Source organism: Agrococcus sediminis (assembly GCF_007923295.1).
Lineage (GTDB): Bacteria > Actinomycetota > Actinomycetes > Actinomycetales > Microbacteriaceae > Agrococcus > Agrococcus sediminis.
In genome coordinates, this window is record NZ_VOIR01000016.1 from 167931 (window position 1) to 218163 (window position 50233).

Genomic DNA, 50233 nt, shown 5'->3' on the forward strand with positions numbered 1-50233 from the left:
AACAGGACTACGACCGCCAACAGGCCGAGCATGCCCGGTTGCAGGACAGTCTCAGCGCTGCGCAGAACCGGCTCGTCTCGGGGTGGAGACCAGAGAAGGGCACCAACAAGCATGGGCGAGCCACCCGAGCCGGTGGGCTTGTGCAGAACGTGCACCGACGCCAGGAAGCACTCGAAGCCCACGCCGTCACCGTGCCGGAACCGCCTCAGCTCTTCCGGTTCCCCGACCTCCCCACACGAACTGGCGCGGTTCTCCTCAGCGTCGATCACATCAGCGTCGCCGGGCGGTTGAGCCGGCCAGTGTCGTTCTCACTCTCCCACCGCGGCCGTCTCGTAGTGACCGGCCCGAACGGTGCCGGTAAGTCAACACTGCTGAGCGTGGTCGGCGGTGAGCTGGCTCCGGACACGGGAGCGGTTCGAACGCCTCGGAGCACGCGACTGGGCTTTCTCCATCAGGAGACGACCCTGCCGCCTGATCGGAGAGCGAGCGAGGTGTACGCCACACACGTCGGCGCGCTCGTGTCCGAAGGCACTTTGCGGGAATCAGATGCGATCGGCCTCTCTCAGCTTGGTCTCCTGCGCCCGCGCGAGGCGGGCAAACGAGTGGGCGAGCTCTCGATGGGGCAGCAGCGCCGGCTCGATCTGGCGCTCGTACTCGCGATGCGCCCGCATGTGCTGCTCCTGGACGAACCCACCAACCATCTTTCAATCGCGCTCGTTGACGAACTCACCGACGCGCTCGGAGCGACCGCAGCGGCGGTCGTCCTGTCAACGCACGACCGGCAACTGCTCCGTGACGTTGACGGCTGGCCGAGCCTCGGACTGACGTCGATGGTCGAAGGCGAGGCGCTGGTATGAGCGAAAAGAACCTCAACCGGATACGTGCCCTGCGGCCACTGGCTTCGCGGGACTATCGGCTCCTGTTCGCCGCGGTCGGCATCGAGGTCTTCGGCACCGGGATGTGGACCATCGTGATGGTCTTCCAAGTGCTCGCGCTCGATGACAGCCCGCTCGCGCTCTCAGCGGTCGCAACAGGTATGAGCTTGGGCCTGTTCGCCTTCTCGATCCTGGGTGGCGTTGTCGCCGATCGGTTCTCCAAACGCCGCATCATCATCACCGTGCAGGGATGCACCGCGGCTGTGATGACCGTGGTGGCAGTCCTGTCCCTCACCGAGACGGTCGAACTGTGGCACGTCGGCGTTGCCTCATTCGCGATGGGCGCAGGAAGCGCATTCTTCTACCCCGCCTACAGCGCGTATCTGCCCCAGGTGCTTCCGCCTGAGCAGCTCCTCGCCGCGAACGGGCTCGAAGGCGCTCTCCGACCCTCAATGGGGCAGGGGCTCGGTCCCGCCCTCGGCGGAATCGTCGTCGGCATGTTCTTCCCCGCCATCGGGGCCGTCATCGTCGCAGCCTCGTATGCGATCGCGTTCATCCTCACTCTGTTCCTCAGCCGACGCGACGAGCTGACCACGGTCGCTTCTCCGGAGCAGCACACGAGCGTGTGGGGTGACCTTCGAGCAGGCGTGAACTATGTGGTTCACACACGCTGGTTGCTCTGGACTCTGGTCTTCGGCTCCTCGCTCGCCCTCATCATCCAGGGACCGATCGAAGTGCTGCTGCCCTTCATTACCCGAGACAGATTCGAGGACGCCGAATCCACGTTCGGCTTCCTCCTCGCCGCATTCGGCATGGGCGGGGCGATCGGCTCACTCGTTGTGTCATCGCTGAAACTCCCGCGCCGCTACCTCACATTCATGATCGCCTGCTGGGGCGGCGGAACCCTCCCACTCGCGGTCATCGGCGTCGCCGACAACCTGATTCTCATGCTCGCAGCGCTGTTCATCGTCGGCGCAGCGACCGGAGCCGGTGTCGTCATCTGGGGAACCCTGCTGCAACGTCTGGTGCCGCTCGACATGATCGGCCGAGTCGCGAGCCTCGACTTCTTCGTCTCGATCACCTTCATGCCTGTCTCGATCGCGATCGCAGGACCGCTCTCGCTGCTCGTACCCATCCCCGTGATCTTCATCATCGCCGGTGTCGCTCCACCCGTACTTGCGCTGATCGCGATGCTGATGGGACGCATGCGCGAAAGCGAGATGGAACGCCCAATGGACGAACGCTGAGATGCGGCTGTCCGGGTCAAGAGCATGTTGGGATTCGAGGCACACGAGCAAGGCGTGCGCTCACCCATCACGGCCTTGACCCGGACCGAGCACCATCCGATCGCTCCGGTGGCGTACGACTGCATCAAGGTTGTCATCGTTCGCTCTGGGTCCGTGGTGCTGTTCAGTGAGTTCGGGCAGAGACCCGTTTGTATTGGCGATGTTGTCGTGCTCGGCGCGAATGTCCTGTGCGGGAGTGAGCCAGAAGGCCACGTCACGACGACCACCGTCTTCGCGGACACCGATTACCTGGTCGACCAGGTGTTCTGGCAGCACGTCGGGTTGTTGCAAGATCGACTTGAAGCACAGGACTTCTTTGCGACGACTTATGCCGAGCCAGCCCAGGTTCTCCGACTTGGCGAGGATCGGGCGGGGATGTTGATGCCGTGGCTGGACGAGTTGGTCGCGCTGAGCGTTGAGGATCGACCGGTGGCGAACTTCCATCGGATACAAGCGTTGTGGTTCTCGGTCGCTCACGTCCTGACCCCTTTCGTGAAGGTGACACCGGTGCGGGAGTCCTCCACTCAGCGCGTGAGAACCTGGCCTACTCAGCCGCGGCAACGGGGATTCTTGCCGCTACGGACTGAGGCACGGAGGGTCGCTGATCTACTTCGGGCGGACCCGGTGCGTCGGTGGTCGGTGACTGACCTTGCCCGCGAGGTGCATCTGTCGAAGTCGCAGCTTGGGCGGGTGTTCGTGGAGGCGTATGGGAAGTCGCCGATCGCGTATCTGACGATGCTGCGAGCGGAGCGGATGGCGGGTCTTCTGCGCACCACGGACACTCCGATCGCGGTGATCGCCCGTGAGGTGGGATGGAGCGATCCTGATTTCGCGGCCCGTCAGTTCCGTCGTAGCATCGGCGTGACGCCGAGCCACTACCGAGCGATCGCCCGCGCGCGTGCCGCTACCGGGGCCGGGTGAAACGCGCATCGAGCCGGGTCATATCCGCAGGATCGGCCGTCTCCACCCCACTGCTTCCGAGCGCCCCGGTAGTCCAGTAGAGATTCGTCGGGTTCGTCGCGGAGCCTGACGGTCGCCAGTCTCGTTTCCGTCGTCCGTCTCGTCTTCCTGATCCGCCCGGCGTACCTCGTGGTCGCACGGCTGCTCCCTCTGGGCGTGGCCCAGGCGGAGGGAGGTCAGGCGATGGCTATGAGGAACGAGACGAGGGAAGCGAAGCTCGAAGCTCTCGAAGAACGCATCGTGCGCTCGGTCGAGGAGCTGGTGTCGGGTGAGGACTGGCGGCGGGCGATGGAGTTCGCGGCGCGGTTCCGGTCGCGGTCGTTCAACAACACGCTGCTGATCTGGGCGCAGCACGTGGACGCCTACGAGCAGGGCCGGGTGCCGACGCCGACGCCGACGTGGGTGGCTGGCTTCCAGGACTGGAAGAAGATGGGCCGCTGGGCCGAGGCCGGCGGCGGGTATGAGATTCGTGCGCCGGTCAGGGTGAGGTTCGCGACGGCGACGCCGAAAGACCCGGCCTCGTGGCGGCGCCTGTCAAAGGGTGAGAAGCCGCGCCCGGGCGAAGTCGTGCAGCGTCGGATCGTCAGCGTCGTCCCGGCCCATGTCTGGGATGTGTCCCGGACTCACGGTGCGGAGCTGCCGGAACTGCCGACCCCGAAGCTGCTGGAAGGCAAAGCACCCGTCGGCCTGTGGGAGGGGCTGGCTGCGCAGGTCGAGTCGCTGGGGTACGAGGTGCTGCGGATGCCGGACGCCGACGCGATCCGCGGCGCGAACGGCATGACCGACTACGAGACCCGTCAGGTGCTCGTGCGCACGGACATGGACCCGGCCGCGCAGGTGAAGACCCTCGCGCACGAGCTGGGCCATGTCCGTCTGCACGGGCCGAACCAGCAGGAAGCGCGCCAGCATCGCGGGATCGGTGAGGTCGAGGCCGAGTCCGTCGCGCTGATGATCGCCGCTGCACATGGCATGGACACCAGCGACTACGCGATCCCCTACGTCGCCGGATGGGCGGCCAACGTGGACGGCAAGGACCCGGCGCAGGTCATCCGGGACACCGGCGAGAAGGTCCGGCGCACCGCGACCGAGGTCCTGGGCCAGCTCGACACGATCCAGCTCGGCAACGGCAACCCGACCTCGCTGCGACTCGACCAATCCGACGTCGAACAGTCTGGACCTGCGCGAGCGCCGGAACCGGGACCGCGGGTCGAGCCGCTGCCGGTGCGTGAGCCGCGGACGGTGCAGGCGGTGCCGGAGCAGGGGCTGTGATGGTCGCCCCCTCGGCGTTCGCTGCCCTGTTCGACCGGCTGGACGGTCTGCCGTTGCCGGTCGCGGCGCGCGAGCTGGCGAGGGCCGGAGTGCCGGTGTTCCCGTGCGTGCCGGGCGAGAAGACGCCCCTCGTCCCATCCGGTTTCCGCCGTGCGACGACCGATCCGCGACGGGTGGCGGGGTGGTGGCGGTGGCAGCCGGGCGCGAACATCGGCATCCCGACCGGCGCCGCGTCAGGTCTGGTCGTGATCGACGTGGATGTGCACGGCGTCGACGGATACGCGGCGTACGCGCGGGCGGCCCGCGCGGGTCTGATCCCGGCGCCGCTGGCGACGGTGACCACACCCACAGGCGGGCGGCACGCCTACTTCCCGGCCATCCCAGCCAAGGTGCAGCGGTCATGGGCGGTCGGCAAGGCCGGCGTGGATTGCCGCGGGGACGGCGGCTATGTCATCGCCCCGCCCTCGCTGCTGCGGCTGGACGGCGCCTCGGTCTCGTACCGGGTCGAGCAGGTCGCTTCCGGTGCGGTGGAGCCGGTGGATGCGGGGCGGCTGCGCGACTTCCTCGATCCGCCACCGCCGCGTCGCCCGGCGCGGGAGGGCCAGCCGGTAGCCGGGCGGGAGGACGCGGACCGGCTGGCGGCGTGGCTGTCCCGGCAGGTCAAGGGCGACCGGAACTACAAGCTGTTCTGGGCCGCGTGCCGTCTGGCCGAGGGCAACGTGCCCGTCGCCGATGCCCTGGATGCGCTGGTGCGCGCCGAGCAGCCCGACTTCGGGGAGCGGGAGATCACCCGCACCGTCTACAGCGCCTATCGCAGCGTCGGCGTCGGAGCCGCCCGCCGGGAACGCACCGCGGCACCGGCGAGCCCGCCTGCGGGCGGGCTCGCTCGACGTGACCCAGGGCTCCGAGTGGACGCGGCAAGGGGTCTGGGATGAACAGGGTACGGGGGCGGCGCTGGGCGGTGGTCACATCGGTTGCCGGGACGGTGTTCATCGCGGCCGGCGCGTTCTGGCTGTCGTTCACCGCGTTGGCGGACCTCGCCCGCCGCTCCGGGATCGGGGCCGGGCAGGCGTGGGCGTGGCCGCTGATCGTCGATGGCGTGATCGTGGTGTCCACGGTCGCGGTAGTCGCGCTCGCCGGCGAGAAAGCGGCCTGGTACCCGTGGACGTTGCTGATCGGCGGCGCGGCGGTGTCGGTGACGGCGAACTCTCTGCACGCGGTCGTCGCCGCAGACGCCGACGTTTCCGGCCCGCTCGCGGCCGCGGTCGCTGCGGTGCCGCCGGTGGTGCTGCTGGCGATCACCCATCTGACCGTCGTCCTGACCCGATCCGCAGCGCGTCCTGCCGATGCACCAGCGATCACAGACGCGGTTGAGCGTGTCCCGGTTGTGGCGGCACAGATCGAGACCGAACCCGCCGTGCCCTCGCCTGCCGGGTCCGGCGCCGTCGAGGCCGATGAGGACGGTGGGCTGGATCGTCGGGCGCGGGCGGCGGAGCTGCGCGAGCGGGAGTGGTCGAACAAGGCCATCGCCCGGCACCTGGGGGTGCATCCCTCGACGGTCGGCCGGTGGCTTCCCCGTCCCGAGCATGCCGACGCGCACCACAGCGATGAGGCCGACCCGTCCGGGTCCGAGCCCGTGAGGCAAGGAGCCACGCCATGAGCGACCAGGACCAGACGAACCCGGCGGAGCAGCACCACCGCCATCGCGAACCCGAACAGGCTCCGCAGGCGCGGACGACGCCGACCCCTGCCGAGGATGCGGAGGCGCCGGGAACGCCGGACGCGATCAAGGAGGCCGCGTCCCGCAGAGCCGCGAAGGAGAAGCTGGCGCAGGTGCGGGGCCGGGGCGTGGACTGGGTGCGTCCGAGTGACCTGTTCGCCCACGGCGGCGGGGCTCTGTCCCGACGCGGCATCGACGTCACCGCCGCGGGGAACCGCAGGCTGCGCGCCCCGATCGACAAGGGCGCCCGATGGGTCGCAGAGCGGGCGCGCCGCCTGCCGCCATTGAGCGCGTTCGGGCGTCGTGGCGGCACCGATCGGGGCCAGGCCCGGTCCGGGGTCGGGATGCGGTAGCAGGTGGGGTGAGTCGTGGACGCCGGGCTGGCAGAGGTGAGACCCGCAGGAGCCTGCGGGCGCACCTGCCCGCCAGGAGGTGCCTCGACCATGACCGACAACACCAGCACACCCGGCACGACGAACACCAGCGAGTCCGGTGAGGACTATCGCAGCAGCGAAGGATTGCGCGCCCTGCTGCACCGGCTCCACTCCGCGGGGCGTGGCGCGTGGGAGCAGGACCCGGTGGCGGGCGAGCTGATGGCGTTCGCGGCCGAGAAGTACGCGGCCCTGGCGCACAAGCATCGGCTCGACCCGTGGGAGGCCGCGTCAGCGGCGTTCGACGTGATGCGCACGAAGGCCGCCCGCACCGCGGAGGACCCGTGGGCGGTCGTCACGCACGCGGTGCGGATCACCTGCATCGCCGAGGAACGCGGCCAAGGGCTGCTGTGCTCGACCCATCAGGCGCGCCGGCCCCGCTACTCGGTGTTCCACGACCCCGAACGGCTCTCCGACCGGGAGAACCCGTTGGACGACTACCACCCGGCCTTCCAGGTCACCGATCCGCACGACGGCGACGGGCACGATAGCGAGGTTGAGCGGGATGGGGCAGAGCCGACGTCCGCCACGGCGGCGGTGGAGGATGCGATCACGCTGCTGGTGCTGCTGGGCTGGCCGGCCGAGACCGCGCGGACGGCGGTGGAGCATGTCTGTGGGGCGCTGACCCGGGTCGGGAACCGGCACACCGCCTACGAGACGTTGCGGCGCGACAAGCATGCCCGCGCCTTGCTCGACCTGTCGGGCCGGACCTGGGCGGTGCTGCTGCGTGCGCTGCTGGGCAGTCCGCTGCCGGAGCTCGCGGCGACCGGCGCGGGACGCGGCATGCTTTTGCGGCTGCTGATCGGCGAGACGCTCCCGGTGCTGTTGCGCGACGACGACCTCGTGCTCACCTTGTCGCTGGCCGCGCCCGGCACGAACACGCGCGGCACCGACACGTCGCGGGGTGCGCGATGAGCGCACCGGCGGGGCGCATCGAGCTGGAGCGGACGGTGGACTCCATCACCATCGGGCGCCGGCACCGCACCGACCTGGGCGACCTCGACGCCCTGGCGGCGTCGATCGAGCGGGACGGCCTGTTGCAGCCGCCGACGATCACCCCGGACGGGACGCTGGTGTGCGGGGCGCGGCGGCTCGCGGCGATCAAGCAGCTCGGGCACCGGCGGGTCAGCGTGTGGGTGCGCTCGGGCATCTCAGACCGGCTCGGGCATCTGCTGGCCGAACAAGACGACAACCAGCTCCACAAGGCCCTCAGCCCGATCGAGGCCGCCGGGCTGTATCGGGAGATCAAGGAACTCATGGCCGAGGACGCCGCCCGGAGGAAGGCGGCCACCCAGTTCCAGGACGGGCACGAGCCCGGAAAGCATGGTCCCGCCGATTCGGCGGGACCACCAGCACCCGGCCAGCTCGGGGATGCACGCGCGCAGGCGGCGCGCATGGTGACCGGCTCGTCCTCCTACACGCGGCTGGAGCAGATCGGTTTCCTGCAACACCTGGCCGACGACCCCGCCGTCCCGGAGGTGCTGCGCGCTCAGGCCCGCGACGGGCTGGCGCAGATCGAGGCCGGCGCGCCGGTCAACCCGATCTTCCAGCGTCTCCAGGATGCGCACGCCGACGCCGGCGCCGACCGGGATCGGCGGCTGCATGAGTTGGCCGACGAAGCACTGGCCCGCGTCCATGCCGCCAAGCGCGGCAAGGCCACGAAGCCGGCCGCACCGTCTCGTCGCCCGGTCGACGCGGACGAGGAGCCGGCGCGGTTCTCGGTGCGTGCGTTCGTGCTGACCTGGGGCGAGCTGGAAGCGTGGTGGACGCACTACGACGTGGACGAGCTGGCGGCCGAACTCACCGATGAGCAGATCGAAGTGTTCTTCGCCGCCGTCGAGGGCACGGTCGCGTTTGCCGACCGGCTCCGCACCGCCCGCGCCGGCGCACAGCCGGACCGGCCGCTGCTGCGCGCCCTCTGAACCCCCGCCCGACGCCGCGAGTCGCGGGCGGGCTCACCTCGCGGGTATGAAGACGAATCTCGCCTCCTGGTCCCGTGGCCGGCTGATCGCCGTGATCGCCGCCGGGCTCGTGCTGCTGCTCCTGGTCGGCGTCGGCGTCTACGGGCTCATCACCGGCCCGCGGCCACCCGAGGACCGCGCACCCGACCCTGCGCCCACGGTCACCGCACCGGGCGAGACCGAGCCGGCGGCGCCGGGTCCGCCGCGGGTCGTTCCCTCGCACGACCCGGACGAGTTCGCCCGCAACGTCGCGGAGGCGCTGTTCGGCTGGGACACCGGTTCCGGGCTGATGCCGCTGGACTACACCGCCGGACTCTTGGAGGTCGGCGACCCCTCCGGCAGCGAGCAGGCGGGCCTCGCGTCGGACATCGCCGGCTATCTGCCCTCCCGCGAGGCGTGGATCGAGCTGCGCCAGTACGCCACCGCCCAGCACCTCACGATCGAGCGGTCGTTCGTGCCCGAGGCGTGGGATCAGGCGGTCGAGCAGGCCCAGCCTGGGCAGCTCCCTCCCGGTGCCACCGCGGTCACGATCGAGGGCACCCGCCACCGCGCGGGCGTCTGGAACGGCGAACCCGTCACCGCGGAGCAGTCGGTGTCGTTCACCGTGTTCCTGGCCTGCCCGCCGCCGGCGCCGCAGTTCCGCAGCGGCCTATGTCATGTGCTGCGCCTGTCCCAGCTCGACAACCCGCTCCGATAGCCGGAGGTCCGTGCCGTGTTGAAGAAGGTCGCCGCCGTCGTTCTCGCGCTGGTCCTGCTGGGTCCCATGCTGGGGCTGGTCGGAGTCGGCGTGCTGATGAATCCCGCCGCCGCGAACTGCGTCGTGCCCGGCGGCTCCGTCACCATAGGAGACGTCCCGGAGTCGCTGACGGTCACCACCGCCGAGGGCACCACGCTCACGCTGAACACGACCCAGCTCACGCACGCGGCCACGATCATCACGATCGGCGGCAGCATCGAGGGCGTCGGCCGTCACGGCATCACGATCGCGCTGATGGCCGCGCTGACCGAGAGCACGCTGCGGCAGTTGGCGAACACCGGCGCCTACCCCGAGAGCGGGAACTACCCCAACGACGGCAACGGCAGCGATCACGACAGCTTGGGGCTATTTCAGATGCGGCCGCAGTCGGGCTGGGGCACCGTCGCGGAGCTGATGGACCCGACCTACCAGGCGCGGGCGTTCTTCGGCGGGCCGACCGGCCCGAACTACCCGAGCCCGCGGGGTCTGCTGGACATTCCGGGCTGGCAGCAGATGGACCCCGGCGAAGCAGCCCAAGCGGTCGAAGTCAGCGCCTACCCGGACCGCTACCGCAACTATGAGCCGGTCGCCGAAGCTATCCTCGATGCCCTGACCGGCGCATCCGGCGACGGAACCGGCTCGGCCGGCGCCGCTGTGACGGTCGTGGCGGCGGGTCCGGTGGCGCAGTCCGCGCGCGTGGTGTTCCCGCTCCCGGAGGGGACGTGGGTGCTCACCAGCGAGTTCGGGCCGCGCATCCATCCGATCACCGGAGCGCCGTCGTTCCACACCGGCACGGACTTCGCTGCCCCGGACGGCACCCCTATCCTCGCCGTCGCGGACGGCACCGTGACCGTCGCGGAGTTCTCCGACGGCTACGGCGGACTGATCGTCATCGAGCACCAGATCGGCGGGCAGACGGTCGCGACCGCCTACGCCCACATGTGGCAGTCCGGCATCCACGCCTCAGCCGGTGACCGGGTGGTCGCCGGGCAGCACATCGGCGACGTCGGCAGCTCCGGCAACTCCACAGGACCGCATCTCCATTTCGAGGTCCGGCCCGGCGGCACCAGCGGCGAGGCCGTCGATGCCGCGGCGTGGCTCAACGCCCACAACGCCGCCGACCTGCCCGAAGCCGCGGTCGGCGCCGCCGCCGGATGCGACACCGCCGGCGGCACGGCGGGTGAGCCCGCCCCGGTCGACGGCGACCCTGACCGGCTCGTGGACGATCCCACCAGCGACGGGCAGATCACCGCCCGGATGGTGCACCTCATGGCCCAGGCCCGCGCCGGGTTCCCCGACACCGGCTGGGCCTGCTACTCGCCCCGGCCCGGCACCACCTCGGAGCACCCGCTGGGCCGCGCGTGCGACATCACCTTCGGTAACCCGATCGGGACACCTCCGACGCCCGCGCAACTCGAGGACGGGTGGCGGGTGACGAACTGGATGAAGGACCACGCCGAACCCTTGGGCGTGGAGTACCTGATCTGGCAAGGCAAGATATGGTCCCTCGCCCGCGACGGTGAAGGCTGGCGCGACTACGACGGCGGCGGGATGCACGACCCCGGCGACGTGACCGGCGGACACTTCGACCACCTGCACGTCACCGTCAAGGCCGGTGCGTGATGGACGTGTTCCCCGACTTCGATGGCCTGGCAGGGATCGGTGACCTGGAACAGGTGATCGGCGCGCTGCTCACGATCGTGCTCATCGTCGCGGTGCTGATGGTGGTGGTCTCGGCGATCTGCTGGGCGCTGGGCGCCTCGCACGGCAACCACTCCCTGGCCTTCAAGGGCCGGGTCGGGGTACTCGTCGGCGTCGGCGCGGCCGTCCTCGCCGGTGCCGGGGTGGCGTGGGTGAACTGGCTCATCGTCCTCGGCCGCCAGCTCTGACCGGCACGCCCGGAGCGGCCCGCCCCGTTCGCAGGGCGCGGGCCATTGTCGTGTCGGTGCGCGCTCAGGGTGTGGCTGGCTCACCTCGCCGCTGAACCAGCCATCTGCTCAGCGAGGGAGTAACCGCCGTGATCGACATCGACCCCAACAGCTCCGGCCTGCCCGGCATCGAACAGCTCCGCACCATCGTCGGCGCCGTGATGACGATCGGCCTCATCCTCAGTGTCCTGGCGCTGATCGTGTCCGCGATCGTCTGGGCATACGGCGCCAACAGCTCTAACCCGCATCTGTCCGGGCGAGGCAAGCTCGGCGTGCTGATCTCCTGCGGCGCGGCGGTGATCTGCGGCGCAGCGGTGACGCTCGTGAACTTCTTCTGGGACGTCGGCCAGGCCGTCTGAGGCCCGCACAGCAGGAGATTCGTGATGGGTGTCTGCGATGTGCCGATCATCTCGTCCGTCTGCGATGTGGCCGGCGAGGCGGCCGCGACGGTCGTGGCGGCCCCGTTCGACTGGCTCGCCCAGGCGATGGGCGGCGCGGCCGGCTGGCTGATCGAGGCGATGTGGACGGTGTTCGACACGACCACCCTGGTCGATGTCACCTCGCCCGGGTTCACCAGCGTCTACAACCTGATCTTCGGCATCGGCGTGTTTCTGGTGCTGATCTTCTTCTGCCTGCAACTGATCACGGGGCTGGTCCGCCGCGACCCGACCGCCCTGTCCCGGGCGGCGCGCGGCGCGGCGAAATCGGTGCTCGGTGCGTTCGTCGTGGTCACGCTGACCGCGCTCGCGCTGGAAATCGTGGACCAGCTCTGCATCGGCATCATCCAGGCGTCCGGGGAGACCACCGGGACGATGGGCGACAAGATCATCCTGCTCGCCGCCGGCCTGACCGGCATCAACATCGCCGCTCCCGGTGTCGGGGCGATCGTCACGATCTTCCTGGCTGGGCTGATGATCGCCGCGGTCTTCATCGTCTGGTTCTCGTTGTTGATCCGTAAGGCGTTGCTGCTGGTGGCCGTGGTGCTGGCGCCGATCGCGTTCGCCGGTGCGTCCTGGGATGCCACCAAAGGATGGATCGGCAAGTGGGCGGCGTTCGTGATCGCGCTCATCATCAGCAAGCTGGTGCTCGTCGTGATCTTCCTGCTGGCGATCACCCAGATCGCCACCCCGATCGAGGCGGACATCGCCGCGGTCACCGAGCCGATCACCGGCATCGTCCTCATGGGGATCGCGGCCTTCGCCCCGTACATGGTGTACCGGTTCGTGTCGTTCATCGGGTTCGACCTCTACCAGCAGATGGGCACCGAGCAGGAGGCCAAAAATGCCCTCAACCGGCCCCTGCCGGTGCCGTCCAAGCCCCAGGGCGGCAGCGAGCCGAAGAAGGTTCTCGATGACCCCCAGGGCGGTGCCCCGCAGGGCGGGCCTGGCGGCGGACCGGGCGGCTCGCCGCCGCGCACCCCGGCGCCAGCCGCTGGCGGTGGCGGCGGCGCAGGCGCGGCCGGGACAGGAGCGGGCGCCGGGGCAGGCGCGGGTGCGGGGGCCGGGGCGGGGGCTGCTGCGGCGGGTCCCGCGGCCGCGGTCGTCGTCGGTGCGCAGGTCGCCAGGGGAGCCGCCGAAGCCGGCCCGAAGGCAGGCAAGGCGGTCGCGGGCCAGGCAGAGACCGCCGCGAGCGGCGCCGGGGGCCAGGGCGGTGGTGGTGGCGCTGCGCCGTCGAAGACGCCTCCGCCACCCTCCGCGCCCCAGCCGCGCACGCCCGCACCGTCCAAGCCGGCGCCGCCGCGCACCGGGAAGGAGTGACGCATGTCCACGGAACGGAAGGCGCCCGGGAGCAGGCTGACCCCGGTGAAGTTCTCCCGCCTCACCCGGCGAGGGGTGTTGCTGGGCCTGTCGGTCTCCCAGCTCGTCGCCGCCGGCGTCGGCGGGCTGACGCTGCTGGCGGCGTTCTACGCCGGCGCGGGGATGCTGCTGGCCTACACCGCCCCGATCTGGGTGCTCGCCGCGGTGCTGACCTGGGTGCCCATCGCCGGGCGGCCGATGGTCGAATGGCTCCCTGTCGTGTGCTGGTGGCTGTGGCGGACCACCGGCGGGCAACTGCTGTATCGGCGGCGGATCGTCACCCCGCGCCCGGCAGGCAATCTCGCGCTGCCCGGCGACATGGCCCGGCTGCGGGAGCATCTGGACCCCGAGACCGGCGCGTGCATGATCCACGACCCCCGCCAGGGCAGGCTCACCGTGGTCTGCGAGGTCACCCATCCCGCGTTCGTGCTGCTCGATCCCGGCGAGCAGGAACGCCGGGTCACCTCCTGGGGGCGGGTGCTCGCCACGGTGTGCCGGTCGGGGCGGATCGCGACGCTGCAAGTGCTCGAACGCACCCTGCCGGACTCCGGGACCGGGCTCGCCGAATGGTGGGCCGAGCACGGCACCGCCGACGACTCCTGGGCCGCGACCACCTACGCCGAACTGATCGAGCGGGCCGGTCCCGCCGGGGAACGGCACGCCACCACGATCAGCCTGAGCCTGGATATGAAGACCAGCGCCCGGCAGATCAGGACCGCCGGCGGCGGCATCCGCGGCGGCGCCGCGGTGCTCCGCCAGGAGATGGCGACCCTGACCGCCGCGCTCCGGTCGGCGGACCTGACCGCGGTCGGGTGGCTCGGCCCCGGCCAGGTCGCCGTGATCCTGCGCTCGGCCTACGACCCGGCCGTGGCCGCGACGCTGGAACGGCACGGACGGCTCGGCCAAGACCTCGCCACCGCCGGGCCGGTCGCGGTCACCGAGACCTGGGGAACCCTGCGCACCGACTCCGCCTGGCATGCAGTCCTGTGGGTATCGGAGTGGCCGCGATCAATGGTCTATCCGGGGTTCCTCGCTCCGGTGCTGCTGTCCACCGGCATCCAACGGTCGGTGTCGCTGATCTACACCCCGATGCGCTCCGACCAGGCGGCGCGCGACATCCGCAAGAAGAAGGTCGAACACATCTCAGACGCCGCTCAGCGCGCGCGGATGGGGCAGATCGAGGACGCCGCCCAGACCGCCGAGTACCAGGACGTGCTGCAACAGGAAGCCGACCTGACCGCCGGACACGGGGTGCTTCGCGTCTCCGGCCTCATCAGCGTCTCCGCGCCCACCCTCGACGACCTGGAAGCCGCAACCGCGGCGATCGAGCAGTCCGCGATCCAAGCCTCCTGCGAGACCCGCCGGCTCGTGGGCCAGCAAGCGGCGGCGTTCACCGCGGCGGCGCTGCCGCTGTGCCGCACGGTGTGACCTCGGGGCTCACCTGACCGGCATCGAGAGACCCTGCCCAGATGGAGGCCCGTGATGCCCACGTTCACCGATCCCGCCCGCGACGCCAATGAGGCGTACGAGGCGTTGCGCGGGCTCGCGCACGCCACCCGCACCGTCGAGGACCCGTCCGATACCTACGCGGTGATCGGTGACCTGCTGGGCGGGATGCGCTCGCTCCGGCAAGTCCTGGATCAGCTCGCCACCGTCCACCTGAACCATCAGCACCAGGTCACCGACGAGGCCCGCGACCTGGCCGGCGGGGCGGTCGAGGCGCTGTCCGCGGCCGACGAGCTGCACCAGGCCGGCACGCTCATCGACCAGGCCCACGACCGGCTCAACGCCGCGATGGGCCACTCCGGCCGGATCGTCTGGAACCCACCGACGCAACTCGTTGATCGTTGGGTGGGGGTCGTGTTCCTGCATGGCGAGGACGCCGACCAGGTGCTCGACCTCATCGACCGTGACGGTGTCGAGGCGGGGATCGAGCATCTGTCCGGCTGGGACTACGGCGACGAGACCACCGGCGCCGCCTTGGAGAACGGTGACGTTCACGACGACGCCCCTGTCTATGCCGGGGACCGGCAGGCTGAGACCGGCGCCTACGCGATGACCTACAACCCGAAGGCCGGGCACGTTGCCCTCTACCGGCGGTACCTGATCCCCGCCGATGACGCGATCGACCCGCCCGCCGACACCCCCGTCCCACCTCCGGACCGCGAGACCGGGCGCGACGCGGCGAGACGGCGCAGCGGAGTCCGGGACGGCGGCTGGTTCGAGCATCCCGGTGTCGCCGCCGTCAAGCAGGCCCGGGGGCTCTCGTGGTGAGCCGGGACGAGAAGCTGCACACCGCCGTCCTCGTCGCACCGTCCTCTGAGCGGCGGCGGCTGCGTAAGCAGCGGCGACAGGCCGCCGCCCGGCTCGTCGCCGAGCAACGGCAGGCGGAGAAGGCTACGACCCGCGCGAAGCTGGAGGCTGAGCGCGCCGAACGGCGAGCCACGGTCTACCTGCCCTCGGCCGGTGAGCCAGGGCCAGCCGCGCTCCGTGCTCCGGGGAGGTTTCGGCTGCCTCGGCACCAGGACACCAGCGCCGTCCTGGCCGGCCACTACCCGTTCCTGGCCGAAGCTGGTCTCGGGCCGCAGGGGATGTTCATCGGCCAGGACCTCTACTCCGGGTCGTCGTTCGTCTACGACCCGTGGGTGCTGTACCGGCGGGGCATCATCACCGCCCCGAACCTGATCCTGGCCGGGATCGTCGGCTCCGGGAAGTCCTCGCTCGCCAAGAGCCTCTACACCCGGTCGCTGCCGTTCGGCTACCGCGTGTACGTTCCCGGCGACCCCAAAGGAGAGCACACCGGCGTCGCCGAAGCGGTCGGCGGGAAAGCGATCATCCTCGGGCACGGGATGGGCAACAGGCTCAACCCGCTCGATGAGGGCTACCGTCCCGGCGGCCTCTCTGATCAGGAGTGGGCGACCACGCTGGCTGCGCGGCGCCGGGACCTGCTGGGCGCGCTCACCGAGACCGTCCTTGCTCGAACGCTCGCGCCGCTAGAACACACCGCGATCGACACCGCCCTGGCCGGCGCGGTACGCGATGCCGAGGTGCCGATTCTGCCGATGGTGGTCGACCGGCTGCTGCGCCCCGATCCCGCCGACGATCCAGACGGCCGCCTTGCTGAAGACGGCCGTCAAGTGGGGCACGCGCTGCGACGGCTCGTCGCCGGTGACCTGGCCGGGCTGTTCGACGGCCCGTCGACGGTGAGGTTCGACCCGACGCTGCCGATGGTCAGCCTGGACCTGTCCCGCGTCACCGAGAACTCCACCTTGATCTCGGTGCTGATGACGTGCTCGTCGGCGTGGATGGAAGCCGCCCTGCTCGATCCGAACGGCGGCCGACGCTGGGTCATCTACGACGAGGCGTGGCGGCTGATGTCGCACCCGGCGCTGCTGCGCCGGATGGACGCGCACTGGCGGCTCGCCCGCCACTACGGCCTGGCGAACCTGCTTGTGTTCCACAAGCTCACCGACCTGGAGAACGTCGGTGACCTCGGCTCAGCGAACCGTGCCCTGGCGAACTCGCTGCTGGCGAACGCGGAGACCAGGATCGTCTACCGGCAAGAGACCGACCAGCTCGGCCCCACGGCCACCGCGCTCGGGCTCACCGGCACCGAGCAACGCCTCCTGCCGGGACTGGGCACCGGGCAAGGGCTCTGGCGGATCAAGGACCGCAGCTTCGTCGTCCAGCACCAGCTCCACCCCGCCGAACTGGCCGCGTTCGACACCACCGCCCGCATGACCGGCTCCCCGCAGGGTCACGAATCCTGAACGAGCGGCGGCAGTCCGCTGCTGGCCCACCTCGCCGCTATGAGGAGAGTCGAGCCCGAGTCCGTTCCGGTGTCCATTCCGCTTGTCGTGCTCGACGTGCGCGAGGACGGCACCGTGGCTGTCACTGTCGACGGGAGCCCACTGCACCCGGACCCTTTCGCGCCGCCGTGGCGGCGATCCTCGTTCGGGCAGATCATCGACCGCGCCACGGATGACCGGACGACTCCGGCGCGGGTCGAGGTCCGGGAGGCGGACGGGACGACCTTCACCGACATCATCGCGGCCCAACGTCGCCGAGCACCCCAGCCGCCGCCGGAGTCTGAGGAACCGACATCGCGGCCGGTGTTCCACGCCGTCGAAGGCGACGGGTTCGTTCCCGGTGAGGACGTGGCGGTCGCCGTCGTCACTGGGCACACCGACGCGTCCGGTACCGGCACGGCCCGCGCTCTCATCGACCCCGCCCGGCTCGCGCCGGACGCTGCGGGCGGCGTCGTGGAGGTGGTGCTGTTCGGCCGTATCTCCGGCCTCACGATCTTCCGGCGGCTGCCATGAGCGGTCAGGGTCGGCAGACCGGTTCGTTCGGTGATGAGCTGACCAACGCGGCCATGATCGGGCTCGTCGGTCTGTTCGGCGTCGCCCTGGTGCTCCGCGGTGCCGGGTCCGTCGCGGCATTCCTCACCGGCACGAGCCAGCCCGCCGGTGGTCCCGCCTCCGGGATCGGTGTGCTGTTCGATCCGGGCGATCCCGCTGGCGCCCTGGACGCACCTGACATGAGCCCGGTCGTCTACTGGCTCGTCTCGGGCCTCCTGCTCGCCGTACTGGTCACCGGCGGCGTGTGGGTCTGGTCGCGGCTGCGCCGTCACACGCACCGTGTCGAGCAGGACCCGCGCCGGATGACGGGCATCGCCACGCGGCATGAGGTCGCTGCCGCCGCGTCCGAGAAGGCGCTGCTGCGCCGCGCCGGGAACCTCCGCCCGGGCTTGGATGATCCTCGTCCGCAGGATGTCGGCTACCGGCTCGGTACTTCCAAGGGCGCGAGTGTGTGGGCGTCGGTGGAGGACTCGATCATGGTCATCGGGCCGCCCCGCTCCGGGAAGGGCCTCCACTTGGTGATCCCCGCGATCCTCGATGCCCCCGGCGCTGTCGTGGTGACCTCGACCAGGCCGGACAATCTGACCGCGACGCTGCGTGCCCGCAGCCGGGTCGGGCCGGTCGCGATCTTCGACCCGCAACACCTCGCCGAGGGCTTGCCCGCGGGGATGCGGTGGTCACCGATCCGGGGCTGTGAGTCCCCGCAGACCGCGATGATCCGCGCCACCGGGCTCGCCGCCGGCACCGGCCTCTCATCCGGCGGCGTCGACGGCGGCGGGTTCTGGGAGGGCAAGACCAGGGCCGCGCTGCAAGCGCTCCTGCACGCCGCCGCGATCGACCATCGGCCACCGGCCGAGCTGTTCCGCTGGACCCTCGACCCGACCGCGGCCGCCGACGCGGTGGCGATCCTGACCGGCTCTGTCCAGGCGGCGACCGGATGGGCCGAGTCTCTGGAAGCGATGATCGACGCCGACCCCCGCACCCGCGACTCCATCTGGCAAGGCGTGTCCCTCGCCCTCGGATCGCTCGCCGACCCCAGGGTGCTCGATGCCGTCTCACCCGGCCCCGGCGAGGGCTTCGACCCCGAGCACTTCATCCAGAACAAGGGCACCCTGTTCCTGCTGGCCACCGGGTCCGGCGCGGGAGCAAGCGCCGCGCTCGTCGCGGCGCTTGTGGAAGACCTGATCGAGACCGCCCGCCGCCTGGCCGCACGCTCACCCGGTGCGCGGCTTGATCCGCCGATGCTGCTCGCGCTGGACGAGATCGCCAACCTCTCGCCCCTGCCGTCGCTGCCGACGCTGATGGCCGAGGGCGGCGGCTCGGGCATCACGACGATGCCGGTGCTCCAGTCGCTCGCGCAGGCGCGGGATAAGTGGAACGAGCACCAGGCCGGCGCGATCTGGGATGCCTCGATCGTCAAGGTCATCCTCGGTGGCGCGTCCAACAGCCGCGATTTGCAGGACGTCAGCGCGCTGGTCGGGGAACGCGACGAGTACACCGACTCCGTGACGCTGGGTGACCACGGCACCCGCTCCAATCAGCGCTCCGTCCGGCGGGTGCCGATCTTCCCGCCCGACCGCATCCGCCGGCTCCCGTTCGGCACCGGGGTCGTGCTGCTGCGCTCCGCACCACCGATCGTCACCGACCTGCACCCGTGGCCCCGGCGCCCCGACGCCACCCAGCTCACCTCCGATCGTGCGCAGACAGAGGCCCTGCTGCGCCGCTCTGACATCTGAGCAGCGCCAGTCGCCTCCGCGCCCACCTGCCTGCCACAGCAAGCCCCGGCATGACCGGGGACCGCGAGAGCAGACAGGAGCACACCATGTCCGACGATCCCCGCGACGATGACGCCACCACGGGCGACCTGCCCGGCCCGGACCTGGACGATGACGGCGATGAGGGCTTCGAGGACCCTCTGATCGCCGAGCCTCCGCACCCGATCAACTGGAACTTGCTGAACGCCGACGATGCCGAGGTCGAGTGGCTGGAGCTGAACCGGTGGGTGGACTGGCTGCGGCACACCTACGGTCTGCCCGCCGCGGTGATCCCGCCCGCCTGGTACGCCCACCCGGAGCTGTTGTGGGAGCTGTCCGCGCTGCACCTGCACTGGCTGTGCGCCTACGACCCCGAGCAGAACGGCTCTGCGCCGCTGGGCTGGCACCGCGACTTCGCCGACGCCCGCCAGCGGCTGCGTGAATGGGTCGCCGCCTCGGGCACGAAGCTCGACCACGACCGTCCCACCCGGCAGACCGTCTGGCCCGGTGAGGAACCCGCCGACCCGATCGAAGACGTGCCGATCATCGACCGCGACGCCGAGTTCGTGGAGTTCGTCATGGCCGACGTGCAGGCTCGCCGCGATGCCGAGGAAGCGTTCTACCGCACCCTCGACCCCGACACCGGTGAACTGTCATGAGCGACGACGGAACGCTCGTGGTGTCGCCGCTTATGCACAGCCGTGAGGTCGCGGCGTACTTGAAGGTCTCGGAGTCGACCCTGTCGCGGTGGCGGTCCGCGGGCATGGGGCCGCCGTTCCTGCGCCTCGGCGGGATCGCCCGGTACCGGCTCGATGCGGTGGACCGTTGGCTGGGCGATCTGGAACACGACCATGCCCCGGAGAGCTAAGCCGCAGCCGACCGCCGAGCCCAAGCCGGTCCCGCCGATCGGGGTGAAGGTCTCCACGGACATGGAGCGCCGCTCCTACGGCATCCGCGCCCGCGCCCGGTGGACCGACCCGACCAGCAAGCGCCGGGTGATCCGATCGGAGATCGTGCGGGACGAGGCCGCCGCGCACGCGTTCTTCGACCACCTCCGCAACTCCTCGACCAAGGGCATGGACGTGTCCATGACGCTGCTGGAGTTCGTCACATCCATCGGCGACCGGTGGGCGCGGGGCCTGGACCCGACCTCCACCGGCGAGACCTACGGCTACGGGCTGAAGCTCCGGGTGCTGCCCGCGCTCGGGCACCTGCCAGTCACCCAGATCACCGCCGGCATCATCGACCGCACCATTGATGAGTGGGAACAGCGCCACGGCGCCTCGACTATCAAGAACACCATCGCCCCGCTCGTGCGGGTGCTCGATGAAGCCGTGCGGGACGGGCTGATCCAGATCAACCCCGCGAAGAACCGTGCCAAGCGGAGCCTGAACCGCAACGCCTTCCGCGGCCAGGCGGCCGAGCACGCCTCCCCGCGGGCGCACGCGATCCCGGACATGAAGACCCTCAACCGGCTCGCCCGCGCGTGCGGGAAGGTCCATCAGTCCTACAGCGACTTTGTGATGCTCGCCGCGCTGCTCGCGGCCCGGTCCTCGGAGGTGTCCGGGTTGCAGGTCGGGGACGTCGACTTCGACAAGAACCTCGTGGTGATCCGCCGGCAGGTGTTCCCCGGCAAGGGCGGACTGGTCACCAAGCCGACCAAGAGCCGCAAAGAGCGCCGCGTGCCGATCCTCGAACCGCTCCGGCCCGTGCTGGAACGCCTCACCGGCGGCAAGGAGCCTGGGGACTCGTTGCTGGTCGGCCCGAAGGGCGGCTACCTCACCACCGCGACCGTCCGCGATGCCACCAACTGGGACGGCATCGTCGCGAAGCTCGGGCTGCCCGACCTCACCCGGCACGGGCTACGCCACACCGGGGCGACCTGGATGGCCGACGCCGGCATCCCGCTGCACGTCCTCCAAGACATCCTCGGCCACGCCTCAATGGAGACCACCCGCGGCTACCTCCACCCGGACGACCGTCACCTCGCGTCGGCGGCCGAGCAGGCCAACGCCTTCCTCTCCGCCGCCGGACAGCGCAAGCACGCTCGGCGCAGTGGCCCGGCGTCTCGGAGCCTGTGATGCGCTCCCACCCCCGCGGGAGTGCTCCCGGAAGCGTTCTGGTCCCCTTTTGGTCCCCTTATCCACAGGAAGCGGGTTCGGGGCGGTCCGTTCGTCCACAGACGGCCGCCGGCGAGAGCGCCGGGGGGACCAGAGGGGGACCACGGAAAACGACCCCGAGCATGAAGAAGCCCAGGCGAGAAACCTACTCTCACCTGGGCTTTTACGTCGGGCTGACAGGATTTGAACCTGCGACCCCCTGACCCCCAGTCAGGTGCGCTACCAAGCTGCGCCACAGCCCGTGGCATGGATTTCCAGTTGTTCGGGCCGACCAGAGCGGGGTAAACCCCTTGACCCCCAGTCAAGTGCGCTACCAAGCTGCGCCACAGCCCGTCGATCTCGCGATCGAGCTGCCCGAAGGCAACTGCAACAGACTAGCGCATCCGCAGCGCGGCAGGTGCGCCGCGGGTCCGGCACATCCTCGCTCGTCCGGGACCGTCGGCGGTGCACGCGTGTCAGTGGCCCGTGCGAGAGTGCACGCATGACGCCGGAGTCGCCGCAGCCGAGGATCCCGCTGGATCCCGCCGCGCTCGAGGGCCCGGTGTGGCTCCGAGGCCGCATGCCCGTTGCCCCCGAGGGCGAGCCGGAGCCGGCTCAGGCGGAGCACCCCGACGAGCTCGTGCCGACCTCTCCGCACGACGCGCTGCGCGCGGCCGCCATCCACGCGGTCGTCGACATCGACGCCGCGATCGCGTCGCTCGAGGCGATGCGCGCGCACCTTCTCGCCGGCCTCGGCGGCATGGCGGTCGAGAGCGCGCACGACGAGCGGCTCGACGCCGCAGTCGCCGTGCGCGACCTCGCCTGCGAGCTCGCCCTGCGTCAGCGTCGCAGCGACCGAGCAGTCGAGGCCGAGGTCGCCCAGGCGATGAGCCGGCGCGACCGCTGGCCGGGCACCGTCGCGGCGTGGGGCGAGGCGCGCATCCACAGCGGTCATGTGCGGGTCATCTGCGAGGTCGGCGCGGCGCTGCAGGAGCCGGGAGCCCGCGCGGCGTTCGAGGCCGCGCTCCTCCCCCACGCCGAGACGACGACGCCCGGCAGGCTCCGCGCGCTCGCGCGGCGCGAGCTCGATCGCCACCTCGCCGCGCCGCTCGCCGAGCGGCACCGCACGGCCCGCCGGCTGCGCGGCGTGACGATCTCCGATCTCGACGACGGCATGAGCATGGTGCGTGCCATCGTGCCCACCCTGCCGGCCCACGGCATCCGCGACCGGCTCACGCAGATGGCGCGAGCGGCCGATGGCGACGATCCGCGCGGCATCGACGAGCGCCGCGCCGATGCACTGTGCGACCTGCTCCTGACCGGCGAGCCCGCGGCCGCCGCGATCGAGGGCATCCGGGCGGAGGTGAACATCGTGATGCCGGCGTCGGTGCTCACCGGCAGCGGTGCCGAGGACGTCGCCCGACTCACGAGCGGTGCGCCGGTCGATCCCGAGACCGCCCGGGCGCTCGCGGCGGACGCGACCGCGTGGATCCGGCTCTTCACCGATCCGCTCCGCGGACACGTCGTGGCGACCGACGCCTACGTGCCCGGCACGAGGCTGCGACGCCTGCTGCGACAGCGCGACCAGCGATGCCGATGGCCCGGCTGCTGCGCGCAGGCGAGCCGCAGCGACCTCGACCACACGATCCCCTGGATCGACGGCGGCACGACGACGACCGACAACCTCGCGCACCTCTGCAGGCGGCACCACGTGCTGAAGGGCGCCGCGCTCGCCGGCGCGAGGCGCTGGAAGGTGCGCCAGACGAGCCCGGGCGTGCTCGAGTTCCGCTCGCCGATGGGCGAGCGCTACGTCGACGAGCCGCCAGCGGTGGGCCCGCGGTTCCGCGAGCCGCCGGAGTGGGGCCTGCCGCTCGGCGTCGCCGCGCCGCAGGGCGACCAGCCCTTCTGAGCGCGTCGCCGCGTCAGCGGCCGGAGCGCCGCCGCACGAAGTCCGCGAGGTCGGCCGACTGCGCCTGCCGCGACGGCTCGTGCACGTACATCATGTGCCCGGCCTCGTAGTAGCGGTGCTCGAGGTTCTCGCGCAGCGCCTCCGGGATGCGCAGGTGGGCGACCGAATCCTCCGCGGCCGAGAAGGGCGTCGCGCCGTCGAACCAGCCGTATGCGAAGTGCACCGCGAGGTGCGAATTCTGCCGCATCGCGCGCGAGAGCCGGTCGAGCACGTACACCGGCGCGTTCTCGAACTCCTTGTAGCTCCAGCCCTCGTTCACGCCCTTGCCGAACACGTGGAAGGGGCCGGAGTCGCGCACGCCCAGGTCGTGGTGGAGGTAGTGCTGGTAGGCGGCCGAGTACGGCCCGAGGATCGCGTCCATCGACGGATCCGCGTCCATGTGCTCGGCGATCCCGCTCGCCGCCGGACCCGTGAAGCGGGAGTCGAGCCGGCCGACCGTCAGCCCTCGGTCGCGCAGCAGCTCGCCGAAGTAGCGCCAGTGCTCGATGCGCAGGTCGGCGCCGTCGACGTACGACTCCGACAGGCCGGTCAGGCGCGCGACCGCGGCCACCGCATCCGCCCGCTCCTCGGCCGTCAGGCGGGAGCCCTGGGAGAGCGCGTAGGCGTAGTCGCGCGCGGCGTAGGCGCGTGCCTCGTCGACGACCTCGGCGAGCTCGCGGCCCTCGTGGAAGCCGTGCCGCCAGGCGGTCGCGGCGTAGAACGGCAGGTACAGCGCGTGGGCGCGGTCGCCGCCCCGCTCGAAGTTGGCGGTCGAGAAGTCGAGCACGCTCGAGATGAGCATGAGCCCGTTCAGGTACATGCCGAGCTCCTCCTGCAGCAGCTGGGCGAGCCCGGCCGCGCGGGTGGTGCCGTACGACTCCCCCGCGAGGAACTTCGGGCTCAGCCAGCGGCCCTGCCCCGTCACCCACTGGCGGATGATCTCGGCGACCGACTCGATGTCGGCGGTGAAGCCGTGGAAGTCCTTGGCCTTCTCGCCCTCGACGGGCCGCGAGCGCCCGGTCGAGACGGGGTCGATGAAGACGAGGTCGCTCACGGCGAGCAGCGACTCGGGGTTGTCGACGACCGCGTACGGCGGCGGTGCGAGCTCGCCCGCATCCCCCATCACGACCCGCTTCGGCCCCAGCACGCCCATGTGCAGCCAGACGCTCGCCGAGCCCGGGCCGCCGTTGAACGCGAAGGTCACGGGCCGCTCGGTCGGGTCGGCGTCGTCGAGCGTGTACGCGGTGATCGCGACCTGCGCCCGCGGCTTCCTGCCGCGGAAGACCTCCGACTCGACCTTCTCCTCCCACAGCACCACGCGACCGGCGCGGGCCGTGTAGCGCAGCGTGCCGCCCGGCGTCTCGAGCTCGTGGTGCGTCACGATCAGGTCGTCGGCGACGTGCACCTCGGGCGCATCGGTCTTCGCGGGCTGCGGGGTCTTCTCGGCGTCGTCGCTCACCCGCTCGACGATACGGCCTCGTGCAGCAGCCGGCCGCCGCCGACGACGGCGAGGCGCGGCGGCACCCGCACGAGCGCGTCCATGGCGTGCTCGGCGTCGAGCAGCACGAGGTCGGCACGCGCGCCCGGCACGAGGTCGTGCACCGCGCGGCCGACGAAGGCGCCCGCGTCGCGCGTCGCGAGCTCGACGACCCGCGCGAGGTCGTCGTCGCGCACGATGGACGAGGCCCGCGCGAACTGCCACGCGATGCCGAGGGTGTCGCCCGTGCCGTAGGGGCTCCAGAGGTCGCGGATGCCGTCGGTCCCGAAGGCGAGGCCGACACCGGCCGCGTCGAGCTCGGCCATGGGCAGCTGGGGCAGCCGCAGCGGCGCAACCGTCGTCATCGTGATGCCGAGCTCGCCCATCGCCTGCAGCAGGTCGTGGCGGCGCGCGTCGGGCAGCTGCGCGATCGCGAAGCCGTGCGCGATGTTCACGCGGCCGGCGACCCCGAGCCGCTGCGTGCGCTCGACGATCAGCTCGAGCTGGAAGGCGCCGAGCTCGGCCGCGTCGTGCAGGTGGATGTCGAGGCCGCAGCCGTGGCGCGCCACGAGGTCGAAGATCGCGTCGAGCTGCCCCACGGGGTCGCGGTCGATGGAGGCCGGGTCGAGCCCGCCGATGTGCTCCGCGCCCTCGGCGCCCGCCCGGTCGAGCAGCGCGAGCACGCCGGGGCGTCGCAGCACGCCGTCCTGCGGGAACGCCACGATGGTCGCCTCGACCGCACCCTCGTAGGCGGCCACGGCCTCCCGCACCGCCTCGATGCCCCTGAGGCCGATGCCGGTGTCGACGTCGACGTGCGTGCGGAGCGCGGTCGTGCCGTGCCGCACGTGCGCGTCGAGCACGGCGGCGGTGCGCTCGACGCTCGGGATGCCGAGCTCGTCGCGCCGCGCCCGCTCGTGCCGGATGCGGCCGTCGGTGCCGCCCTCGCCGCCGTACGGCTGCCACGGCAGGCCCATCCACGACTTGTCGACGTGCGCGTGCGCGTTGACGATCGACGGCAGGGCGAGCAGGCCACGTCCGTCGAGCACCGCCGAGTCCGCGGGCGGCTCGCTCCCCGCCGGCCCGCTCCCGGCAGGCTCCAGGGCCGCGATCCGGTCGCCGTCGAGCACGACGTCCACGGCGGGCCCGCCCCACGGCCGCACGTTCCGGATGCGGTCGAGCCGCCGCACGCTCAGGCCTCCCGCGACGCTCGCTCGACCCGCTGCGTGAAGCGGGTCACGCGGCCGAGCAGCGCCGCGCCGCGCGAGGCCACCCGCTCCGGGCTCACGAGATGCGGCGGGCCGGTGCGGATGATGTGCGAGCACGCGAGGTCCTCGCAGATGTACGTGCCGATCGAGCTGCCCGTGTCGCCATCGAGGCTCGCGAGCCGGGCGCTGAACATGCGCACCTGCGTCGCGGGCTGCGTCGAGTGGCACAGCGAGCACATGGCCGCGATGCCGGGGCGCATGCCGCCGGGGGCCGAGCGCACCACCACGCCGATCAGCTCGTCGTCGCGCCAGTGCACGAGGTAGCCGATGCGCGACGACCGCTGGTCGCGCCAGCCGAGGTACTCGCGCTCGGCCCAGATCGTCTCGTGCAGGCCTGGCATCGGCATCTGGTCGAGCTCGCGCTGCGTCGCGTTGACGAAGCAGCTCCGCAGCTCGGTCTCGGTCACCTCGCGCATGCCGACGACGCTATCGGATGCGCGCGGGACGCGTCGGATGCGCGGGAGGGGTTTGCCGCCGTCGGGCCTCCACCCAGGAGAGTCCCGACGGCGGCAAGTCTGTGTCAGGCCGGCTGCAGCTGCCGGGCCTTCGCCATCTGGTCGGCCATGTGCTCGATGACGCGGACGACCTGCGACGAGTAGCCGTACTCGTTGTCGTACCAGACGTAGAGCACGAGGTGCCGGCCGCTCGCGATCGTCGCGAGGCCGTCGACGATGCCGGCGCGGTTGTTGCCGACGAAGTCGGTGGAGACGACCTCGGGCGAGTCGGTGAAGTCGATCTGCGCCCGCAGCTCGCCGGTCAGCGACGTGCGCCGCAGCAGCTCGTTGACCTCGTCGCGGTCGACGTCGTGGCCGAGCGTGAGGTTGAGGATGGCCATCGACACGTCGGGCGTCGGCACCCGGATCGCGTTGCCGGTGAGCTTGCCCTCCAGCTGCGGGAGCGCCTTCGCGACGGCCTTCGCGGCGCCGGTCTCGGTGAGCACCATGTTGAGCGCGGCGGAGCGGCCGCGGCGGGCGCCCTTGTGGAAGTTGTCGATGAGGTTCTGGTCGTTCGTGTACGAGTGCACCGTCTCGACGTGGCCGTGCTCGATGCCGAACGCCTCGTCGATCACCTGCAGCACCGGGGTGATCGCGTTCGTGGTGCAGGAGGCGGCGGTGACGATCGTGTCGTCGGCGGCGATCGTGTCGTGGTTCACGCCGAAGACGATGTTCTTCAGCGGGCTCTTGCCGGGCGCGGTCAGCACCACGCGCTCGACGCCGGGGCATGCGAGGTGCTGCGCGAGGCCCGCCTCGTCGCGCCAGCGGCCGGTGTTGTCGACGACGATCGCGCGCTGGATGCCGTGGGCGGTGTAGTCGACGCTGGTCGGGTCGTCGGAGTAGATGACCTGGATGAGCGTGCCGTTCGCGAGGATCGTGCCCGCCTCGTGGTCGATGTCGATCGTGCCCTGGAAGGCGCCGTGCACCGAGTCGCGGCGCAGCAGGCTCGCGCGCTTCTCGAGGTCGTCGTCGCCGCCGCGGCGCACGACGATCGCGCGCAGGCGCAGGCCCAGGCCGCTGCCGGCGTGGCCGATGAGGATGCGCGCGAGCAGGCGGCCGATGCGGCCGAACCCGTAGAGCACGACGTCGGTGGGCTCGTCCTGCGACCACGAGGGCAGCGCGGCGACGTGCGCGCGCGCCCAGTCCTCGAAGCCCTCCTCGGGCGCCTCGCCGAGGATGACGCCCAGGTCGAGCGAGATGCCGCGGAGTCCCAGCTCGTCGACGATGCGCAGCACCTGCATCGAGTCGTCGATGCGCAGCACGCGCTCGCCCACGCGGCGCGCCCACTTGTGCGCCTTCAGGATCTCGATCGGCGACTGGTTGACGAGCTTCTTGCCGTGCACGTGCGTGACGACGTCGCGCTCCCGGTAGAGGCGGCCGATGATCGGCACGGCGAGCTCGGCCAGGGCGACGCGGTCGAGCCACGCCTGGTGGGCGCTGTCGACCGGGAGTGAGGCTGCGGTGGGCACGTCTTCACGATAGGCAAGCGGATGGGCCGGCACCGGCCGATCCGGGCGTCAGGATGCCCGGATGGTCACCCGTGCGAAACTTCACCGGAAGTTTCGGCGCTCGACGCTCAGTCGACGTAGGACTTGCCGAGCTTCCAGTAGCCGGTGAAGGTGATGCGCCGCTTGTCGACGCCGCGCTCGCGCACGAGGTGCCGCCGGGCGCCGGTGGCGAGCGACTGCTCGCCCGCGTTGTAGGCGTAGCCGAGCTGCTCGGGCATGCGCAGGCCGCGCAGCTCCTCGAGCGCCGCCTGGCCCTCGCGCACGCCGCCGCGCTCGACCCACCGCACGTCGAGGCCCTCGGGCCGCGCGAACTCCTGGATGTCGTCGCGGTGGCCGACCTCGATCACGGCGGTGCCGCGCGCGTCGTCCGCGAGCGAGCCGCAGATGCCGGCGATCGCGGGCAGCACCGACTCGTCGCCGACCATGAGCAGGTCGCCCTCGAGGCCGTCGTCGTTGTAGAGCAGGCCCTCGTCGAGCAGCACGGCGCGCTCGCCGCGCTCGGCCGCGAGCGCCCACGCGGCGCCCGGGCCCGGGTCCTCGTGGCAGACGAAGTCGATGTCGAGCTCACCGGCGTCGAGCCGGAAGCCGCGCACCGTGTAGTTGCGGATCCACGGCCGCTGCGACTCGCGCACCGCGAGGTACTGCGGGAACCAGGTGGAGGGGCTCTCGGGCACCCGCAGGACCTCCTGCCCCTCGCGGCGCATGAAGAAGCGGAACCACTGGTCGTAGCCCTGCGGCGTCATCGCGCCGACCTCGTCGCCGCCGAGCGTGATGCGCCGGATGTGCGGGGAGACCTGCTGGGCGCCGAGCACCTCGAGCTCGATGAACCGAGGGGCCACCGCCGCCACGCGCTCCGGTCCCGCCATGCGCCGCCTCCGAGGTGTCTGAGCCTCAGGTGAGGCAAGCCTTACCTGACCAATGTAGCAAGCCGGGCGCGACGCCGCACGCGCGTACGATCGACGCAGCATGCAGCTCTCTCCGGCCCGGCGCGTCCTGGCGCTCTTCACCCTCGCCCTGGGCGGCTTCGGCATCGGCACCTCCGAGTTCGCGACCATGGGCATCCTCCCCCTCGCCGCGGCCGAGCTCGTGCCCGGCTTCGGCGACGACCCGGCGGTCGGCATCGCGCACGCGGGCTGGATGATCACCGCGTACGCGCTCGGCGTCGTCGTGGGCGCGCCGCTCGTGTCGATCTGGGCGGCCCGGATGTCGCAACGCACGCTCGTGCTGCTGCTCGTCGCAGCCTTCGCAGCCGCGAGCCTCGCGAGCGGGCTCATGCCCACCTTCGAGCTGACGCTCGTCGCGCGCTTCGCCGCCGCCGTGCCCCACGGCGCCTACTTCGGCGTCGCCTCGCTGCTCGCGGCCCGCATCATGGGCCCGGGCCGGCAGGGCGCCGGCATCGCCCTCGCCCTGTCGGGCCTGACGATCGCGAACGTCATCGGCGTGCCGCTCGGCACCTGGCTCGGCCAGGCGGCCGGCTGGCGGTGGACGTACGCCGCGATCGCGGTGATCTTCGCCGCGACGCTCGTGATGGCGCTCGTCGCGCTGCCGCGCGTGCCGGGCGACCCGACGCGCTCCGCGCGGCGCGAGCTCGCCGCGTTCCGCAGCCCGCGCCTCTGGCTCATGATCGCGGTCGCATGCGTCGGCTTCGGCGGCTTCTTCGCCGTCTACTCCTATGCCGCCGAGATCGTCACGCGCGTGGCGCTGCTGCCCGAGTCGGCGATCGCGTGGCTGCTGATGACGATCGGGCTCGGCATGACGATCGGCAACGTCGTCGGCGGCTGGGCGAGCGACCGGAGCCTGCGCCGCACCATCCTCATCGCGTTCCCGCTGCTGATCGCGGCGCTCGCGCTCTTCGGGCTGCTCGGCGCCAACCCGGTCGCGATGTACGTGCTCGGCTTCCTCATCGGCGGGGCCGGCTCGGCCCTCACCCCCACGATCCAGGCCCGCATCATCCGCATCGCGGGCGAGGCCGAGCTGCTCGGCGCGGCCACGAACCACGCGGCGTTCAACGTCGGCAACGCGCTCGGCGCGACGCTCGGCGGCGCCGTCATCGGCGCGGGCTACGGCTACCTCGCGCCCGCGTGGCTCGGCGTCGCGCTCGCCGCGCTCGGCTTCGCGCTCGCGCTCTGGAGCATCGCGATCGACCGGCGCGGCCCCGACACCGCTGCGCACCACATCGTCGCGACCGTGCTCGGCCCGACCACGGCCGGCATCGAGGTGATCGACCGGTGAGCGAGCCGACCGCCTGGGCGACGCTGCTCTGGGACGACCCGATCACGCCGCAGGCGTACGTCGTGCACGTGCTCGTGCGCCGCTTCGGGCTCGACCGCGAGCGAGCGGGCGAGCTCATGGCGCAGGCCGAGCGCGACGGCCGCGCCGAGGTCGCGCGCGGCGCCCGGGAGGAGCAGGAGATGCTCGTCGCCGGCCTGCACGCCGACGGCCTCGTCGCGACGCTCGAGCGGGTGCAGCCGTGAGGGCGTGGCGCCGCGACGGCGATGTCGCACGCTGCTCGATGCTCGTCGACGAGGCCGACCTGCTCGCGACCCTCGGGCGCCAGGTGCTGGGCCTGCACCGCGCGGTCGCCGACGGGCGCGCGATCGCCGACGACCCGGTGATGGCCCGCCTCTACCCGGCCGCCTACGCCGACCCGCAGGACGCGGCAGAGTTCCGCCGCCTGGCCTCCGTCGACATCGCAGGCGAGCGCATCCGCTCCATGACCCGCATGGTCGCCGACCTCGAGGCGGCGCTGCCGACCGAGGTCGACGGCGACGAGGTCGAGCTCGAGGTCGACGAGGAGGGGGCGGATGCGTGGCTGCGGTCGCTCGGGGAGGTGCGGCTCGTGCTGCACGTGCGCACCTCGCAGGAGCCGGGCCAGCTGCATCCCGACGTCACCGACGACGACATCGCGCAGTTCCGCGACGTCGCCGACTGGGTGCTGTTCGTGCAGGGCACGCTGCTGGAGGCGCTGGATGGGAGGATCGGGGGATGAGGTTCCTGTCGATCCAGTCGCACGTCGCCTACGGCCACGTCGGCAACTCCGCCGCCGTCTTCCCGCTCCAGCGCATGGGCCACGAAGTGTGGCCCGTGCTCACCGTCAACTTCTCCAACCACACCGGCTACGGCTCGTGGGGCGGCCCGCTCATCCCCGCCGACGACGTGCGCGCGGTCGTCGCGGGGATCGAGGAGCGCGGGGTGCTCGGCACCGTCGACGGCGTGCTCTCGGGCTACCTCGGCGGCGAGGAGATCGTCGACGTCGTGCTCGACGCCGTCGCGCGCGTCAAGGCCGCGAACCCGGCCGCCACGTACACGTGCGACCCCGTCATGGGCAACGCGAAGTCGGGCTGCTTCGTCGCGCCGACGATCCCGCCGCTCATCCGCGAGCGGGCGCTCCCCCACGCCGACATCCTCACGCCCAACCAGTTCGAGCTCGGGTTCATGACGGGCACCGATCCGGACACCATCGCGTCGACGCTCGACTCGGTCGACCGCGTGCGCGACCTGGGACCGCGCACCGTGCTCGTGACGAGCGTGCTGCGGCCCGACCGCGAGGCCGACACCATCGAGATGCTCGCGGTCGACGACGAGGGCGCGTGGCTGCTGCAGACGTCGCACCTGCCGTTCAAGGCCAACGGCTCCGGCGACGTCACGAGCGCCGTCTTCACCGCGCACTACCGCGAGACCGGCTCCGCGGCGACCGCGCTCGAGCGCACCGCCTCGAGCGTCTTCGACCTGCTGCAGACGACCCTCGAGTCGGGCGAGCGCGAGCTGCGCCTCGTGCAGGCGCAGGACGCGTTCGCGCACCCGCGCATGCAGTTCCGGGCCAGGCAGGTGCGCTGAGCGCGCCGCTCACCGCCACCCGCTCGCCCGCTCCCCGCTCGTCGAGCAGGCCCGAAGGGCCGCATCGAGACGCGACCCACCCGGTCTCGATACACCGCCTCCGGCGGCTGCTCGACCAACGGGACCGCGCCCACCCGCTCGTCGAGCAGGCCCCCACCCGCTCGTCGAGCAGGCCCCCACCCGCTCGTCGAGTAGGCCCTCACCCGCTCGTCGAGTAGGCCCGAAGGGCCGTATCGAGACGCGACCGACCCGGTCTCGATACGCCGCCTACGGCGGCGCGCCCTCCCGCTCGTCGAGTAGGCCCGCAGGGCCGTATCGAGACGCGACCCACCCGGTCTCGATACGCCGCCTCCGGCGGCTACTCGACCAACGGGACCGCGCCCACCCGCTCGTCGAGTAGGCCCGAAGGGCCGTATCGAGACGCGACCCACCCGGTCTCGATACGCCGCCTTCGGCGGCTGCTCGACCAGCGAGTTCAGCGGCGCTCGCGCTTCTCCCGGACACGCATGTTGACCTGGATCGGCGTGCCCTCGAAGCCGTAGTCCTCGCGCAGGCGCCGCTGGATGAAGCGGCGGTACTGCGGGTCGAGGAACCCGGTCGTGAAGAGCACGAATGTCGGCGGCCGCGTCGACGCCTGCGTGGCGAAGAGGATGCGCGGCTGCTTGCCGCCGCGCAGCGGGTGCGGGTGCGCCGACACGATGTCGGCGATGAAGGCGTTGAGCTTGCCGGTCGGGATGCGCGTGTCCCACGAGTCGAGCGCGAGCTCGAGCGCGGGCACGAGCTTCTCGAGATGGCGGCCGGTGCGCGCGGAGATGTTGACGCGCGGCGCCCAGTCGACGTGGCCGAGGTCCTGCTCGATCTCCCGCTCGAGGTAGCGGCGGCGCTCGTCGTCGAGCTGGTCCCACTTGTTGAACGCGAGCACGAGCGCGCGCCCCGACTCGAGCACGAGGTCGACGATGCGCACGTCCTGCTCCGAGATGGGCTCCGTCACGTCGATGAGCACGACCGCGACCTCCGCCTTCTCGAGCGCGGCCTGCGTGCGGAGCGTCGCGTAGAAGTCGGCGCCCTGCTGCAGGTGCACGCGGCGGCGGATGCCGGCGGTGTCGACGAAGCGCCAGACGCGGCCGCCGAGCTCGATCTGCTCGTCGACGGGGTCGCGCGTCGTGCCCGCGATCTCGTTGACGACCACGCGCTCCTCGCCGGCCGCCTTGTTGAGCAGCGACGACTTGCCGACGTTGGGGCGGCCCAGCAGCGCCACGCGGCGCGGGCCTCCCAGCTCCTCCTTCGCGACCGCCGAGACCTCGGGCAGCAGCTCCATGGCCGCGTCGAGCAGATCGGCGACGCCGCGGCCGTGCACGGCCGAGACGGGGTGCGGCTCGCCGAGGCCGAGACTCCACAGCGACGCGGCCTCGAGGTCGCGGCGGGCGTCGTCGGCCTTGTTGGCGACGAGCAGCACGGGCCGGTTCGACTGGCGCAGCATCCGCACGACGTGCTCGTCGGTCGAAGTGGGGCCGACGTTCACGTCGACGACGAACAGCACCGCGTCGGCCAGGTCGACCGCGACCTCCGCCTGCAGCGCGACCGAGCGGTCGATGCCGCGCGCGTCGGGCTCCCAGCCGCCGGTGTCGACGACGGTGAACGGCCGGCCGTTCCACTCCGCCTTGTAGGTGACGCGGTCGCGCGTCACGCCCGGCGTGTCCTCGACGACGGCCTCGCGGCGGCCGAGGATGCGGTTGACGAGCGCCGACTTGCCGACGTTGGGCCGCCCGACGATCGCGAGCACCGGCAGCGCGGGCAGCACGCGCAGCGCATCCGGGCCCGCCTCGGCGAGCTCGAGGAGCGCGGCGTCCTCGGCGTCGAGCTCGTAGTCCGACAGCCCCGCGCGGAGCGCGGCGACGCGCGCCTCGTCGGTCTCGTAGGCGTCGGCCGGGCCGGCCTCGTGCTCGATCTCTTCGTTCATCGGTCCCTCTTCAGAATGCATGCTCATGAGACGCGATCGCGCACGAGGCGGACGATCGCGTCGACGGTCTCGTCGAACGTCAGGTCGGTGGAGTCGACGACGGTCACGCCGTCGGCTGCGGTCAGGAAGTCGATCACCTTCGAGTCGGAGGCGTCGCGCGCCGCGAGGCGCGCACCCACCTGGAACTCGTCGCCGCCGACGTCGCCGAAGCGGCGGCGGATGCGCACGGCCTCGTCGGCCGTCAGCAGCACCCGCACGTCGGCGTCGGGCGCGACGACCGTGGTGATGTCGCGGCCCTCGGCGACGATGCCGGGCTCGGCGTCGGCGATGATCGCGCGGAAGCGCTCGTTCACGGCGCTGCGGGCGGGGAGCGTGCGCGCGACGCCCGAGACGGCGGCCGAGATGCGCTCGCTGCGGATCGCCTCGGTCACGTCGTGCCCGTCGATGGCGACGCGCTGCCCCGCAGGCTCGACGGTGAGCTCGAGCGTGCCGAGCCGCTCGAGCGCCGCGAGCACGGTGGGCTCGTCGTCGGTGTCGCCGCCGCGCTCGAGCACGAGCCAGGCGAGCGCGCGGTAGGCGGCGCCCGTGTCGAGGAAGCGGAAGCCCAGCTCGCGGGCGACGGCGCGCGCGACCGACGACTTGCCGCTGCCGGCGGGGCCGTCGATCGCGACCACGGTCGCTCGGCGCTCGGCGCTCATGCGACCACCTGCCAGCCCAGCTCCTCGAGCGCGTCGTGCAGGCGCTGCACGGCCTCGGGGAGCACGGTGATCTCGGCGACGCCGAACTGGGCGCCCTCCGCGTGGTCGATGCGCACGTCCTCGAGGTTCACCTCGGCGTCGCCGATGTCGGCGAGCAGCCGCGCGAGCTGGCCCGGGCGGTCGTCGACGCGCACCTGCACGCGGGTGAAGCGGGCGTGCGTGCCGTGCTTGCCCGGCAGGCGCGCGACGCCCTCGTTGCCGGCCCGCAGCGCATCCGCCACCGCCTTGCGGCTGCCGGATGCGTCGACGTCGTCGAGCGCGTCGACGAGCGTCGCGAGGTCGGTCTGCAGGGCTCGCAGCTGCTCGACGACCGCCGGCGCGTTCGCGCCGAGGATCTGGATCCAGAGCGCCGGGTCGCTCGCCGCGACGCGCGTGACGTCGCGCACGCCGCCGCCGGCGAGGCGGAGCGCCTCGTCGGGCGCGTCGGCGAGGCGCGCGGCCATGAGCGAGGAGACGAGCTGCGGCAGGTGGCTGACGATCGCGACGGCGCGGTCGTGCTCCTCGGGCGTCGACTCGATCGGCACGGCGCCGAGGTCGAGGATGAGGTCGTCGACGAGGCTGCCGCGCTCGTAGGAGATGCCGTCGTGGCCGGCGATCACCCATGGCCGGCCGACGAAGAGGTCGCCGGAGCCGGCGAGCGCGCCGGAGCGCTCCCTGCCGGCCATGGGGTGCGTGCCGAGGTAGCGGCTGATGTCGGCGCCGAGCGCGCGCAGCTCGGCGAGCGGCACGGCCTTCACCGACGCGACGTCGGCGACCACCGCATCCGGGAACGCCTCGAGCTCGCGGGCGACGACCTGCGCGGTGACGTCGGGCGGCACGGCGACGACGATGAGCTCCGGGGCGTCGCCGGGCTCGGCGGGGCGGCCCGCGCCGTAGTCGGCGGCGAGCCGCATCGCGGTGGGGCTCGCGTCGGCGAGCTGCACCTCGACGCCGCGGGCGGCGAGCCCGAGGCCGATGGAGGTGCCGAGCAGCCCGGTGCCGACGATGCGGACGGGGCCGCGCAGTCGGTGGGTCACGAGGGCTCCTTGCTGGCTGCTGGCTTACGGCGCCGATCGCGAGAGCGTGAGGATGGCACCGCGCTCCATGCTAGTGAGTTCGCGCACCGCGCCCGACCGCAGGGTGCCGAGGTGCAGCGGTCCGAAGCTGCGCCGCACGAGCTCGACGACCGGGTGCCCGACGTGGTCGAGCATGCGCCGGACGATGCGGTTGCGGCCCGAGTGCAGGGTCAGCTCGACGATCGAGTGCCCCTGCGAGGGGCGGCCGACGAGGCGCGCCGCATCGGCGTGGATCTCGCCGTCCTCGAGCTCGAAGCCGTCGAGCAGCCGCCGGATGGTGCGCTGGTCGACCGCGCCGCGCACCTTCGCGACGTAGGTCTTCTCGACGCCGAACGACGGGTGCGCGAGCACGTGCGCGAGCTCGCCGTCGTTCGTCAGCAGCAGCAGGCCCGAGGTGTCGCTGTCGAGGCGGCCCACGTTGTAGACGCGCTCCCCCACCCGGTCGGTGAACTCGCGCAGGTCGCGGCGGCCGCGCTCGTCGCTCATGGTCGAGACGACGCCGGTGGGCTTGTTGAGCATGAGGTAGCGCTTCGTGGTGTCGAGCTGCACCGCGGTGCCGTCGACCGTCACACGGGCGTCGGGGCGGATGCGCGTGCCGAGCTCGGTCACGACGCGCCCGTCGACCTCGATGCGGCCGGCGACGATCATGTCCTCGACCACGCGGCGGCTGGCGACGCCGGCGGCCGCGAGGACCTTCTGGAGGCGCTCGCCCTCGATGGCGGTCATGCGAGCACGTCCTCTTCCCCGTCGGGCAGCAGCGGCGAGATCGGCGGCAGCTCGTCGAGCGAGTTGAGGCCGAGCTGCGTCAGCAGCAGCTCGCTCGTCTCGTAGTGGATGGCGCCCGTCTCGCTGTCGGCGAAGGCCTCCCGGATGAGGCCGCGACCGAGCAAGGTGCGCACGACCGAGTCGACGTTGACGGCGCGGATGGCCGCGACCGCGCCGCGCGTGATCGGCTGCTTGTAGGCGATCACCGCGAGCGTCTCGAGCGCGGCCTGCGACAGCCGCGTGGGCGTCTGCGTGAGCACGAAGTCGGTCGCGTCGGCGTCGTACTCGGCGCGCACGTACACGCGCCAGCCGCCGCCGACCTCGCGCAGCTCGAAGCCCCGCTGGGGCCCCGCGCCCTCGCCGTCGTAGTCGGCGCGCAGCGCCTCGATCGCGGCCTTCACCGCCGGCACCGGCACGCGCAGCGACGTCGCGAGGTGCACGGCGCCCTGCGGCTCGTCGGCGACCATGAGGATCGCCTCGATGCGGCGCTCGAGCGGCAGGTGCGACCGGTCGGCGGCGGCCTCGCCCGCCTCCTCGGCCCTGGCCGGCGCATCCGTCTCATGCATGGTCATAGTCTGCCCCCAGGGCGACGAGGTCCTCGTCGCGGAAGTCGTGGCCGGTCCAGCTGAGCGAGAGCTCGCCGAGCGGCTCGAGCTGCTCGAAGGTGATCGCCGCGTGCCGGTAGAGCTCGAGCACGGCGAGGAAGCGCGCGACGATCACGCCGCGCGTCGCCTCGCCGGCGATGAGCTCGCGGAACGTGGTCGTGCCCGCCTGCCGCAGCCGCGCGACGATGTGCGCCGCCTGCTCGCGGATCGACACGAGCGGCGCGTGCAGGTGCGTCAGGCCCACCGTCGGCAGCTCCTTCGGCGTGAGCGCGAGGAGCGCGAGCGCCGCGAAGTCGTCGGCCGACAGCGTCCAGCGCAGCTCGGGCGTGCGCTGCCGGAAGCGCTCCTCGAGCCGCACCGAGCGCGCGTGGCGGCTCGACTCCGCGGCGAGCCGCTCGGCCATCCACAGCGCCGCCTGCTTGAACGCGCGGTACTGCAGCAGCCGCGCGAACAGCAGGTCGCGCGCCTCGAGCAGCGCCACGTCCTCGCTGTCGACGACGTCGCCGGCGGGCAGCAGCGACGCAATCTTGAGGTCGAGCAGCGTCGCCGCGACGACGATGAACTCGCTCGCCTGCTCGAGCTCCTCGTGGGTGTCGAGCGTGCGCACGTAGGCGATGAACTCGTCGGTGACGCGCGAGAGGGCGATCTCGGTGACGTCCATCGACCGGTTGCCGATGAGCGTCAGCAGCAGGTCGAACGGACCGTCGAAGTTGTCGAGCGCGAGGCGGAACCCGCGCTCCTCGTCGGCGCCGTCGGGCTCAGGCGATGGAGCCACGGGCGATCAGCTCGCGCGCGAGCTGGCGGTAGATCTCCGCCGCCGCGTGGTCGGGCGCGAACTGCGTGACCGGGATGCCCGCGACGGATGCGTCGGGGAACTTGACCGTGCGGCGCACGACCGTCTCGAGCACGGTGTCGCCGAACGCGCCCACGACGCGCTCCATGACCTCGCGGGCGTGGAGCGTGCGGGCGTCGTACATGGTGACGAGGATGCCGTCGAGCTGCAGCGCCGGGTTGAGGCGGTCCTGCACCTTCTCGATCGTCTCCTTCAGCAGCGCGACGCCGCGGAGGGCGAAGAACTCGCTCTCGAGCGGGATGAGCACGCCGTGCGCGGCGGTGAGCGCGTTCACCGTCAGCAGGCCGAGCGACGGCTGGCAGTCGATGAGGATGAGGTCGTAGTCGTCGGCGACGCGGCGCAGCACGCGCGAGAGGATCTGCTCGCGCGCGACCTCGTTGACGAGGTGCACCTCGGCGGCCGACAGGTCGATGTTGGCCGGGATGACGTCGAGGCCCTCGACGCTCGTCGACTGGATCGCCTCGCGCGGGTCGAGGCGCGGGTTCAGCAGCAGGTCGTAGATCGTCGTCGCGTCGTGGTTGTCGACGCCGAGGCCCGCCGAGAGCGCGCCCTGCGGGTCGAAGTCGATCGCGAGCACGCGGCGGCCGTACTCGGCGACCGCGGCGCCGAGGTTGATCGTCGTGGTCGTCTTGCCCACGCCGCCCTTCTGGTTGCACATGGTGACGATGCGCGCGGGGCCGTGGCTGCGCAGCGGCTCGGGCTGCGGGAAGTCGCGGTGGGGACGCCCGGTGGGCCCGAGCGAAGGTGCCTCCATGCCGGCCAGGGTCTCGTTGCGCGTGCTCACGCCCCCGAGTCTAGGAACGCCGCGCGCCTTCGCCGCGCAGGCGGGCGCGGCGTGTATCTCAACCTCTGGTTGAGCCTCAGCGCGCGCGGGGGTGCGCCGTCGTGTACATGTCGCGCAGCGTGTCGGCGGTCACCTGCGTGTAGATCTGCGTCGTCGCGACGGATGCGTGGCCCAGCAGCTCCTGCACGACGCGCACGTCGGCGCCGCCCTCGAGCAGGTGCGTGGCGAACGAGTGGCGGAAGGTGTGCGGCGAGACGTGCTCGACGCCCGCCTCGTCGGCGACCCGCTGGATGATCTCCCACGCCGCCTGGCGCGAGAGGCGGCCGCCCCGCGCGCCGAGCAGCAGCGCCGGCGTGCCGCGCCCCTTCGCCGCGAGCGCCGCCCTCCCCCGCACGAGCCACGCATCCGTCGCCCGGCGCGCGTACGAGCCGACGGGCACGAGGCGCTGCTTCGCGCCCTTGCCCGTCACGCGCACGAGCTGCTGCTCGTCGGCCGTGGCCGCCAGGTCGTCGACGTCGAGCCCGACGACCTCCGAGATTCGGGCGCCCGTGGCGTAGAGCAGCTCGAGCAGCGCCCGGTCGCGCAGCCCCGCGGGGTCGTCGCCGCCCGCGGCCTCGAGCAGCCGCTGCATCTGCGCGACCGAGATCGCCTTCGGCAGCCGCTGCGGCAGCTTCGGCGGCCGCTGGTCCTTCGCGACGTCCTCGGCGGCCACCCGCTCGTCGACGAGCCACCGGTGCAGCGCCTTCACGGCCGACAGGTGGCGCGCGACCGACGACGCGGCCAGCCCTCTGCCTGCGAGCGCGGCGCGGAAGGCCGCGACGTCGTCGCCCGCGATCGCCGACGCATCCGTCACGCCCCGCCCCTCGAGCACGGCGAGGTAGCCGCCGAGGTCGCGCCGGTACGCGGCGACGGTGTGCTGCGAGAGGCCGCGCTCGATCGCGAGCTGCCGCAGCAGCCGGTCGACCGCCTGCGCGGGCGTCATGGCCGACCGGTCACGGCCGGTGGGCCGGATGCCAGTCGAACGGCGCGTCGACGGGGTGCGGCGAGGCGCCGCGGGCGCGCATCGCCTCGAGGGCGAGCACCGCCGAGAGCAGCGTCGCGTTGTGGAGGCGCATCGCGAGCGCCGCGTCGACGACCTCGGCGAGCGGCACCCACCGGCGCTCCATCTCGGCCTCCTCGTGCGTGCGCTCGAACGCCTCCGGCAGCTCGCGCACGTCGGTCGCGAGGTAGACCCGGATGATCTCGGTCGAGCCGCCGCCCGTGGTCGAGACGTCGAGCAGCGTCCGCCAGGTGTCCGCGGCGAGGTCGGTCTCCTCGGCGAGCTCGCGCTGCGCCGCCGCGAGGGGATCCTCCCCGTGCACGTCGAGCAGGCCCGCAGGCAGCTCCCACAGGGTGCCGCCGGCCGGGTGCCGGTACTGGTGCACGAGGCACACCTCGTCCCGGTCGTTCATCGCGACGACCGCCACGGCGCCGGGGTGCACGACCACCTCGCGGCGGATGCGCTCGCCGCCGAGCTCGAACTCCTGCCCCTCGACGTCCCACACCCGGCCCGCGAACAGCTGCTCGCGGGCGAGCACCGGCTGCTGGCCGAGCGCGTCGGCGAGCATCAGGCCGTCTCGTCGTCGGTCTCGTCGAAGAGCTTCGAGGCGCGCTGGCGCTCGAGGGCGGCGGCGACGAGGCCGCGGAAGAGCGGATGCGCGCGGTTCGGCCGGCTGCGCAGCTCGGGGTGCGCCTGCGTGGCGATGTAGAACGGGTGGCCCGGCAGCTCGACGTACTCGACGAGGTGCCCGTCGGGCGAGAGGCCGCTGAAGGCGAGGCCAGCGGCGGCGATCTCGTCGCGGTAGGCGTTGTTCACCTCGTAGCGGTGCCGGTGGCGCTCGTGCGAGACGGTGTCGCCGTAGAGCTCGGCCGCGAGCGAGCCCTCGGCGAGCTTCGCCTCGTACAGGCCCAGGCGCATCGTGCCGCCCAGGTCGCCGCCGTGGATGTGCTGCTCCTGCTCGGCCATCGTCGCGATGACCGGCGCGGGCGTGCCCTCGTCGAACTCGGTCGACGACGCGCCCTCGATGCCGGCCAGGTTGCGGGCGGCCTCGATGACCATGCACTGCAGGCCGAGGCAGATGCCGAGCGTGGGGATCTCGTTCTCGCGCGTGAACCTCAGCGCGCCGAGCTTGCCCTCGATGCCGCGGATGCCGAAGCCGCCGGGCACGATGATGCCGTCGAGCTCGCCGAGCTGGGCCGCCGCGCCGTCGTGCGTCTCGCAGTCGTCCGACCGGATCCAGCGGATGTTGACCTTGGTCTGGTTCGCGAACCCGCCGGCCTTCACCGCCTCGGTCACCGACAGGTACGCATCCGGCAGATCGATGTACTTGCCGACGAGGCCGATCGTCACCTCGTGCTTCGGGTGGTGCACGCCGTCGAGCACGGGCTGCCAGCGCGACCAGTCGATGTCCCCGGCCTCGAGGCCGAGCTGCCCGATGATGTACGCGTCGAGGCCCTGCTCGGTGAGCATCGTGGGGATGTCGTAGATGGAGGGCTTGTCGATCGCATTGACGACCGCCTCCTCCTCGACGTCGCACATGAGCGCGATCTTCTTGCGGTTCGCGTCGCTCACGGGCCGGTCGCTGCGCAGCACGAGCGCGTCGGGCTGGATGCCGATCGAGCGCAGCGTCGCGACGGAGTGCTGCGTCGGCTTCGTCTTCTGCTCGCCGGAGGCGCCGAGGAACGGCACGAGCGAGACGTGCACGAAGAAGACGTTCTGGCGGCCCAGCTCGTGGCGGATCTGCCGCGCCGACTCGATGAACGGCTGCGACTCGATGTCGCCGACCGTGCCGCCGATCTCGGTGATGATGACGTCGGGCTGCGGCTGCTGCTCGGCCTGCAGGCGCATGCGCCGCTTGATCTCGTCGGAGATGTGCGGGATGACCTGCACCGTGTCGCCGAGGTACTCGCCGCGGCGCTCGCGCTCGATGACGCGCGAGTAGATCTGGCCGGTCGTGACGTTGGCGGCCTGCGAGAGGTTGACGTCGAGGAAGCGCTCGTAGTGGCCGATGTCCAGGTCGGTCTCGGCGCCGTCGTCGGTGACGAACACCTCGCCGTGCTGGAACGGGTTCATCGTGCCCGGGTCGACGTTGAGGTACGGGTCGAGCTTCTGCATGACCACGTGCAGGCCGCGGGCGGTGAGCAGGTTGCCGAGCGACGCGGCCGTCAGCCCCTTGCCGAGCGACGAGACGACGCCTCCGGTGACGAAGATCTGCTTGGTCACCTTGGCCGGCGCTGCGGTCCCGTTTGCACTGTGGTTCACGGGCTTCGAGCCTAACCCACGACCCGCGCATCATCGAGCAACTCGCGGGCGTGCGCGAGCGCGGTCTCGGATGCGGTGCCGGAGAGCATGCGGGCGAGCTCGGCCAGGCGCTCCTCGCCCTCGACCGGCGACACCTGCGACGCGGTGATGCGGCCGTCGGTGCCCTTCTCGACGCGCACGTGGCGCTCGGCGAACGCCGCGACCTGCGCGAGGTGGGTGACGACGATCACCTGGCAGTGCTCGGCGAGCCGGGCGAGCCGGCGCCCGATCTCGGTCGCCGCGGCGCCGCCGACGCCCGCGTCGACCTCGTCGAAGACCATGGTGGGCACGCTCTCGTCGGCGAGCGCCACCTCGAGCGCGAGCATGATGCGGCTGAGCTCGCCGCCCGACGCGCCCCGCTGCACGGGACGCGGCTCGGCGCCGGGGTGGGGCGCGAGCAGCATGGTGACGCGGTCCCGGCCCCGCGGGCCGAGCGCATCCGTCGGCGCGACCTCGACCACGAGCCGGGCGTTCGGCATCGCGAGCGCAGCGAGCTCCTCGCCGACGGCGGCCTCGAGGTGCCGGGCCGCCTCCTGCCGCAGGGCGCTCAGCCGGTCGGCGAGCGCGGCGACCGCCTCGTGCCGCGCGCGCTCCTCGGCATCGAGCCGCTCGAGCTCGGCGTCGTCGCCGTCGAGCTCCGCGAGCCGGAGCGCGGCTGCCGGCGCCGCCTCGAGCGCCTCCTCGAGCGTGCGGCCCAGGCGCCGCTCGAGCGCGGTGAGCTGGGCGCGCCGCTCCTGCACCTCGTCGAGGCTGCGCTCGGGCCGCTCGAGGTCGTCGAGCGCCCGCACGACCGCCGAGGACGCCTCCTGCAGCAGCGCGTCGGCCTGCACGAGCAGGTCGAGCGCGCCGCCGAGCGCCGCGTCGTCGCCGGAGGCGCGCTCGACGAGCCGGCGCGCGCGGCCCGCGAGCGTCACCGCGTCGGGCTCGTCCTCGTCGTTCGAGAGCGCGCCGTGCGCCTCGGCGAGCTCGGCGCGCAGCGCCTCGGAGTGCTCGAGGCGGTGCGCGATCGCGGCGAGCTCGTCCTGCTCGCCCGGCTGCGGGTCGACGGCCTCGAGGTCCTCGAGCTCGGCCCGGATCGAGGCGGCCTCTGCGGCGCGCGCGTCGTGCTCGTCGCGGATGCGCGCGGCCGCGTCGCGCGCGGCCGTCCAGGCCTCGTGCTCCCCGACGTACTCGGCGAGCAGGGCCGCCAGGCGCTCCCCCGCGGCGCGGTCGAGCGCGGCGGCCTGCGCGTCGGGCGAGCGGAGCCGCTGCTGGTCGGCCTGCCCGTGCACGGCGACGAGGCGGTCGGCGAGCTCGCGCAGCAGCCCCGCGGGCACGGCGGCGCCGCCGGCCTGGGCGCGCGAGCGACCCTCCCGGGTGAGGGCGCGGCCGAGGATGAGCTCGCCGTCGTCGACGACCCCGCCGGCGTCCTCGACGAGGGCCACCGCATCCGCGTCGTCGACGATCCAGACGCCCTGCACCGCGGCACGATCCTCGCCGGAGCGGATGACGCCCACGTCGGCGCGCTCGCCGCGCAGCAGCGCGAGCGCCTGCACGAGCATCGTCTTGCCCGCGCCCGTCTCGCCCGTGATGGCGGTGAAGCCGGCGCCCACCGGCACGCGCGCCTCGTCGATCACGCCGAGCGAGCGGATCGTGAGCTCGTCGAGGCGCGTCACGTGCGCGACCGCCGGAAGCCCTCCACCGGCAGGTGGAACTTCGCGACCAGCCGGTCGGCGAAGGGCGCGCGCGACAGGCGCGCGAGCCGCAGCGGCCGGTCGTCGCGCGTCGCCTCGACCCGCGAGCCCTGCGGCAGGTCGAAGGAGCGGCGGGAGTCGCACCACAGCACGGCGGGGCTCGTCGAGTCGTCGGCGATCGTCACGGCCATGGTGGAGGTCGGCGCGACGACGAGCGGGCGGGTGAAGAGCGCGTGCGCGCCGAGCGGCACGAGCAGCAGCACCGACGCGGTCGGCCACACGATGGGGCCGCCGGCCGAGAAGGAGTACGCGGTCGATCCGGTGGGCGTCGCGAGCAGGACGGCGTCGGTGCCGAACGACGAGATGGGGCGGCCGTCGATCTCGAGCATGGTCGTGATCATGCGGCCCGAGCCCGACTTCTCGATCGCCGCCTCGTTCACCGCCCACGTCTCGTGCACGAGCTCGTCGCCCTGGAAGACGCGCACGCAGAGGGTCAGCCGCTCCTCGACCTCGTAGCCGCGGCGCAGGGCGCGCTCCACGACCTCGGCGGTCTCGGCGACCTCCGCCTCGGCGAGGAAGCCGACGTGGCCGAGGTTGATGCCGAGCAGCGGCGCGCCGATCTCTCGCTGCAGCTCGGCCGCGCGCAGGATCGTGCCGTCGCCGCCGAGCGTCATGATGAGCTCGACGTCGGGCGCGTCGGAGGGCACGTACGGCTCGACGGCCTCGAGCCCGCTGCCGGCGGCGAGCAGCACCGCGCGGTCCTCGGCGAGCACGACGGGCGTCACCGACTCGGCGAGCAGCCGCGCGGCGATCGCGGCGGCCGTCGCGACCGCCTCCTCGCGCCCGGGGTGGAACGCGAGCAGGAACCTGCGTCCGCTCATCGCGCCTCCTTCGCCAGTCTCGCCGACTCGTCCAGCCATTCTGTCGGATTCGTGCCGCGCTCGGCCGAGAGGTGGGCGAGGTACTCGAGGTTGCCGCGGCCGCCCGCGATCGGGCTGCCGATGAGGCCGGCGGTGCCGAGCCCCGCGTCCCACGCCGCCCACAGCACCTGCTCGATCGCCTGCGCGCGCAGGCCCGCGTCGGCGACGATGCCCTCGCGGACGCCCGTGCGGCCGACCTCGAACTGCGGCTTGATGAGCACGATCCAGTCGGCGTCGGGTGCGGCGACGCCGACGAGCGGCGGGATCGCGAGCGCGAGCGAGATGAACGACAGGTCGGCGGTGATGATCGACGGCGCCGGCTGCAGCGACCCGGGCTCGAGGTCGCGCACGTTCCGCCCCTCGACGAGGGTGATCGGATGCGCGTCGACGTCGAGCTGGAACTGGCCGTGGCCGACGTCGAGCGCCGTCACGTGCGCGGCGCCGCGCGCGAGCAGCACCTGCGTGAAGCCGCCGGTCGAGGCGCCGGCGTCGAGCGCCTCCCGGCCGGCGGGGTCGACGGCGAAGGCGTCGAGCGCCGCGAGCAGCTTGTGCGCGGCGCGCGACACCCACGCGTCGCCGCCGGCGACCGCGACCTCGGCACGTGCCGGCACCTTGAGGCTCGCCTTCAGCGCCGCGCGCCCGTCGACGGTGACGAGTCCCTCGGCGATGCGCTGCTGCGCCTGGGATCGGCTGCGGGCGAGCCCGCGCTCGACGAGCGCCTGGTCGAGCCGCACCGGCTCGCCTCCGATCGGCTCGCCCCCGACCGGCTCGGCGCCGCCCGCCCCGGCTGCGTCAGCCACGCACCGCCCCGAGCTCCGCCTGCAGCCGGTCGTGGATGCGCGCGAGCTGCTCGGCCCGCGCCTCGAGCGGCTGCTGCTCGAGGAGCTCCAGCTCGTCGACGAGGCCGTCGGCGTGCTCCTGGGGGTCGGTCATGCCCTCGAGGCTAGCGAATCGATCGCGGCGAGCTCGTCGGCGCGCGAGAGCCTGTTGGCGCTCGCGCGGTCGAGCCCGCGGGCGCGCTCGTCGGCGAGCACCGCCTCGAGCGTCGCGCGCAGCGGCCGGTGCGCACCGCCGCCCGCGCGGTAGCGCGCGCTCGAGCGCTGCGCGTGGGAGGCGAGCGCGGCGGGGAGCACGAGCGGCAGCGCGCGCGGACCCATCCACACGCCGACGCCTGCCGCCTCGAGCTCCTCGTCGGTCGCCGCGACGAGCTCGCCCGTGTGCCCGGCGACCTCCCCGGCGAGCGCGATGAGCGCGTGCAGCGTGCCGTCGGGCCCGACCGCGTTCACGACGTCCTGCCGGAGGGGCGCCCGCTCGACGAGGAAGTCGACCAGGTCGCGCACGTCGATCGTCTGCGTCGGCTGCTCGCGCGCCGGCACGAGCACGGGACCGTCGCCGGCGAGCGCGAGCCGCGCGACCCAGTGGCCGAAGCGGTCGCTCTCGTCGCCCGGCCCGCCGATGAGGCCCGGTCGCACGACCGCGAGGCGCTCACCGAGCCGCTCCCTGGCGACGCGCTCGATCCACGCCTTCGCGCCGCCGTACTCCTCGCCCGTCGGGTCCTCCGGCACGAGCTCGTCGTCCTCGTCGGCACCGACCGGCGCGCCCTCGAGCCGCTGCGCGGACACCGACGAGACGAACGTCCAGTGCCGCGTCCGGTCGGCGAGGGCGTCGAGCGCGCCTGACGCGTGCGCGGGCAGCCTCGTCACGTCGACCACCTCGTCCCACTCGCCCTCGAGCGCCGCGTAGGCGTCGTCGCGGTCGCGGTCGCCGGCCACGAGCCGCGCGCCCGGAGCGACCGCGCCCGAGGCGCCGCGCGCCAGGCACGTCACCTCCGCGCCGCGCGCGAGGTGCGCCTCGGCGACGGCGCGTCCGAGCCAGCGGGTGCCGCCGAGCACGAGCACGCGCCGGGGCGATGCAGCGTCGTCCATGCCTGCACGCTAGCGTCGATCGGTGCGCAGCGGACCCTCCCTCGACCTCGCCGGCCCTCCCCCGGCAGGCACGCCCGTGCCGCCGCCCATCGCGCGCCGCGCGGGCCACGATCCCGTCGAGCTCGTATGGCGCAACGAGCTCGGCGGCGTGACGGCCCGCATCGACCGCGCCGGCGGCGCGGTCTACGCGAAGTGGAGCCCTGCCGGCACCGAGTCGCTCGCGGCCGAGGAGCAGCGGATGCGCTGGCTCGCGACGGCGTCGTCGGTGCCGGTCCCGCGCGTGCTGGGCCTGCACCGCGACGCCGGCGGCGAGCTGCTCGAGACCGCCGCCATCGCGGCCTCCTCGATCGTGTCCGCGGCGGGCCTGCGCGACCCCGAGGCGGCGGCCGCCGCCCTCGGCGAGGGGCTGCGGCGCCTGCACGCGACCGACGCGCGCACGTGCCCGTTCCCCGCTCCCGACTGGACCGCATCCGCGCCCGTCGACGACCCCGTGGTCTGCCACGGCGATCCGTGCGCGCCCAACACGCTCATCGCCGACGGCCGGTTCGCGGGGCTCGTCGACCTCGGCCGGGTCGGCGTGGGCGACCGCTGGTCGGATCTGGCGATCGCTTCGTGGTCGCTGGCGTGGAACGGACTCGGCGACGCGGAGCCGGCGTTCTGGGCCGCCTACGGGGCGGCGCCGGACCCCGAGCGGATCCGTCGCTGGCGCGCGCTGTGGGAGCCGCCCGAGCTCGACTAGAGCGCGAGCAGCTCGTCGGCGATCCGGAGGCCCAGCACGGGGCGGTCGGCCGTCCACACCGCCGCGCACGCGGCGCGGATCGTGTCGACGTCGCGCTCCCCCGCACGCACGAGCGCGATGTCGATGCCCGAGCGGCGCACCGCCGCCTGGCCGACCTCGAAGTAGCGGTCGCCGGTCGAGGTCTCGAGCGTCTCGCGCACCGGCGCGATCGGCTCGGCGAGGCCGCGCAGATCCTCGAGCACGTGATCGGGTCGCATCGAGGCGTCGGCGCCGATCAGGCTCGCGCCGCGGTCGATGCCGGTCAGCACGAGCGCCGACGCGATGCCGGCGCGGCGGGCGCCGAGGATGTCGGTGTCGAGCCGGTCGCCGACCATGAGCGGCGCGCGCGCGCCGAAGCGCTCCGCGGCGACGTCGAACATCGGGGTCTCGGGCTTGCCTGCGAACTCGGCCAGGCGGCCGACCGCCGTGTGCACGGCCGAGACGAGCGTGCCGTTGCCGGGCGCGATGCCGCCGGCGACCGGGATCGTCCAGTCGCCGTTCGTCGCGATCCAGGGGATGCCGCCCTGCTCGAGCGGGCGGCGCAGCGCGAACGACGCCTCGGCGAGGTCCTTCCAGCCGACCGACGGATGGAAGCCCTGCACGACGGCCTTCGGCTGCTCGGCGGCGGTGCGCACCACGCGCCAGCCGCGCGCCTCGAGCTCGACCACGATGCCGGCGCCGCCGACCACGAGCACGGGGTCGCCCGGCTGCAGGTGCTTCGCGAGCAGCAGCATGGCCGCCTGCGGGCTCGTGACCACGTCGGACGCGCGCACGTCGAGGCCGAAGGACGCCAGGTGCTCGGCGACCTCCGCGTCGGTGCGCGAGGCGTTGTTGGTCAGGTAGGCCGTCGGGAGCCCGGCGGCACGGATGCTGTCGACCGCGTGCGGGATCGCATCCGGCCCCTTGTAGACGACCCCGTCGAGGTCGAGGTACAGGCAGTCGACGCCGTCGAGCGGCGTCGGCTGCGCCGCCGCCTTGCGGAACAGCGCCATCAGCGGGCGTCTCCGCCGCGCTCCGGCTCCTGGTCCTGGTCCTCGTCCTCGTCCTCGATGAGGTCGTCGCCGAAGAGCGCGTCGGCGAAGAGCGCGTCGCCGTGCGGCGCCGGCTCCTCCGAGGCGGGCTCCGCCTCGTCGACGGCCGCCGCGGCAGCGGCCGGCTGCACCGGCGCTGCTGGCGGCTCGACCTGCTCAGGGTCTGCGGGAGCCTCGACGTCGGGGACATCCTCGACGTGCTCGTCCGCTGCCTCGTCGGTTCCCTCTGCCGCCTTCGCGTCGTCGTCGCCCGCTTGCGCGGCATCGTCGACGTCCGACTCGAGCGGCACGCCGCTCTCCTCGGCCGTGGCCTCGCCGTCGTCCTCGATGCGCTCGGTCGTGATCGCGATGGACTCGAGCTCGCCCGGCGCGAGCGCCGCCTCGAGGGCGTCGATGGCGCGGTCGGCGAGGGCGAACCACTCGGCCGCCTCGTCGTCGCGACCGAGCTCCTCGAGCACGCCCGCGTAGCTGGCGAAGAGCGCCGGGCTGTACTCGAACGCCTTGTCTCGGCGCAGCTCGGGGATGCGCAGCTCCTCGAGCGCCGCCTCCGGCTGCCCGAGGTCCAGGCGCGCGCCGGACTTCACGATCGCGAGCTCGACCCGGACGGGCGTCTCGAGCGTCGCCGCGTCGACCGAACGTGCCAGCTCGAGCGCCTTCTCGGGACGTCCGAGCCCGCGCTCGCAGTCGGCCATGAGCGGCAGCTGGTCGTCGCGCCCGGTGATGCGGCGGTAGGTGCGCAGCTCGCGCAGCGCGAGCGCGAAGTCGCCGAGCTGGTAGGCGGTGATCGCGAGCGTCTCGCGCACCACGCCGATCCTGCCGGCGCGACGAGCCGCGGTGAGCGCGTGCTCGTGCGCGAGCTCCGGGTTCTCGTCGATCAGGCGCGACGCCATCGCCATGTGCTTGGCGACGAACTCGGCGTTGTCCTTCGTGAGGGTCTTCAGCTGCGCGCGCGCGCCGATGTCGAGGTCCTCGGCCACCAGATCGTCCGGCAGCGGCGGCGGCACGACCTCGTCCTCGCGGACCTGCTTGAAGCTCTCGCCGGAGCCGTCGCCGCGGCGCTCGTAGTCGCGCCCGGGGCAGGCGGCATCGCGCTCGGGCCCCTGGTTCCTCGTGCGCTGGTCGTCGCGACGACGCTGGTCGCCGCGCCCGAAGCTGCGGTCGCCGTCGCCCTGCGGACGGCGATCGCGATCACCGTTGAACCGGCGCTCGCCGTCGCGCGCGGGGCGGCGGTCACCATCCCGGGGCGGGCGACGGTCCCCGTCGCGCTGGGGGCGCGAGTCGCGGTCGCCGAAGCGACGCTCGCCATCGCGCTGCGGGCGACGGTCGCCGTCACGCTGCGGCCGGCGGTCGCCGTCACGCTGCGGGCGACGGTCGCCGTCACGCGGCGGCCGGCGGTCGCCATCGCGCTGGGGACGCGAGTCGCGGTCGCCGAAACGACGGTCGCCGTCGCGCTGCGGCCGACGGTCGCCATCGCGCGGCGGCCGACGGTCGCCATCGCGCTGGGGACGCGAGTCGCGGTCGCCGAAACGACGATCACCGTCTCGCTGCGGTCGACGCTCGCCATCGCGCTGCGGACGCGGGTCGCGGTCGCCGAAGCGACGATCACCGTCACGCTGCGGTCGACGCTCGCCATCGCGCTGCGGGCGGCGGTCGCCATCGCGCTGCGGACGCGAGTCTCGGTCCCCGAAGCGACGGTCTCCGTCACGCTGCGGGCGGCGGTCCCCGTCGCGCTGGGGCCGGCGATCAGCATCGCCCTGCGGGCGACGGTCGCCATCCGGGTGGTAGCCGCGGTCGCCGGGGCGGAGCCTCCGCTCGGCATCGCGCTGCGGCGGGCGACGGTCGCCGTCGCGCTGCGGACGGCGGTCGCCATCGCGGTGCGGTCGGCGGTCGTCCTGACGGCCGGAGCCGCGATCTGCGTGGTCGTTCACGGCACCATGCTCCCATCGAGTCGGCACATAGAAAAAGGGGCCCCAGATGAATCTGGGGCCCCTTTCCAAAAGAAGTCCGGCGGTGTCCTACTCTCCCACAGGGTCCCCCCTGCAGTACCATCGGCGCTGAGAGCCTTAGCTTCCGGGTTCGGA

50 protein-coding genes, 2 tRNA genes and 1 rRNA gene (1 of these 53 running past the window's edge) are annotated in these 50233 nt (G+C 72.6%); 28 read left to right on the forward strand and 25 right to left on the reverse strand.

Annotated elements, in window-relative coordinates; all coding sequences use genetic code 11:
- The 22 genes from FQ330_RS11405 to FQ330_RS11505 all read left to right on the forward strand — a co-directional run.
- Nucleotides 1–857: the 3' portion of an ABC-F family ATP-binding cassette domain-containing protein gene (locus FQ330_RS11405; protein WP_146357647.1), read on the forward strand. The gene continues 799 nt to the left of window position 1, outside the view; only the last 857 of its 1656 coding nucleotides appear in the window; the start codon falls outside the window, past its left edge; its stop codon occupies nucleotides 855–857.
- Nucleotides 854–2122 (forward strand): MFS transporter, encoded by a 1269-nt coding sequence (locus FQ330_RS11410; protein ID WP_146357649.1) that lies wholly within the window; start codon nucleotides 854–856, stop codon nucleotides 2120–2122. The genes FQ330_RS11405 and FQ330_RS11410 overlap by 4 nt, the downstream gene beginning before the upstream one ends.
- A 108-nt stretch (nucleotides 2123–2230) precedes the next feature.
- The gene (locus FQ330_RS11415) at nucleotides 2231–3082 is read left to right on the forward strand and encodes a helix-turn-helix transcriptional regulator (RefSeq protein ID WP_146357753.1); all 852 of its coding nucleotides are present in this window, start codon (nucleotides 2231–2233) and stop codon (nucleotides 3080–3082) included.
- 222 nt (nucleotides 3083–3304) lie between these two features.
- Nucleotides 3305–4390, forward strand: coding sequence for an ImmA/IrrE family metallo-endopeptidase (locus FQ330_RS11420; RefSeq protein WP_146357755.1), 1086 nt, complete (start codon nucleotides 3305–3307; stop codon nucleotides 4388–4390).
- Nucleotides 4390–5325, forward strand: coding sequence for a bifunctional DNA primase/polymerase (locus FQ330_RS11425; protein ID WP_146357758.1), 936 nt, complete (start codon nucleotides 4390–4392; stop codon nucleotides 5323–5325). Before FQ330_RS11420 ends, FQ330_RS11425 begins: the two co-directional genes overlap by 1 nt.
- A complete protein-coding gene (locus tag FQ330_RS11430) occupies nucleotides 5322–6050 on the forward strand; it encodes a DUF2637 domain-containing protein (protein ID WP_146357652.1) in 729 nt (242 codons plus the stop codon). The genes FQ330_RS11425 and FQ330_RS11430 overlap by 4 nt, the downstream gene beginning before the upstream one ends.
- Complete coding sequence (locus FQ330_RS11435; protein ID WP_146357654.1) at nucleotides 6047–6463, forward strand: hypothetical protein; 417 nt, start codon at nucleotides 6047–6049, stop codon at nucleotides 6461–6463. Before FQ330_RS11430 ends, FQ330_RS11435 begins: the two co-directional genes overlap by 4 nt.
- Before the next feature lie 90 nt (nucleotides 6464–6553).
- Nucleotides 6554–7456 carry a hypothetical protein gene (locus FQ330_RS11440; RefSeq protein ID WP_146357656.1) on the forward strand — a complete coding sequence of 301 codons (903 nt, stop codon included), beginning with the start codon at nucleotides 6554–6556 and terminating at the stop codon, nucleotides 7454–7456.
- A complete protein-coding gene (locus tag FQ330_RS11445) occupies nucleotides 7453–8463 on the forward strand; it encodes a ParB N-terminal domain-containing protein (protein WP_146357658.1) in 1011 nt (336 codons plus the stop codon). The genes FQ330_RS11440 and FQ330_RS11445 overlap by 4 nt, the downstream gene beginning before the upstream one ends.
- Nucleotides 8464–8509: 46 nt before the next feature.
- Nucleotides 8510–9199, forward strand: a complete 690-nt coding sequence (locus FQ330_RS11450) for a hypothetical protein (protein WP_146357660.1) — start codon at nucleotides 8510–8512, stop codon at nucleotides 9197–9199.
- Nucleotides 9200–9214: 15 nt separating this feature from the next.
- The gene (locus FQ330_RS11455) at nucleotides 9215–10861 is read left to right on the forward strand and encodes a peptidoglycan DD-metalloendopeptidase family protein (protein ID WP_146357663.1); all 1647 of its coding nucleotides are present in this window, start codon (nucleotides 9215–9217) and stop codon (nucleotides 10859–10861) included.
- Nucleotides 10861–11127, forward strand: a complete 267-nt coding sequence (locus FQ330_RS11460; RefSeq protein ID WP_146357665.1) for a DUF6112 family protein — start codon at nucleotides 10861–10863, stop codon at nucleotides 11125–11127. The genes FQ330_RS11455 and FQ330_RS11460 overlap by 1 nt, the downstream gene beginning before the upstream one ends.
- 128 nt (nucleotides 11128–11255) lie before the next feature.
- Nucleotides 11256–11525, forward strand: a complete 270-nt coding sequence (locus FQ330_RS11465; protein WP_146357667.1) for a DUF6112 family protein — start codon at nucleotides 11256–11258, stop codon at nucleotides 11523–11525.
- Between the two features lie 24 nt (nucleotides 11526–11549).
- Nucleotides 11550–12923: a conjugal transfer protein TrbL gene (locus tag FQ330_RS13375; RefSeq protein WP_192575934.1), complete on the forward strand. Its 1374-nt coding sequence runs from the start codon at nucleotides 11550–11552 to the stop codon at nucleotides 12921–12923.
- Between the two features lie 3 nt (nucleotides 12924–12926).
- Nucleotides 12927–14390, forward strand: coding sequence for an SCO6880 family protein (locus FQ330_RS11470; RefSeq protein WP_146357669.1), 1464 nt, complete (start codon nucleotides 12927–12929; stop codon nucleotides 14388–14390).
- Between the two features lie 54 nt (nucleotides 14391–14444).
- Entirely contained in the window at nucleotides 14445–15236 is a 792-nt protein-coding gene (locus FQ330_RS11475) for a hypothetical protein (RefSeq protein ID WP_146357671.1), read from the forward strand.
- The gene (locus FQ330_RS11480; RefSeq protein WP_146357673.1) at nucleotides 15230–16732 is read left to right on the forward strand and encodes an ATP-binding protein; all 1503 of its coding nucleotides are present in this window, start codon (nucleotides 15230–15232) and stop codon (nucleotides 16730–16732) included. Before FQ330_RS11475 ends, FQ330_RS11480 begins: the two co-directional genes overlap by 7 nt.
- 39 nt (nucleotides 16733–16771) lie before the next feature.
- Nucleotides 16772–17284 carry a hypothetical protein gene (locus FQ330_RS11485; RefSeq protein ID WP_146357675.1) on the forward strand — a complete coding sequence of 171 codons (513 nt, stop codon included), beginning with the start codon at nucleotides 16772–16774 and terminating at the stop codon, nucleotides 17282–17284.
- Nucleotides 17281–19059 carry a type IV secretory system conjugative DNA transfer family protein gene (locus tag FQ330_RS11490; protein ID WP_146357677.1) on the forward strand — a complete coding sequence of 593 codons (1779 nt, stop codon included), beginning with the start codon at nucleotides 17281–17283 and terminating at the stop codon, nucleotides 19057–19059. Before FQ330_RS11485 ends, FQ330_RS11490 begins: the two co-directional genes overlap by 4 nt.
- A gap of 86 nt (nucleotides 19060–19145) precedes the next feature.
- Nucleotides 19146–19736, forward strand: coding sequence for a hypothetical protein (locus FQ330_RS11495; RefSeq protein WP_146357679.1), 591 nt, complete (start codon nucleotides 19146–19148; stop codon nucleotides 19734–19736).
- The gene (locus tag FQ330_RS11500; protein WP_146357681.1) at nucleotides 19733–19945 is read left to right on the forward strand and encodes a helix-turn-helix transcriptional regulator; all 213 of its coding nucleotides are present in this window, start codon (nucleotides 19733–19735) and stop codon (nucleotides 19943–19945) included. Before FQ330_RS11495 ends, FQ330_RS11500 begins: the two co-directional genes overlap by 4 nt.
- 43 nt (nucleotides 19946–19988) lie before the next feature.
- On the forward strand, nucleotides 19989–21158 hold the full coding sequence (locus tag FQ330_RS11505; RefSeq protein ID WP_404799855.1) for a tyrosine-type recombinase/integrase: 1170 nt from the start codon (nucleotides 19989–19991) through the stop codon (nucleotides 21156–21158).
- 207 nt (nucleotides 21159–21365) lie between these two features.
- On the opposite strand, the gene FQ330_RS11510 is transcribed toward FQ330_RS11505, so the two are convergent.
- Nucleotides 21366–21439, reverse strand: a tRNA-Pro gene (locus FQ330_RS11510).
- Between the two features lie 20 nt (nucleotides 21440–21459).
- Nucleotides 21460–21530, reverse strand: a tRNA-Pro gene (locus FQ330_RS11515).
- Between the two features lie 148 nt (nucleotides 21531–21678).
- Here FQ330_RS11515 and FQ330_RS11520 point away from each other — a divergent pair.
- Nucleotides 21679–23085, forward strand: a complete 1407-nt coding sequence (locus FQ330_RS11520) for an HNH endonuclease (RefSeq protein WP_146357683.1) — start codon at nucleotides 21679–21681, stop codon at nucleotides 23083–23085.
- A 13-nt stretch (nucleotides 23086–23098) separates the two neighbouring features.
- On the opposite strand, the gene FQ330_RS11525 is transcribed toward FQ330_RS11520, so the two are convergent.
- The 5 genes from FQ330_RS11525 to FQ330_RS11545 form a co-directional block, all read right to left on the reverse strand.
- Complete coding sequence (locus tag FQ330_RS11525) at nucleotides 23099–24583, reverse strand: S10 family peptidase (protein WP_225792836.1); 1485 nt, start codon at nucleotides 24581–24583, stop codon at nucleotides 23099–23101.
- Entirely contained in the window at nucleotides 24580–25788 is a 1209-nt protein-coding gene (locus FQ330_RS11530; RefSeq protein ID WP_225792837.1) for an amidohydrolase family protein, read from the reverse strand. The genes FQ330_RS11525 and FQ330_RS11530 overlap by 4 nt, the downstream gene beginning before the upstream one ends.
- 2 nt (nucleotides 25789–25790) lie before the next feature.
- Nucleotides 25791–26282, reverse strand: a complete 492-nt coding sequence (locus FQ330_RS11535) for an FBP domain-containing protein (RefSeq protein ID WP_128189287.1) — start codon at nucleotides 26280–26282, stop codon at nucleotides 25791–25793.
- 104 nt (nucleotides 26283–26386) lie between these two features.
- On the reverse strand, nucleotides 26387–27829 hold the full coding sequence (locus FQ330_RS11540; protein ID WP_146357685.1) for a glyceraldehyde-3-phosphate dehydrogenase: 1443 nt from the start codon (nucleotides 27827–27829) through the stop codon (nucleotides 26387–26389).
- A 107-nt stretch (nucleotides 27830–27936) separates the two neighbouring features.
- A complete protein-coding gene (locus FQ330_RS11545; protein WP_146357687.1) occupies nucleotides 27937–28734 on the reverse strand; it encodes a siderophore-interacting protein in 798 nt (265 codons plus the stop codon).
- Nucleotides 28735–28834: 100 nt separating this feature from the next.
- Here FQ330_RS11545 and FQ330_RS11550 point away from each other — a divergent pair, with 100 nt between their 5' ends.
- From FQ330_RS11550 to pdxY, 4 genes are read left to right on the forward strand one after another with little or no spacing between them, the layout of a single operon-like run.
- Nucleotides 28835–30100 (forward strand): MFS transporter, encoded by a 1266-nt coding sequence (locus tag FQ330_RS11550; protein ID WP_146357689.1) that lies wholly within the window; start codon nucleotides 28835–28837, stop codon nucleotides 30098–30100.
- Nucleotides 30097–30342, forward strand: a complete 246-nt coding sequence (locus FQ330_RS11555; RefSeq protein WP_128189291.1) for an ATP-dependent Clp protease adaptor ClpS — start codon at nucleotides 30097–30099, stop codon at nucleotides 30340–30342. The genes FQ330_RS11550 and FQ330_RS11555 overlap by 4 nt, the downstream gene beginning before the upstream one ends.
- The gene (locus FQ330_RS11560; RefSeq protein WP_449683760.1) at nucleotides 30339–30857 is read left to right on the forward strand and encodes a DUF2017 family protein; all 519 of its coding nucleotides are present in this window, start codon (nucleotides 30339–30341) and stop codon (nucleotides 30855–30857) included. Before FQ330_RS11555 ends, FQ330_RS11560 begins: the two co-directional genes overlap by 4 nt.
- Nucleotides 30854–31705, forward strand: a complete 852-nt coding sequence (pdxY, locus tag FQ330_RS11565; RefSeq protein ID WP_146357693.1) for a pyridoxal kinase PdxY — start codon at nucleotides 30854–30856, stop codon at nucleotides 31703–31705. Before FQ330_RS11560 ends, pdxY begins: the two co-directional genes overlap by 4 nt.
- A gap of 475 nt (nucleotides 31706–32180) precedes the next feature.
- Here the strand turns inward: pdxY and der are convergent, their stop codons facing one another.
- The 15 genes from der to FQ330_RS11635 form a co-directional block, all read right to left on the reverse strand.
- Nucleotides 32181–33665, reverse strand: a complete 1485-nt coding sequence (gene der, locus FQ330_RS11570; protein WP_146357695.1) for a ribosome biogenesis GTPase Der — start codon at nucleotides 33663–33665, stop codon at nucleotides 32181–32183.
- 23 nt (nucleotides 33666–33688) lie between these two features.
- Nucleotides 33689–34363: a (d)CMP kinase gene (gene cmk / locus FQ330_RS11575; protein ID WP_128189295.1), complete on the reverse strand. Its 675-nt coding sequence runs from the start codon at nucleotides 34361–34363 to the stop codon at nucleotides 33689–33691.
- A complete protein-coding gene (locus FQ330_RS11580) occupies nucleotides 34360–35439 on the reverse strand; it encodes a prephenate dehydrogenase (RefSeq protein WP_240671312.1) in 1080 nt (359 codons plus the stop codon). The genes cmk and FQ330_RS11580 overlap by 4 nt, the downstream gene beginning before the upstream one ends.
- A 24-nt stretch (nucleotides 35440–35463) precedes the next feature.
- On the reverse strand, nucleotides 35464–36204 hold the full coding sequence (locus FQ330_RS11585) for a pseudouridine synthase (protein WP_146357697.1): 741 nt from the start codon (nucleotides 36202–36204) through the stop codon (nucleotides 35464–35466).
- Nucleotides 36201–36815: an SMC-Scp complex subunit ScpB gene (scpB, locus tag FQ330_RS11590; RefSeq protein WP_146357699.1), complete on the reverse strand. Its 615-nt coding sequence runs from the start codon at nucleotides 36813–36815 to the stop codon at nucleotides 36201–36203. Before scpB ends, FQ330_RS11585 begins: the two co-directional genes overlap by 4 nt.
- Nucleotides 36802–37623: a segregation and condensation protein A gene (locus FQ330_RS11595; RefSeq protein WP_128189298.1), complete on the reverse strand. Its 822-nt coding sequence runs from the start codon at nucleotides 37621–37623 to the stop codon at nucleotides 36802–36804. The genes scpB and FQ330_RS11595 overlap by 14 nt, the downstream gene beginning before the upstream one ends.
- Nucleotides 37607–38455 carry a ParA family protein gene (locus FQ330_RS11600; protein WP_128189313.1) on the reverse strand — a complete coding sequence of 283 codons (849 nt, stop codon included), beginning with the start codon at nucleotides 38453–38455 and terminating at the stop codon, nucleotides 37607–37609. Before FQ330_RS11600 ends, FQ330_RS11595 begins: the two co-directional genes overlap by 17 nt.
- Before the next feature lie 106 nt (nucleotides 38456–38561).
- Nucleotides 38562–39467 (reverse strand): site-specific tyrosine recombinase XerD, encoded by a 906-nt coding sequence (xerD, locus tag FQ330_RS11605; protein ID WP_146357701.1) that lies wholly within the window; start codon nucleotides 39465–39467, stop codon nucleotides 38562–38564.
- Between the two features lie 10 nt (nucleotides 39468–39477).
- Nucleotides 39478–40092, reverse strand: a complete 615-nt coding sequence (locus FQ330_RS11610) for an NUDIX domain-containing protein (RefSeq protein WP_146357703.1) — start codon at nucleotides 40090–40092, stop codon at nucleotides 39478–39480.
- Nucleotides 40092–41747 carry a CTP synthase gene (locus FQ330_RS11615; protein ID WP_164877090.1) on the reverse strand — a complete coding sequence of 552 codons (1656 nt, stop codon included), beginning with the start codon at nucleotides 41745–41747 and terminating at the stop codon, nucleotides 40092–40094. Before FQ330_RS11615 ends, FQ330_RS11610 begins: the two co-directional genes overlap by 1 nt.
- Before the next feature lie 50 nt (nucleotides 41748–41797).
- Nucleotides 41798–43480, reverse strand: coding sequence for a DNA repair protein RecN (gene recN / locus FQ330_RS11620; RefSeq protein WP_146357705.1), 1683 nt, complete (start codon nucleotides 43478–43480; stop codon nucleotides 41798–41800).
- The gene (locus FQ330_RS11625) at nucleotides 43477–44379 is read right to left on the reverse strand and encodes an NAD kinase (RefSeq protein WP_146357707.1); all 903 of its coding nucleotides are present in this window, start codon (nucleotides 44377–44379) and stop codon (nucleotides 43477–43479) included. The genes recN and FQ330_RS11625 overlap by 4 nt, the downstream gene beginning before the upstream one ends.
- The gene (locus FQ330_RS11630; RefSeq protein ID WP_404799856.1) at nucleotides 44376–45167 is read right to left on the reverse strand and encodes a TlyA family RNA methyltransferase; all 792 of its coding nucleotides are present in this window, start codon (nucleotides 45165–45167) and stop codon (nucleotides 44376–44378) included. The genes FQ330_RS11625 and FQ330_RS11630 overlap by 4 nt, the downstream gene beginning before the upstream one ends.
- Nucleotides 45168–45210: 43 nt before the next feature.
- A complete protein-coding gene (locus FQ330_RS13380; RefSeq protein WP_164877091.1) occupies nucleotides 45211–45351 on the reverse strand; it encodes a hypothetical protein in 141 nt (46 codons plus the stop codon).
- Nucleotides 45348–46343: a Rossmann-fold NAD(P)-binding domain-containing protein gene (locus FQ330_RS11635; RefSeq protein ID WP_146357709.1), complete on the reverse strand. Its 996-nt coding sequence runs from the start codon at nucleotides 46341–46343 to the stop codon at nucleotides 45348–45350. Before FQ330_RS11635 ends, FQ330_RS13380 begins: the two co-directional genes overlap by 4 nt.
- 22 nt (nucleotides 46344–46365) lie before the next feature.
- Between FQ330_RS11635 and FQ330_RS11640 the strand changes: the two genes are divergently transcribed.
- Entirely contained in the window at nucleotides 46366–47082 is a 717-nt protein-coding gene (locus tag FQ330_RS11640; protein ID WP_146357711.1) for a phosphotransferase, read from the forward strand.
- On the opposite strand, the gene FQ330_RS11645 is transcribed toward FQ330_RS11640, so the two are convergent.
- The 3 genes from FQ330_RS11645 to rrf form a co-directional block, all read right to left on the reverse strand.
- Complete coding sequence (locus FQ330_RS11645; RefSeq protein WP_146357713.1) at nucleotides 47079–48113, reverse strand: HAD-IIA family hydrolase; 1035 nt, start codon at nucleotides 48111–48113, stop codon at nucleotides 47079–47081. The genes FQ330_RS11640 and FQ330_RS11645 overlap by 4 nt on opposite strands.
- The gene (locus tag FQ330_RS11650) at nucleotides 48113–49156 is read right to left on the reverse strand and encodes a tetratricopeptide repeat protein (protein WP_146357715.1); all 1044 of its coding nucleotides are present in this window, start codon (nucleotides 49154–49156) and stop codon (nucleotides 48113–48115) included. Before FQ330_RS11650 ends, FQ330_RS11645 begins: the two co-directional genes overlap by 1 nt.
- Before the next feature lie 998 nt (nucleotides 49157–50154).
- Nucleotides 50155–50233, reverse strand: a 5S ribosomal RNA gene (gene rrf, locus FQ330_RS11655); the annotation flags it as partial.

Bases quoted from the DNA above. Each gene is read 5' to 3' on its own strand.
- FQ330_RS11500 (WP_146357681.1), top strand. From the start codon at position 19,733: ATGAGCGACGACGGAACGCTCGTGGTGTCGCCGCTTATGCACAGCCGT.
- FQ330_RS11535 (WP_128189287.1), bottom strand. From the start codon at position 26,282: ATGCGCGAGGTGACCGAGACCGAGCTGCGGAGCTGCTTCGTCAACGCG.
- FQ330_RS11450 (WP_146357660.1), top strand. From the start codon at position 8,510: ATGAAGACGAATCTCGCCTCCTGGTCCCGTGGCCGGCTGATCGCCGTG.
- FQ330_RS11545 (WP_146357687.1), bottom strand. From the start codon at position 28,734: ATGGCGGGACCGGAGCGCGTGGCGGCGGTGGCCCCTCGGTTCATCGAG.
- FQ330_RS11520 (WP_146357683.1), top strand. From the start codon at position 21,679: ATGACGCCGGAGTCGCCGCAGCCGAGGATCCCGCTGGATCCCGCCGCG.
- FQ330_RS11475 (WP_146357671.1), top strand. From the start codon at position 14,445: ATGCCCACGTTCACCGATCCCGCCCGCGACGCCAATGAGGCGTACGAG.
- FQ330_RS11610 (WP_146357703.1), bottom strand. From the start codon at position 40,092: ATGCTCGCCGACGCGCTCGGCCAGCAGCCGGTGCTCGCCCGCGAGCAG.
- FQ330_RS11470 (WP_146357669.1), top strand. From the start codon at position 12,927: ATGTCCACGGAACGGAAGGCGCCCGGGAGCAGGCTGACCCCGGTGAAG.
- FQ330_RS13380 (WP_164877091.1), bottom strand. From the start codon at position 45,351: ATGACCGACCCCCAGGAGCACGCCGACGGCCTCGTCGACGAGCTGGAG.
- scpB (WP_146357699.1), bottom strand. From the start codon at position 36,815: ATGACCATGCATGAGACGGATGCGCCGGCCAGGGCCGAGGAGGCGGGC.
- FQ330_RS11625 (WP_146357707.1), bottom strand. From the start codon at position 44,379: ATGAGCGGACGCAGGTTCCTGCTCGCGTTCCACCCCGGGCGCGAGGAG.
- FQ330_RS11600 (WP_128189313.1), bottom strand. From the start codon at position 38,455: ATGGAGGCACCTTCGCTCGGGCCCACCGGGCGTCCCCACCGCGACTTC.
- FQ330_RS11420 (WP_146357755.1), top strand. From the start codon at position 3,305: ATGGCTATGAGGAACGAGACGAGGGAAGCGAAGCTCGAAGCTCTCGAA.
- FQ330_RS11485 (WP_146357675.1), top strand. From the start codon at position 16,772: ATGAGGAGAGTCGAGCCCGAGTCCGTTCCGGTGTCCATTCCGCTTGTC.
- FQ330_RS11425 (WP_146357758.1), top strand. From the start codon at position 4,390: ATGGTCGCCCCCTCGGCGTTCGCTGCCCTGTTCGACCGGCTGGACGGT.
- xerD (WP_146357701.1), bottom strand. From the start codon at position 39,467: ATGACGCCCGCGCAGGCGGTCGACCGGCTGCTGCGGCAGCTCGCGATC.
- FQ330_RS11495 (WP_146357679.1), top strand. From the start codon at position 19,146: ATGTCCGACGATCCCCGCGACGATGACGCCACCACGGGCGACCTGCCC.
- FQ330_RS11645 (WP_146357713.1), bottom strand. From the start codon at position 48,113: ATGGCGCTGTTCCGCAAGGCGGCGGCGCAGCCGACGCCGCTCGACGGC.
- der (WP_146357695.1), bottom strand. From the start codon at position 33,665: ATGAACGAAGAGATCGAGCACGAGGCCGGCCCGGCCGACGCCTACGAG.
- FQ330_RS11430 (WP_146357652.1), top strand. From the start codon at position 5,322: ATGAACAGGGTACGGGGGCGGCGCTGGGCGGTGGTCACATCGGTTGCC.
- FQ330_RS11435 (WP_146357654.1), top strand. From the start codon at position 6,047: ATGAGCGACCAGGACCAGACGAACCCGGCGGAGCAGCACCACCGCCAT.
- pdxY (WP_146357693.1), top strand. From the start codon at position 30,854: ATGAGGTTCCTGTCGATCCAGTCGCACGTCGCCTACGGCCACGTCGGC.
- FQ330_RS11550 (WP_146357689.1), top strand. From the start codon at position 28,835: ATGCAGCTCTCTCCGGCCCGGCGCGTCCTGGCGCTCTTCACCCTCGCC.
- FQ330_RS11440 (WP_146357656.1), top strand. From the start codon at position 6,554: ATGACCGACAACACCAGCACACCCGGCACGACGAACACCAGCGAGTCC.
- FQ330_RS11635 (WP_146357709.1), bottom strand. From the start codon at position 46,343: ATGGACGACGCTGCATCGCCCCGGCGCGTGCTCGTGCTCGGCGGCACC.
- FQ330_RS11460 (WP_146357665.1), top strand. From the start codon at position 10,861: ATGGACGTGTTCCCCGACTTCGATGGCCTGGCAGGGATCGGTGACCTG.
- FQ330_RS11490 (WP_146357677.1), top strand. From the start codon at position 17,281: ATGAGCGGTCAGGGTCGGCAGACCGGTTCGTTCGGTGATGAGCTGACC.
- FQ330_RS11585 (WP_146357697.1), bottom strand. From the start codon at position 36,204: ATGACCGCCATCGAGGGCGAGCGCCTCCAGAAGGTCCTCGCGGCCGCC.
- FQ330_RS11410 (WP_146357649.1), top strand. From the start codon at position 854: ATGAGCGAAAAGAACCTCAACCGGATACGTGCCCTGCGGCCACTGGCT.
- FQ330_RS13375 (WP_192575934.1), top strand. From the start codon at position 11,550: ATGGGTGTCTGCGATGTGCCGATCATCTCGTCCGTCTGCGATGTGGCC.
- cmk (WP_128189295.1), bottom strand. From the start codon at position 34,363: ATGAGCGCCGAGCGCCGAGCGACCGTGGTCGCGATCGACGGCCCCGCC.
- FQ330_RS11445 (WP_146357658.1), top strand. From the start codon at position 7,453: ATGAGCGCACCGGCGGGGCGCATCGAGCTGGAGCGGACGGTGGACTCC.